Below are 45,852 nucleotides of genomic sequence, written 5' to 3'. Positions count from 1 at the left end.
GGCCTCGACCTCGCGAACGCCCCCGGCAGCATCCCGCTCTCCTCGAGGTCCGCGAGGATCCTCCCCCTGTCCTCCCTCGGGTACATCGCCCCTCCCATCCGGCGGTCCAGGATTCCGCCGCGCTTCCGAAACGAGCGTTTTATGAGGGGGTGCCCAAGTAGCCGGGAATGCGGCAACCTCCCTACCTGCGCTTTCTTCAGCGTTCAACCCCTTGCTACTTCCGGGGGTGCCCATAAACCGTTCGTTTCGCGCACTTTGGGTTCGGGGAGGGTTGTACAGCGCCGTTTTTACCCGAACAAGTCAGTAGTTCCGCATACTTCAACGGGCGTGGGCGTGCCCGGCTACCTGGTGCGCCCCGCCGCGCACCTCGGCGGGCGGCGCTGCTGCGTTTCACCCTAAGACACGGTAGAATGGGACACCGTTTGAATGTATGAGCCGGCGCTCCCGTGACGCGGGGTGCCCTGGCGGATGTGGAGGGGCGCGGATGGCCGGCCAGACGGGCGCATCGCATGCAGCTGGGCAGGTATTGACCCCGCGGCAGACGCTGTACGTGGGCGTGACCCTGTTCTCGATGTTCTTCGGCGCGGGCAACCTCATCCTGCCGCCTCTGCTCGGCGTGCAGGCGGGGTCGGAGGCACTCCCGGCGCTCGCGGGCTTCCTGCTCACGGGCGTTGGCCTGCCGGTGCTCGGCATCGTTGCCGTGGCGCTTGCGGGCACCGTCCGCGAGCTCGCCGACCGCGTGCATCCGCTCTTCTCGCGCATCTTCGTGGCGGCCGTGTACCTCGCCATCGGGCCGTGCCTCGCGATCCCGCGCACCTCGTCCACGGCGTTCGAGATGCTCGAGCCGCTGTTGCCGGCGGGCGTGTCCGTCGAGGCCGCGCGCCTTGCCTTCTCGGTCGCGTTTTTCGCGGTGGCGTACCTGCTCGCCATGCATCCCGGCAAGCTCACGCGGCTCTTGGGCAAGATCACCGGCCCCGCGCTCATCGCGCTCATCGTGGCGGTAGTGGGAGCGTCGATCGTCGCGTACCTCGGCGGCGACGTCGCGCCCACTCCTGCGCCGAGCGCCCCGTACGATTCCGCCGCGGCCGTGCAGGGCTTCCTCACGGGTTACCAGACGATGGACTTGCTTGCGTCGCTCACGTTCGGCCTCGTCATCGCCACGAACATCAACGCGCTTGGCGTGACCGAGCCCGGCAGCGTCATGCGCGCGGTGTGCGTGGCGGGCGCCATCGCGGGCGCGCTGCTCATCGCGGTGTACGGGGGCCTCTGCCTCGTGGGTGCGGAGCTCGCCGTGCCGCTCGCCGGCGCGACGAACGGCGCGGTAGTCATCACGGCGTCGGCGACGCTCCACTTCGGCGGCGTCGGCACGGTGGTGGTCGCGGCGATCTTCCTGCTCGCGTGCCTCAACGTGTGCACGGGGCTCATCAGCTGCTGCGGCACGTATTTCGCCGAGGAGCTTCCGCGTGTGCCGTACCGCGCGTGGGCGCTCGGCTTCGCTGTGGTGTCGTGCGTCATCTCGAACTTCGGGCTCGACACCATCCTCGCGTTCTCGGTGCCGCTGCTGAACGCGCTCTACCCGGTGGCGATCTGCTTGGTGATCATGGGCATGCTGCACCGCGCGTGCGACCGCGCGCCGCTCGTGTGGCGCTGGGTAGTCGGCCTTGTGGCCGTGGTGAGCGTCGTATGCTCCGTGCGCGATGCGTTCTTCCCCGGCGTGCATATCTGGTTCGACGCGCTCCCGCTCGCCGGTTGGGGCATGGCCTGGGTCACCCCGGCGCTGCTCGGCGCGCTCGTGGGCGTCTGCGCATCGCTCGCCAAGCGCAAGCGGGCTGCGTAGGGGTCGGTTGTTCGGAACGTCGAGTCGGAATTAGGCATTTTGACGCATAGCGTTCCAGCTATCTGCACAATGTAAAAATGAAGAAATATCCATTTAAGGCTTGCAGAATGGTCGGGCCTCCCCTGGTCTTGCTTCTTTGCACGCTTTTGCCACAAGTCAAGTGAATCCATTGCATCTGTACCGATCTTCCTTCGAACCATAGGCTCTAGATATGGGGCTATACGCTATGGAATTTGTTCGAAGGAGGAAAGATGGAAGTTCTTGCCGGTGCCCTTGACTGGTTTGCAGGCCTCTCGTCTGCGGTTATTACCATGATCGGCATTTTCATCGTCGCGCTTGTTCTCGCTCGCTTGGGCGTGTTCGGATCGCTTCGTGCTGCCGTCCAGGTTTCGGCTGCGATCGTGGCTATGTCGACCATGACTGGTATGTTTGCAAGTGCGATGTCGCCCGTACTCTCCACCGTAGTTGAGTCGCTGGGGTTCAATCTAGACGTTATAGACCTTGGCAATCCTTCTGCATATCAGATTCTCTTTTCGTTACCATTCTACGCCCTGCTGCTGCCCATTGGCTTTTTGGTAAATGTTGTGCTCATCACCCTAAAGTTCACCGATACGCTTGATGTCGACATCTTCAACTACAGCGTGTTCTCGCTGAGCGGTGCCTACGTTTGGGCGATTACTGGGAACATCCCTCTTGCCATTGTCGCATTTGTGATAACCGAAATCGTGGTGCTCAAGCTCGCCGACATCACGGCGCCTAAGATTCAAGAGGCGTATGGCCTTGATGGTGTTTCGATTCCGCATGGTAACGCAGTCGTGTTCGCTCCTGTGGGCATGGCAGTGAACTGGGTAGTCGAAAAAATCCCCTTCTTGGCGAAGATTGACTGGTCGCCCGAGGCAATTGAGAACAAATTCGGTAAGGCGGTGCAGCCTTGGGTTATCGGTTTTGTTCTCGGTGTCGTTTTCGGCATCGTTGGCGGCCAAGGGTTTGACGGCACGCTCATGCTTGCTATCAGTACCGCTTCATTCATGATTATCTTCCCCCGCATTGCAAACACGCTGATCGAGGGCATCACTCCCGTGGCAGACGGCATGCGTGAACACTTTGGTAAGCGTTTCAATCGCGATCTGAACATCGGCCTTGACGCTGCAATTCTGGTGGGTGAGCCCGATGTCATGGCCACGGGCATCATCGTGACCCCATTTGTTGTGCTCCTTGCATTCATCCTTCCTGGTAACCGCGTCATGCCGCTTGCCGACCTTGCTGTTGCAGCGCCGTTTCTTGTGAGCTGCTGCATGCCGTATGTGAAGAAGAATATCTTCCGCGGTTTTATTTGCGGAATCATCATCATGATCATTTCGCTTTACATGTGCTCGCTTACTGCGGACTGGTATACGCAGGTGGCAGTGCTTGAGGGTACGCCATTCGAATCGATTACCACGTCACTTGGCTTCGCTTCTTCGTGGTTGAGCGCGCTCATCGGTCAAATAACCGCGTTCTTCATGTAGCCGACCAAGCGGAATCAATCTGACGGCATGCATTCCATTTCTGGGCGGTCGCGCGCGCGGCATCTCCCATCTACCGCTCGCGACCGCCCCATCAAACCATTAGTGACATCTAGAAAGTAGGGATTGACATGATTACCAAGAAAATCGTTGTGGCGTGCGGCACCGGTGGTATTACCTCCCGCAATATCGGTCTCAAAATTAAGGACTACCTTGCCGGAAAGGGCATTGAGGCTAGTGTGGAGACCTGCAAGCTTGTCGAGGTCAAGGAAGTGGCCGCTACGCAGCATCCCGACCTTGTGTGTTCAGCGTCTGCGCTTCCCTCGCTCGACTGTCCGACGGTGCGCGCGACGGCAATTCTGACAGGCGTTGGAGCCGATCGCGTTCTTGAGCAGATTTACGACCTCCTCAAATAGACATGCCATTGCAGCGCATTAGATATGAAGGATTTGGCTATGGAAACACAGCAAATAGACCTCGACTTGGAGGTGCTCGGGTCGTATTTCGCGGATGACGCGGATGCGCCAGCAACTTGGGAGGAGGCACTGCGCACGCTAGGTGCGGCGTTCGTGGAGCACGGCTGCGCTACCCCTGAATACATTGAAGCTGCTGTTACGCGCGAGCGTGCCTTCCCAACCGGTCTTGACCTGGGCGCATGGGCGGTCGCGCTGCCTCACGGTGATCCGATTGGCGTCTTGCACGGTGCTATATCTGTTGGCCGATTCGAGCGACCTGTGCGTTTTCGTCGTATGGATGACGCGGAGCGGGAAGTGGAGGTTGAAGCGGTCTTCTTCATGGCGGTCGATGATCCCGAGCGTCATCTCGCAGTGCTCTCGAAGCTCATGGAAGTGATTGGCAGCGGTTCGTGTCGTCGGGAGATGCTTGTCGCGTACGACGGTGAAGCCATTGCAAATGTAGTTAAACAACAGCTCGAGCGTTTCTAGGGGTGTGATTGAAATGAATTGCATGCGAGTTTCGCTTGCCAATAAGAAACTGAGCGGGGATAAGGTGCTTGTCGCATATTATCCGCTTTGTGACCCAGCGATTGGCGATGCTGTTGATGCTGCTGGAATGTATCTTGACGCGGGTGCAGACGTGCTTGAGATGGGTATCCCATACGCAGACCCGTGTCTCGATGGCGCAACGGTGCGGGCATCCATGGAGCGCGCGCTTGCGCAGCATGCGCCCGAAGACGCATGGGACGATATCGCCCGCATCAGGTCGGCATATCCTGCGGCAAACTTACAGGTTATGTGCTATGGAGACATCATTAGCGGTATGGGTGTTGATGCATTTGCCGCTCGCGTAGCAGAGAGCGGGGCGAATGCCGTTCTCTCTCCGGATTACCCCGATGCCAATCGCGACGAACTTGATGAGAAGCTTGCTGCTTACGATATGCTCTCGCTCAAGTTCGTCCCATACAATCTTGACGCTGTAGATATCGAATCTCTGCGCCCTTATGATGACGGCTATCTGTTTATGCAGGCCGTTGATGGCGCAACGGGCGCGCGCTCTGAGGTCGATCCTCACGTTGGGGATAATATCTCCGCACTTAAGCGCGCTGGATTCAAGTCGAATCTTTGTGCCGGTTTTGGTGTATCCTCTGCATCTGATGCGCGGGAGCTTGTCACGCTTGGCGCGGATGGCGTCATTGTCGGCAGCGCAATCATCTCCGCTGCGCTTGAAGGACGGATGGCAGAATTCATCGCGAGCCTTCGGGCGGCGCTTGATAGCTTTGGAACGGCTTAATGAGATGGGTGAGCTGGTGTCAATCAGCAGGCGTTGCCTTCAGGAATTTCGATTGCTGGTTGAGGCTGCCGGCTCGCCTATGACGCTTCGGGCGCTTGCGCAATCCGTTGATGTGAGCGAGCGGACGGTACGCTATGATCTCGAGTCTCTGGAAACTTGGTGCCACGGGCGCGATATCTTGCTCGTTCGTCGCCGTGGGGTCGGGGTGTTTATCGATCGCGAAAGCCTTCCAAGGGCGCGGGATGTGCTTCATGAAGCAGGATCGCTTACCGGCGTATTTCTCAGCGCAGATGAGCGTATGCGAAGCGTTGTTTCAGCCATTCTTACTGGGGAAGAAGAGCGCACCCTCGACGAGCTTGCTAGTCGTTTCGATGTAAGCAGGTCCACAATTCTGCGCGATATGGATGGTGTCGAGGGTTGGTTCAAGAACCATGGGCTGACCGTCGTTCGTCATCAAAAGCGGGGTATTAGGCTTTGCGCAAATGAGATGCAGCGGCGTCTTGTTATGGTTGATTTTTGTCGTGAGGAGGTCGGTCTTTCACCGCTTTCGTGGAGCCACATTGCCACTGCTGAAGCTGAGGTAGAGGCGGCCGGGCTCTTCGGCTTGCTTGATCGACACGATTTCATCGATGCCATTGACGCGCTCGATCGCCAGACCGAGGTGGAGGGTGAGGAGCTTACCGACGATTCGTTCATCATGGTTTCCTACTATCTCGCGATTATGCGGGTGCGTATCGCACGGGGATGCTTTGTTGGTGCTGATGATTGCCGTCTGCCGGCGCGCTCAATGCAAACAGCGGGCGAGCTGCTTGAGCGAATGCTCCGACAAGGTGATTCACGGCTTTGGGAAACATTAGACGATGCTGCTCGCACATCCGAGCAGCACGTACTCGCCGCGGTTCTGGATGCCTCCGGCCGTGCTCAGTTGCGGGATTATCCTGTAGGCGAACTTGCAGTGCGCGTGTACGGTGCGCTTATTACAGCGATGTCAGCTCATTTTGGATTCGATTTCACCATTGAACATGAGCTCATGGCAGCGCTTAAGAACCATATCGATGCAATGCTTGCTCGTAATGAGATTGGAATTGGATATGGCGAGCTTGCTCCGCTCGAAGTAACCGAGCGTTTTCGCGATGCTGCCGAGATTTGTCGGGCGGTCATTGATCGATACTGTGACCAGGTGGGGCTTCACATCAGTGATGCGGAGTTGTCGTACATCGTATTGTATTTCGCGGCCGCGCTTGAGCGTTTTAATACGGCGCCCGAAATGGATCGTTCTCTTCGCGTTGTGCTTGTATGCGGCGCGAATATCGCAACCGTTGCATTTCTTGAACGCGCCCTCAAGCGTACTTTTCCAGCGTTGCGCATCGTAAGGAGCATCTCGGCTTCCCAGCTGAGGGAATGTGACTGTGCCGATTTTGATGTCATTTTAACGACGGTTGCCATAGACCGCGTATTACCGCGCCCCATCATTCGCGTGAGCCCCATGCTCACACGGCTTGATGTACGTCGCATCGGTGCGTTCCTGCATGATCGAAATGGTGGATTTGAGCGTCCAGATCCTGTTTCGGACATTTTAGAGATTGTCGAAGGGGCTTCGGAAATACAGGATGCGGAAGAGCTGCGCTCAAGACTGCAACGGTATTTTGATAAGGCGGGAATGACGCATGGCAATCTTGAGCCAGAAAACGAGTGCCACCCTCATGAAGATGTGCTCCCGAGTCTCGCGGATAGCGTGCCGCGCCGTTTCGTCCGTGCGCATATCCAGGCGCCAAATTGGGAGAGCGCTGTGCGTCTCGCAACAGGTCCCATGCTTCAAGCTGGAGCCATGACCGAAGAATATCTGCAAGGAATCTTCGACTTGAGTCGGCGCTATCAACAGTTCGGTGTTATCTGCCCAGGACTTTGCATGCCGCATGCGAATGCAGATCCTGATAACGAGCTCTCGTTGTCGCTCGTTACGTTCGAGCGCCCATTTGATGTGGACATGGGGCAAGAGCATCGTGTTCCCATCAAGGTCATGTTTGTCATTGCGCCTGTTGATGGTTCTCGTCATAGTCGCATCGTTGATGAACTTATCACGCTATGCGACAGCTTCCCGAAGTTTGTCGATGATCTTGCCGCTGCCGAGTCTTCAGATGAGCTGTATCGTTCCTTTCTGCGCGCGTGTGCACGTCTTGAGGGATGAAGCCGAGCGAATCCTATCTTTTGGAATAAGGTTCGAATACCTCTGGTTCATTTATCATTGTCCCGCTTTCCGCCCTGCCGCGCCGGCGCGCTTACCGAATCTCCGGCGCCATCCGTTCCGCGCCGTGCCACAATAGCAGCTGATGTGGCGAATTCGACCGCGCGGGCGCGCCGGCGCTCGGCGGGCATTACGAAAGGACGGGCATATGGCAGCGAACGACAAGCTCTTCATCGGCCTCGATGTGGGCGGGACCTCGGTCAAGATGGGGCTTTTCACCGAAGACGGCGAGCTCATCGGGCGGGGCAGCGTGCCCACCCCTCCGCTCATCGATTCCGACGGCTACGCCGCGGTGACGGACGGCATCTCGAAGGTGCTCGCTGCCTCGAGCGCCGAGGTCGACGCGGTGCACGGCATCGGCCTCGCCATCCCGTGCCCCGTGCCGGCGGACGGCGTCATCCGCATGCAGGCGAACATCCAGATCAACGCGCCCGGCCTCGAGGCGGCGCTCCAGCGGCACTGCCCCAACGCCACGGTGAAGTTCGAGAACGATGCGAACGCCGCCGCGATGGGCGAGCTGTGGGCCGGTGCGGCGCGCGGCCGTAAGAGCTGCGTCTTCGTGACCATCGGGACGGGCGTGGGCGGCGGCATCGTCGTCGACGGCCATGTGGTCTCGGGCGTCGCGGGCGCGGGCGGCGAGATCGGCCACCTGTGCATGAACCCGGACGAGGAGCGCGTCTGCGGGTGCGGCGGCAAGGGCCACCTCGAGCAGTACGCCTCCGCGACGGGCATCGTGACGAGCTACCTCGAGGAATGCGAGAAGCGCGACCGCGAGCCCGTCGCGCTCGACGGTCCGTCCGACTCGCGCTCCGTGTTCGCCGCGGCGAAGGACGGCGACGAGGCGGCGTGGGCTGCCATCGACATCATGTGCGATTACCTGGGCCGCGCGCTCTCGATGATCGCGAATGTGGTGGATCCCGAGGCGTTCGTGCTCGGCGGCGGCACCTCGAACTCCTCCGACCTCTTCCTCGAGCGCCTCGAAGCGAGCTACCGCCGCTACGCCATCCCGGTCACGGCGGACAAGCCCATCGAGATCGCGTCGCTCAACAACGACGCGGGCATCTACGGCGCCGCGTACGTGGCGCTGCAGGCGGCGGCCGCGTAGATAGATAATAGACATAGCTAGGCGTTCGCTCGCATTCCGAAAGCGTCGCATATCTCGGGGGTGGATCGCGTATAAGCGGTTCATCCCCGACTTATGCGACGCTTTTCGCGCGGGCGGGCGGGAAAGTCGCGCGCCGCGTGTTCGCGCGGACAGGCGGAAAAGTCGCGTGCCACGTGCCTGCGCGGGCGGGCGGGAAAGTCGCGCGCCACGTGCCTGCGCGGGCGGGCGGGCAAGCCACATGCCCGCGCCTCGCCGCCCCCCCGGCGCTACAGGCGGTCGAAGTAGTCGGGGAAGGCGTCGGTCACGGCGAGGTACTCAGAGAACATGAGGTGCGCGTGCGCGATGGAGAGGAAGTTCGCTTCCTCGGGGTCGTGGCTCGTGATGGCCTTGAGCATCTGGTGGTGCTGGTTCATGATGGTGTCCCACTCGAGGCCTTTTACCTGCGTGCGAAGCCAACGGAAGCGCTGGAGATGCGTGTTGTGCGCCTCCAGCGTGGACCATACGGTGTGACGGCCGGCGATCTTGAAGATGAGCTCGTGGAAATCGTTGTCGTGCTCGAAGAACGCGCGCGCGTCGCCGCTTGCCACGGCCTGTTCCTGCAGGTCGATGACATGCTCGAGCGAGTCGCGGCCCTCGTCGGTGAGGCGCGCGCAGCATTCCATGATCACGCTGCTCTCGAGGTGCTCGCGCATGAAGCGGGCATCCTCGGCGCGCTGCAGGTCGATGCGCGAAACGTAGGTGCCGCTCTGCGGGATGGTGTAGACGAGGCCGAGCTCGGAAAGGCGCACGAGCGCCTCGCGCACCGGCGTGCGGCCGAGGCCGAACTGCTCCTCGAGGTCGCGGACGGAGAGCTTCTGGCCGGGGGTGAGGTCGCAGTAGATGATGTCGCGGCGCAGCGTATAGTATGCGACGTAGGAGAGCGACGGGTAGCCGGCTTGTTCGGTGGTGGTCTCGGCCATGATGGCACCTTTCTGGGGCCGTGCTCGGGCGGCGATCGTGCTGTATAGATGCGGCGCGGAGGGTGCGGCGCCATGAGTATGGTAGCCCCTCCCCGCGTACCCTCTGTTATATCAGTTCGACGCGCGCCGTGCCAGCTGGGCCGGGGGATGCGCGCGAGCATGGCGCGTCGCGAAGGGGTCTTGGAGCGGCCGCAGGCTGCTCGTTCGGGCGCGACGGCCGCTTCCATAGAGCCGTTGCGCGGAGCGGCCGAACCTCGTGCTGGACCTCAGACTGATATATCAGATACGCTGAATGTACAACTCAGCGCGAAAAATCGACCGTTCGCAGAAGCATTATCAGGAAAAACGTTACTGCAGCATTGGGCTCCCCTCAATCTGATATATTAGAAATCGGTTCGATACAGAGGAACCTGTACCCTGCGTATCGACGCGATGCGGCGGCCGGGAGGCATCCGCATCGCCTCACCGCGCTGTGGTCGTTCCGGGATCTGGATGATGGGAGTTGTTCGCATGGTCTCGCTGAAGCATTGGCAACTGTCCCGCGACGAGCTTACGAAGATGGGGGTGAAGCTCCCCTCGTTCGACGTCGATGCGACGCGTGCCGCCGGCGCGCGCCAGCCGGTTTGGATCCACTTCGGCGGCGGCAACCTCTACCGCGCGTTCCACGCCGAGATCGCCCAGGATGTCATGGACGCCGGCGGGCTCGACCGCGGCGTCGTGGTGGTCGAGACCTTCAGCCCCTTCACCGTCGACGAGGTCTACGCCCCGTACGATGAGAACATCCTGCAGGTCATCATGCACGAGGACGGTGCGCTCGAGGAGCGCGTGCTCGCGAGCACCGCGGCCTCGCTCTTCTGCAACCCCAAGCGCCCGGACGACTACGCCCAGGTTCAGAAGTATTTCGAGAGCGACGAGCTGCAGTTCGCGTCGTTCACCATCACCGAGAAGGGCTACGCGCTCAAGGATCCCTCGGGCGAGTTCTTCGGCTACGTCGCCGCCGAGATCGCGAACGGCCCCGAGGCCGCGGCGAGCACGATGGGCATCGTGGCCGCGCTGCTGCTCGCCCGCTACGAGGCGGGTGCCGCGCCCATCGCTCTCGTCTCGACCGACAACTTCTCGCAGAACGGCCGCCGCTTCCGCGACGCCGTGCTCACCATCGCGAACGGCTGGTACGAGGCCGGGCACGTGAGCCAGGGCTTCATCGAGTACGTCTCGGACGAGTCGCGCGTGAGCTTCCCGTGGTCCATGATCGACCGCATCACCCCCAACCCCGCCGAGGCCGTGGCGCAGCACCTGGCCGCCGAGGGCTGGAGCGACCTGCCGCTCATCCCGAACGGCCCGGTGAACTTCGCCGGCTTCGCGAACACCGAGCAGGTGCACTACCTCGTGGTGGAGGACAGCTTCCCCAACGGCCGCCCCGCGCTCGAGCTCGGCGGCGTGATCCTCACGGACCGCGAAACGGTGGACAAGGCCGACACCATGAAGGTCACGACCTGCCTGAACCCGCTGCACACCGGCCTGGCCGTCTACGGCTGCCTGCTGGGCTACACGAAGATCGCCGACGAGATGCGCGACGCGGACCTCGTGGCGCTCGTGAAGCGCCTCGGCTACGACGAGGGCATGCCCGTGGTCGTGAACCCCGGCGTCATCGACCCCAAGGAGTTCATCGACGTGCTCGTGGAGCATCGCCTGCCGAACCCGAGCCTGCCGGACGCCCCGCAGCGCATCGCGCAGGACACCTCGCAGAAGCTGCCCATCCGCTACGGCCACACCATCAACGCCTACCTCGCGGCGGGCAAGAGCACGAGCTCGCTCGTGGGCATCCCGCTCGTGATCGCCGGGTGGCTGCGCTACCTCGAGGCTGTGGACGACACGGGCGCCGCTTTCACGCCGAGCCCCGACCCCCTGCTCGCGGGGCTGCAGAAGCGCCTCGCCGACGGCGGCATCGAGCTGGGCGTGACGGACGCCGCGACCATCCACGCCACCATGCAGCCGATCCTCTCCAATTTGGAGATCTTCGACTGCGACCTGTACGAGGCTGGCCTGGGCGAGCGCATCGAGGGCATGTTCGCCGAGCTCAACGCCGGGCTCGGTGCCGTCCGCGCGACGCTGCACGCCTACCTCGCCGCGTAGCCGCGCGGGGGTTGGCGCGGGCTAAGCCTGTCCCCGAATGTAGCAAAAAGTAACGTTTTGAACCCGTCCCTAAATGAGAGGAAGATTATGGAGCTGACATTCCGCTGGTACGGACCGAACGAGGAGAAGATCACCCTCGAGCAGATCCGTCAGATCCCCGGCTGCTCGGGCATCGTGGGCACGCTGTTCGACATCCCCGTGGGCGAGGTGTGGCCGCGCGAGCGTATCCACGCCCTGCGCGAGATGGTCGAGGCGAACGGCCTCACCCTCAAGGTCATCGAGAGCGTGAACGTTTCGGATGACATCAAGATCGGCACCGCCAAGCGCGATGAGCACATCGAGGCGTACAAGGAGACCATCAAGAACCTCGGCCAGGAGGGTGTGAAGGTCATCTGCTACAACTTCATGCCGGTCTTCGACTGGGTGAAGAGCGACCTCGACTACAAGCTGCCCGACGGCTCCTCCACGCTCGCGTTCGTGAAGGCGAACATCCCGGACGACCCGCAGGAGATCATCGACACCGTGGCCGAGGGCTCCGGCGACTTCACGCTCCCCGGCTGGGAGCCCGAGCGCCTGGCGCAGGTGAAGAGCCTGCTCGACGCCTACAAGGACGTGGATGAGGAGAAGCTGCGCGAGAACCTCGTCTACTTCCTCAATGCCATCATGCCCGTGTGCGAGGAGTACGACGTCAAGATGGCCATCCACCCGGACGACCCGCCGTACAGCATGTTCGGCCTGCCGCGCATCATCAAGAATCGCGAGGACCTCGACTGGCTCTGCAACGCCGTGGACACGCCCTACAACGGCATCACGCTCTGCTGCGGCTCCATCGCCGAGGAGCCGGGCAACGACATCTACAGCATCCTCGCCGAGTTCACGCGCCGCGGCCGCATCCACTTCGTGCACATGCGCAACATCAAGTACATCAACCCCGAGGAGCCGGGCAACAAGGACTTCTACGAGGCCCCGCACCCCAGCCCCTGCGGCTCGCTCGACATGTACAAGATGATGCGTGCCCTCCACGACAACGGCTTCGAGGGCTTCATGCGCCCCGACCATGGCCGCATGATCTGGGGCGAGACCGGGCGCCCGGGCTACGGCCTCTACGACCGCGCCCTCGGCATCGCCTACATCAACGGCATGTGGGAGGCTATCGAGAAGTCGAGCAAGTAGGCGCTTTGGGGCGGGGCGGCGGGTATTCCCCGCTGCTTCAGACAGTCCTCGCTCGCTTCGCTCGCTGCGGAACTCGCATCGGGGAATACCCGCCGCCCCGCACAGAGCGGTGACGTGCTCGACTCCTCGTAGGCGAGAACTGGTTTTCAATCCCTGGCCCTTTTGGGGCTGGGGATTTTTTCTACCTGTGGGTGATAAAAAGGTGACTGACACCAAATTATCACTGGGCGCGGGGATTCGTGCAACGCGCGGGGCGGGGGAGGGGGCGAAGACTTGCACGAATCGCGCGGGCTCCTTCCCGTACCATGGGGTCATGAGGGGGGGTTCCATGATGACCGAATTGCTCGACGACGCGCAGTGCCGTTTGGTGGACTGCATCGATGCGCATCCCGGCGCGACGGCGGGCGAGCTCGCGGTCATGCTCGGGAGCGACCCCGCCCACGTGCGCGCGAGCATCGAGGTGGCGAACCGCTCGCTCAGCCCCTGCGCGCGCATCGCCGTGGAGCGCGACGGCTTCAAGCTCCTCGTGGACGACGAGGACGCGTTCGTCGCGTGGCGGCGCCGCTTCGGCGGGATGCTGTGGCCGCAGATCCCCGAGACGCGTCAGGACCGCATCTCCTTCCTGGTGAACGACCTGCTCACGCGCGACGACTGGGTCACGGTCGAGGCGCTCGCCAAGACCCTCTTCTGCTCGCGGCGCACCGTGGCCTACGACCTCACGGGCGTGGAGGAGTACCTCGCCCACTTCGACCTCACGCTCGAGCGCCGCCCGCGCTATGGGGTGCGCGTCGAGGGTACCGAGGTCAAGCGCCGCATCTGCCTGGCGAACAATGCGCTCGACCGGCTGGCCGAGGCGGATGAGCTCGCCGAGGGCAGCGAGCGCGGCGCGTCGGGCGACGGCGTCGTGCGGCACAACTTCCGCCTCGAGAGCATCGCCGCCTGCGTCGACGAGGCCGTCGAGCGCCACGGGTTCACCGTGAACTCCGTCGCGTACCAGAACCTCCTCGTGCACATCGCCATCGCGGTGGCGCGCATCCGCTCCGGGCGCTACGCCGCCGAGGACGTGATCGACGTCGACCGCATCAAGCGCGACCAGGCGTGGGAGGTCGCCCAGGAGATCGCCGGGAACCTCTCCCGCGCGTTTACGATCTCCGTTCCGGAGCCCGAGGTTGCCTACCTCGCGGTGCACCTCGCCGGCAAGCGCGTCCAGCTGCCCGACTCCCCGTCGGAGTCCGCCGAGGGCGCGGCCGTCTCGGACGAGGCGTGGGAGGTCGCCGGCCAGATGATCGCCGCGGCCGACACCGCCTTCAGCACGGGGCTCGGCGACGACCTCGAGCTGCACATGAACCTCGCGCGCCACCTGGGGCCGCTCTCCGTGCGCCTGCGCTACCACATGCGCCTCGAGAACCCGCTCCTCGGCGACATCCGGGCGCGCTATCCCTTCGCATTCGCCTGCGCCCTCGAAGCGGCGCGCGTGCTGTTCGAGCGCTATGGCTCCCCCGTGAGCGACGATGAGGCGGGCTACCTCGCCCTCGCGTTCGCGTTGGCGCTCGAACGCCGCCGCGCCCGCCAGTCGCGCCCCAAGAACATCATGATCGTGTGCGCATCGGGCCGCGGCAGCGCGCGCCTGCTCGCCATGCGGTGCCGCGAGGAGTTCGGCCCGCAGCTCGGCACCATCAAGACCTGCGACGTCTCGCGGGTCGCCGGCGCCGACTTCTCCCAGATCGACTACGTCTTCACCACCGTGCCCCTGCCCGTGGCCGTCCCCGTGCCGGTGCGCGCCGTCGGCTACTTCCTCGATGCCCGCGACGTCGCCGGCGTCCAGGAGCTCTTCCACGCCTCCGAGCGCGCCGCGGCCCGCGCGTCGCAGTGGTTCGACCCGCGCCTGTTCATGCCGCACCTTGCCGCCACGACGCGCGACGAGGTCATCGCGGCCCTGTGCGAGCGCGCCGCCTCCGTCATGCCGCTCACGGGCGACGTTGCGGGGCTCGTGCGGCAGCGCGAGGAGAGCGCGCCCACCTCGTTCGGCAACCTCGTGGCCATGCCGCACCCGCTCGTCTCGGTGACGGGCCGCACGTTCGTGTGCGCGGCCTGCCTCGACGAGCCGGTCGACTGGGCGGGCAAGCCCGTCCGGGTGGCGCTGCTCGTGTGCGTCTCGGACGACCCGGACGAGGACCTCCATGATTTCTACCAGGCCATGCTCTCCTTCGCGGGAAGCGCATCGGCCGTATCGCGCCTGCTTGGCGACCAGCGCTTCGAGACCCTGCTGGACGTCATGGGCTGCATCGGGACCGCATCGGATGCACGAGGGGAGGTACAAGCATGACGGACGAGGAAATCGTGATGAAGCTCATCGTGCCGGCGGGCGAGGCCAAGGCCCGCGCGATCGAGGCCATCGCCGCCGCCCGCACGGGCGCGTTCGACCGCGCCGACGAGCTCATGGCCCAGGCGGACAAGGCGATCGTCGAGGCGCACGAGCACCAGAGCGAGGAGATCCGCCGGATCCTGAACGGCGGCGAGAGCGATGGCGTCTCGCTCATCATGGTGCATGGCCAGGACCATCTCATGAACGCGATCACCACGATCGACCTGGCGAAGCAGATCGTCGCGCTCGTGCGCGAGCGCGCGGTATAGCCTCGCGGCGCGGACGCGCGCGCCGAGGCACTCGCTTATCCAGCAAGCAAAGGAAGAAGGGAAGGATACGATGACGCGCAAGATCTACCTGTTCTGCAGCGCCGGCATGTCGACGAGCATGCTCGCCCAGAACATGCAGAAGGCGGCGGACGCCCACAAGCTCGACATCCACGTCGAGGCGTTCCCCACCGGCAAGATCTCGAATCTGGTCGAGAGCGACCATCCGGACGTGATCCTGCTCGGCCCGCAGGTGAGTTTCAACTTCGAAGAGGTGAACGAGAAGTACGGCGCCACGACCCCCGTGGGCGTGATCGATTCCGCCGACTACGGCACCCTGAACGGGGAGCGCGTGCTCAAGTACGCGATCCTGCTGCTGAAGAAGCACAAGGCGGCATAGGTCGTTGCGCCAACATCGGTTCCGCATACCGCCTTGCACTATACGAAAGGATACTATATGAGCTCCTCATCCAAGGTCCTCGACGTCATCGAGGATAAGCTCATGCCGCTCGCGACGGTGGTGGGCAAGAACAAGTACCTGCTCACGCTGCGCGACACGTTTGCGACCATCATGCCGCTCGTCATCGCGGGCTCGCTGTTCACGCTCGTCAAGAGCTTCCCGGTGGGCGCCTGGACGAACTTCCTCACGAACACGATGCTCGGGTCGATCTCGCTGTCCGACCTCATCAACGTGCCCTCCGCGTGCACGCTGTCGCTCCTCGCGATGTTCGTGGCGTTTCTCGTGGGCTACAACTTCGCCGAGCACGAGAAGATCTCTGACCGCATCGCCGCCGGCCTCATCTCCTTCGTGACCTGGATCATGCTCATGCCGCAGATCACCGAGTTCACGCCCGAGGGCTCGATCGAGGTCTTCAACGTGGCGAGCATCCCCACCGGCTGGGTGGGCTCCAAGGGTGTGTTCGTCGCCATCGTCATGGGCTTCCTCTCGGTGAAGATCTACGGCCTCATGGTGAAGAACGGCCCCACCATCAAGATGCCCGAGGGCACGCCGCCTTCGGTCTCCCGCTCCTTCGCCGCGCTCATCCCCGGCACCGTGACCATCTTCGTGGCCCTCGTGCTGCGCCTCGTGTTCGCGCTCACGCCCTGGGGCGACGCCTTCTCGTTCATCTACAGCTTCCTGCAGATCCCGCTGCAGAACCTCGGCGGCACCGTGTTCGCGCAGGCCTTCGTGTACCTCTTCGCGCACGTCCTCTGGTTCTTCGGCATCCACGGCACGAACATCACGGACTCCGTGTACGCGCCCATCCTGCTGTCGCTCTCCGAGCAGAACACGGCCGCCCTCGCCGCCGGCCTGCCCGCGACGAACATCATCAACCACCAGTTCCAGGCGTGCTTCGCCAAGTACGGCGGCGCCGGCTCCACGCTGTCGCTCGTGATCGCGATGCTGCTCTTCTGCAAGTCCAAGCGCATCACCATGCTCGGCCGCCTCTCCATCGCGCCCGGCATCTTCAACATCAACGAGCCCATCATGTTCGGCCTGCCCATGGTGCTCAACCCCATCATGCTCATCCCGTTTTTGCTGTGCCCGATGATCAACATCTTCGGCTCCTGGGCCGTCATGGCCGCCGGCCTCGTGCCCGTCGCGACCGGCCCGATCCTCACCTGGTCCACGCCGGCCATCCTCTCCGGCTTCCTGCTCGCCGGCTGGCAGGGCGCGGTGCTCCAGGTGGTGCTCATCATCATCGGCGTGTTCGTGTACCTGCCGTTCATCAAGACGCTCGACAAGCAGTACCTTGCCGAGGAGGCTGCCGCCCAGGAGGCGGACGCCGCGAGCGAGCTCGACGACCTCGACCTCGATTCACTCGACCTCGACGCGCTCTAATGCACTGAGGGGAAGGGCGCGGGGCGGAGTCTCTCCCCGTCCCGCGCCCGCCGGTGCCGCCCGTCTCCTTTCCGGCACCGGCGCCCCTGGGCATCCGGCTCCGGCACGCGGCTGGCGCCGGCACGCGGCGAGCGCGTCTGCTGCCGCGCCATCGCCGGCCTGCTACAACCCTACGGTTTCGATTTCTGAAAGGGGCGTTCCCATGCGTCGCCTAGGTATCTCCGTCTATCCCGAGCACTCGACCCCCGAGGCCGACCGCGCGTATCTGGAGCGCGCGGCGGCGCACGGCTTCACCCGCATCTTCACCTGCCTGCTTTCGGTGGACAAGGGCGCGGAGGAGACCGTCGAGGAGTTCGGCTCGTTCATCTCCTATGCGCACGACCTGGGCTTCATGGTCGCGGTCGATACGAACGAGACCGTGTTCGAGCGCCTGGGCGCCACGCCGTTCGACATCGCGCCGTTCGCGAAGATGGGCGTGGACATCATCCGCCTCGACAGCCACTTCGGCGACCGGGGCAACATCGTGCTCACGCGCAACCCCTACGGCATCGGCATCGAGTTCAACGCGAGCCATAACCACCCGCTCGCGAACCTCATCGAGCGCGGCGCGAACGCGAAGAACATGGTCGCGTGCCACAACTTCTACCCCGAGCCCTACACGGGGCTCTGCGAGGAGTACTTCGAGCGCTACTCGAAGATCTACAAGGATCTGAGCATGCCGCTCGCGGCGTTCGTCTCGAGCCAGCAGCCCGACACCTTCGGCCCCTGGCCGGTGTTCGCGGGCCTGCCCACCTGCGAGGACGACCGTCACCGCCCCATCGACCTGCAGGTGCGCCACGTGATCGCGAGCGGGCTGGTGGACGACGTGATCATCGGCAACTGCTTCGCCTCCGAGGACGAGCTCGCCGCCATGGCCGCGGTGGACCTCACGCGCGTGCGCTGCCGCATCGACCTCGATGAGGGCATCTCCGAGGCCGAGCGCGAGATCGTGTTCGACTTCGACCACGCCGCGCGGCACGACCCGTCGCCGTACATGATCCGCTCCTCGTGGTCGCGCTCGTCCTTCCGTGAGCGCCAGATCGCCCCGCGCGCGTTCGACGCGCCCGTGTTCACGAAGGGCGACGTGCTCGTGGTGAACGACAACATGGCGCACTACCGCGGCGAGATCCAGATCGCCACGCGCGACATCCCCAACGACGGCGTGCGCAACCGCGTGGGCCGCATCCCCGAGGAGGAGCAGTTCCTGCTCGACTACATCCTGCCGGAGCACCCGTTCGGGTTCATTCGGTAGGGCATACGGACGATCTGCCCCGCGCGGGGGAGGCGCTTCGTGCGCCCGCGCGCGGGGCATGCGATGAAAGGCGAGGACGAGATGGGCAAACGGTCTGGTAGCAGCGCAAGGGTGCTGGCACCCGCGACGTTCTGGCGGCGCGGCGCGGCGTTCGCGTTCGATTGGTACGTGGGCGCGCTCGCCACGTCGCTGCCCATCGCCTTCGTCGCCTCGATGCAGGGGCGCGAGGTCACCGACCAGCTCATCTCGACCTTCGTCGCGCCGTACGGCCTGTACGCGGGCATCGCCGGGCTGCTCGCGGGGCTCGTGTACTACGCGGTCGTGCCCATGGCGTGCGCGGGACAGACGCTCGGGAAGCGCCTGCTCCACGTGCGGATCGTCGCGGTAGGCGGCGGCGAGGCCTCGCCCGTGGCGCTCGCCGTGCGCCAGGTGCTCGGCATGATGCTCATCGAGGGCGCCGCGGTGGGCACGAGCACGGTGATCCGCGGGCTCGTGGAGATCGCGACCGGCGCCGTCCTGCCCACGTGGGCGTATGCGGTGAGCTTCGCCATCACGCTCGCGAGCGTGGCGCTCTTCGCCTTCAGGCGCGACGGCCGCTCGCTCCACGACCTGCTCGCCGGGACGATGGTCGTGGACGCGTAGGGCAAGCCGCGGCCGCGTGCTCGCCCGGTAGCGCTCCGCTTCGACGCCCCGTCGAGCCGTTGCGCCGTCGGGGGCTACCGCTCGCGTATTTCCGCCATCCAACCTGCAGCGACGTTTCCCATTTCTGATATATTAGTGGCAAGATCAGCGCATGCAGGCGGGTGCTTGATGCGTCGGCTTCACTGGGAGCCGCGGAGGTACCGATGGGCTTGGTTCCCGTCCCAGGCCCGTCTCAAGGAGGCGGTCATGCTACTCAACGACGATTTCCTGCTCACGACCGATTGGGCGAAGAAGCTCTATCACGACCACGCGGAGCACATGCCCATCATCGACTACCACTGCCACCTCTCCCCGAAGGAGATCTGGGAGAACGAGCGCTTCGGCAACCTCGCCGAGATCTGGATCTGCAAGGACGGCGCCGGCGACCACTACAAGTGGCGCCTCATGCGCGCGGCGGGCGTGCCCGAGGAGCTCATCTCGGGCGACGGCGACGATTACGAGAAGTTCCTTGCGTTCGTGAAGACCGTCGAGCAGGCGCCGGGCAACCCCATCTTCGAGTGGAGCCACCTGGAGCTGCGCCGCTTCTTCGGCATCGAGGACGTCATCTGCGAGAAGAACGCCCAGAGCATCTGGGAGCGCGCGAACGAGCGCATCGCCTCCGACGACTTCCGCCCGCGCCAGATCATCAAGAACGCCGGCGTGAAGGCGCTCTGCACCACCGATGACCCGGCGGACGACCTGGCCTACCACAAGCAGCTCGCCGAGGTCGAGGACCTGGGCTTCAAGGTGCTGCCCACCTACCGTCCCGACGGCCTCATGGGCATCGACCGCCCCGACTTCGCCGCCTACTGCGACCGCATCGGCGAGGCCGCCGGCGTGGACGCGCACAGCTTCGCCGGGCTCGTCGAGGCCGCGGCGCAGCGCGTGGACTACTTCCACAGCGTGGGCGGGCGCCTGGCCGACCACGGCACCGACGTGGTGCGCTTCGTGCCCGCCACGCCCGAGGAGCTCGAGGACATCGTGGCGCGCCGCCTCGCCGGCGAGGTGCTTCCCGAGGTGGACGTGTGCAAGTACCAGACGGCGCTCTGCCTCGAGCTCATGCGCCTCTATGCCGAGCACAACTGGGTGTTCCAGTTCCACGTGAACGCCCTGCGCAACGCCAACACCCGCGGCTTCGAGGCGCTCGGCCGCGACAAGGGCTTCGATTCCGCCGGCGACCAGCCCGGCCTCGCCAGCGAGATGGCGCGCTACCTCGACGCCGCCGAGCGCGAGGACGCGCTGCCGCGCACCATCCTCTACTCGCTCAACGAGAACGACTGGCTCGGCCTCTCGACGCTCATGCAGTCGTTCCAGGGCGGCTGCAAGCAGAAGCTGCAGCTCGGCTGCGCCTGGTGGGTGAACGACCAGTTCGACGGCATGAAGCGCCAGCTCACCATGATGGCGGAGCAGAGCCTCATCGCCAACTTCACCGGCATGCTCACGGATTCCCGTTCGTTCTTGAGCTACCCGCGCCACGAGTACTTCCGCCGCGTGCTCTGCCACACCATCGGCGAGTGGGTCGAGCAGGGCCGCGTGCCCGAGGACGAGGCGTACCTGGGCAAGATCGTCGAGGACATCTGCTACAACAACGCCCACGACTACTTCGGCTTCTTCGAGTAGCGAGCGCTTTGCGCGATTCGGGTGGCTTGGGCTCGGCCCGGGCCACCCGCCTGTATGTCAAAAAACCCCTGGGGTAATTTTACATGGGGAGAAGGGGCGGGTTCATGGCGAAGGTTCTGACACTCGGCGAGATCATGCTCAGGCTTTCCGTGGGCGACGGCGTGCGGCTGGCGGACGCCTCGGTGCTCGCGGCAAACTACGGCGGCGCGGAGGCGAACGTCGCGGTGTCGCTCGCGCAGTTCGGCCATACGGCGGCGTTCGCGAGCGTCGTGCCCGAGAATCCGCTGGGAGACGGCGCGGTGCGGCATCTCTCCCGCTTCGGGGTCGACTGCTCGCGCGTGCTGCGCGGCGGCGCCCGCCTGGGGACGTACTACCTCGAGGAGGGCGTGGGCGCCCGCGGTTCGCAGGCCACCTATGACCGTGCGGGCTCGTCGTTCGCTGCGGTGGACGCCTGCCCGTGGGACCTGGACGAGCTCTTCGGCGACGCCGACCTGCTCCACATCTCCGGCGTGACGCCGGCGGTTTCCCCCACCTGGCGCGTCATCGCGCCCGCGGTGGTGCGCGGGGCGGTCGAGCGCGGCGTGCGCGTGAGCTACGACGTGAACTTCCGCGCGAAGCTCTGGAGCTGGGACGCGTGCATGGAGGTCTTCCTCGAGCTGCTGCCCTACATCTCCGTCCTTTCCGCGGGGATCGGCGACGTGCAGAGCGCGCTCGGGCTCGAGCGCACGGCGTGGGACGAGGGCGCCCTCTCCGACGCCTACACGCGCCTGTTCGAGGCCGCGCCGCTGCTCGAGACCGTGTACTCCACGTGCCGCGTGGTGCATTCGAGCAGCTCGAACGACCTCACCGGCTATCTCATGACGCGCGGCGGCGCGCTCGTGCACTCGCGCACGCACCGCATCGAGCCCATCGTCGACCGCGTGGGCGGGGGCGATGCCTTCGCGGCGGGCGTGCTGCACGGTGTGCTCTCGGGCTGGGACGCGCAGCGCACCATCGAGTTCGGCTGCGCGGCCGGCGCGCTCAAGCACACGGTGGCGGGCGACTGCAACCGCTTCACTGCCGCGGAGGTCGAGCAGTTCCTGCACTCGGGCGCCGACGTCGCCCGGTAATGTAAAAATACCCCAGGGGTTTTTCGACATCCCGTGGGGAGGGACGGGCGCAGGGGGAGCGCGATGCCGAACGTCACCACAGACCTGACGATGGGGCGGCCGCTCACGCAGCTCCTGCGCTTCTCCGTGCCGCTCGTGCTGGGCTCGTTCGTCCAGCAGCTCTACAACTTCGCCGATACCGTGGTGGTCGGCCGCTTCGTGGGGCCGGACGCGCTCGGCGCCGTGGGCGCCACGTACGCGCTCAACTTCCTCGTGCTCGGCTTCGCGCAGGGCGCGGGCATCGGGTTCGGCATCCCCGTGGCGCAGCGCTTCGGCGCCCATGACGAGGAGGGGTTCCGCCGCTACCTGTGGAACGGCGCGTGGGCTTCCGCGGTTCTGAGCATCGTGCTCGCCGTCGCCATGATCGCGGCGGCGCGGCCGCTGCTCGTGCTGCTGGGCACCCCTGCCGACCTGCTCGACATGGCGACCATCTACATCGTGGTCGTGTTCGCGGGCATCCCTGCGACCCTTTTCTACAACTTCTCGGCCGCCGTGTTGCGCGCGGTGGGCGACTCGCGGCACCCCTTCATCTTCCTCGCCATCTCGTGCGTGGTGAACGTGGGGCTCGACCTCGTGTTCATCCTCGTGTTCGACATGGGCGTGGCGGGCTCCGCCCTGGGCGATGTGCTCGGCACGCTGCTCTCGGTGGCGCTCAACTGCTGGTGGGGGTTCTCGCGCGTGCCCTGGGTGCGCGTCGACCGCGCCGCGATGGCCCCGTCCGCCCGGCACCTGCGCCGGCTCTGCGTGATCGGGCTGCCCATGGGCTTCGAGTACTCGGTCTCGGCGGTGGGCGCGCTCGCCATGCAGGGCGCCATCAACTCCTTCGGCACCGTGACCGTGACCGCGCAGACCACGGGCGAGAAGATTCGCCAGCTCTTCACCCTGCCCATGGAGAGCGTGGGCATGGCGGTGGCCTCCTACGCGGGGCAGAACTACGGCGCGCGGCGATTCGACCGCATCCGCGCGGGCATCAGGAGCGCCCTCGGCATCCAGCTCGTGTACTGCGCCGTGGCGTGGCTCGCGATCTTCCTGCTCAAAGGCGCGCTCGTGGGCTTCGTGCTCGGCGACGGGGCAAGCCCCGCCATCACGTCCGAGGCCGTCGAGTACCTCTCGGTCATCAGCTGCTTTTTCATCCTGCACGGCTCGCTCATGGTGTTCCGCAACACCCTGCAGGGCATGGGCCACAGCGTGCAGGCGATCATCTCGGGCGTGGGCGAGCTCGCGGGGCGGTGCGCGGGCAGCGTCGCGGCCGTGGCCGGCGGCGGCTTCCTCATGATCTGCCTGGCGAACCCCTTGGCCTGGGCGCTCGCGCTCGCGTACTGCGCGACCCTGGTGGCCCTCATCCTGCACAAGCACCGCCCCTGAGTCGTTGGTGAGTCATCGGGGACGGGTTCATTTGACTCAGCGAGTCATTTGAACCCGTCCCCAATGACTCAGGGCAGCGTGCACCCGAGGTGGGGTTTGGCGCGAGGCGTCAAGCTCTTGTCAGCGTCTCAGAACGATTCGTATTCTTGGTGTATTTCCATTCGCAATTATGGTGCAAGTTTATTCGTAATCATGGTACTCTATAATTCGTAATCTTGGAATGACCTGGTAGATTCCGTGTAATATCGAGAACGGATGGGGAACATGGAGGGCATGGGAAGCGCGCCCGATACGCTAACGCCGGAGGGTTATAGGCCGAGGATTGTCGATCGGCAGATGGAGCGGTATCTGCGCTTGTTCGGTGCTGTGGAGGTTTCCGGCACGAAATGGTGTGGGAAAACATGGTCTGCGCTCACTCAGGCGAAGAGCGTGACATATGTAGATCGAGGCGGCAATCTGGAAGCCTCGCAGGCAGATCCTGCATTCGCGCTCGCAGGCGCGTCGCCGCACCTTATCGATGAGTGGCAACGCGTGCCTGCCATCTGGGATACCGTGCGCCACACTGTCGACGATGCCGGCGGCATCCACGGGCTTTGGATTCTCACGGGATCCTCTACGCCAGAAAAAGAACAGGTTGCCCATAGCGGTGCCGGTCGAATCGGGCGCATTTCGATGCATACAATGACGCTGCAGGAATCGGGCGATTCAAGCGGAGCGGTGAGCTTGGCGGGACTCTTCGAGGATCGCTTCGAACACGCGTCAGCGAAGGCCGACATCGATGGCCTTGCACGGCTCGTCTGCCGTGGCGGCTGGCCTGAAGCTACCGATGCCTCACCAGAGGATGCCCAGGTGATTGTCCGTTCGTATCTTGCCCAAGTGTATGAGCAGAGCATTCCCCGTCTTGGCGGAAATGCCCGTATCGCCGAACGCTTGTGCCGTTCGCTTGCCCGCACCGTCGGCCAGAGCGCGACGAACGTGACGCTTGCGCAAGATGTCTTCGGCCATGAGAAGAAAACCGAGGTTCGCGATGCTGAACAGCGGGAAGTGTCACGCCATCTCGACCTGCTCGCCGGTATCTACCTCGTCGATGACATCGAAGGCTGGGTGCCGGCATCCCGTTCGCCCCAGCGCATGCGCGTGTCTCCCAAGCGCTATTTTGCCGATCCCTCGCTTGGAGTCGCGCTCTTGCGCATGAGCCCTGAGCGCCTTTTGCAAGATTGGCAGACGTTCGGCATGGTGTTCGAGAACCTTGTCATCCGCGATTTGCTCGTCTATGCCTCTGCGCATCCCATGGCTTCAGACCATCCCGTTCGCTACTATCGCGATGACTCCAATCTGGAGGTTGATGCGATTATCGAGCTTGCAGATGGCAGATGGGGCGCGTGCGAGATAAAGCTGAGTCATAGCAAGGTGGAAGAGGGGGCGAAAAACCTGCTGATGCTGCAGAAAAAACTGCTCCGAGACACGCAGAAGCGCGTTGAGGCTCCGTCGTTTCTGGCGGTGATCGTCGGTGCCGGCGATGCAGCATATCGACGTGCCGACGGGGTGTTCGTCATTCCCATCCGTACCCTAGGGGTTTAGGACATGAGACATTGGGAACGGGTTCAATTGACTTACTGAGTCATTTAAACCCGCCCCCATTGTCTCGCTGAGCCATTTGAACCCGTCCCCAATGACTCATGGGCATGGCGGTGGCCTCCTACGCGGGGCAGAACTACGGCGCGCGGCGATTCGACCGCATCCGCGCGGGCATCAGGAGCGCCCTCGGCATCCAGCTCGCGTACTGCGCCGTCAGGGTTGCCCAGATGCTGCGGCGCGATGCGAGGGCCTGACGGCGGACGGGGACGGCAAGCGTCGAAAAACCCCTGGGGTAATTTGACATTGTCAAAGCCCCAGGGGTTATCTCACATGGTACAGGGTGCGGTTACGCCTTGTACCCGAAGTCCGGGATCTCGTGCCAGCGCTGGCGGAACCAGTGCGCGGCGAGCTTCGGCTTGCGGTCGCGCGTGAAGAGGCCCTTCTTGTTGCCCTCGACGCGCAGCAGGCTCTGCGAGGTGGCGAAATCGGCGAAGTTCCACACCTGCTCGCCCACGACGCAGTCGAACTTGTCGAACACGTCGCAGTTCATCTTGTAGTAATCGACCTGGTACTCCTCGGTGTACATGACGGGCGTGGTGTTGTGGAGCCCCGCCACGGTGTCCGCGCCGAACTCGGTGAACACCACGGGCTTGCCCACCACGTTCTGCCAGTACTCAAGCTCGCGCTCGAGGATCATCGGCGCCTTGTCGAAGTCCTCGCCGCCGCACACGTACCAGCCGGCGTAGCGGTTCAGGCAGATGACGTCGGAGAGCTGGGCGCTCACGTCCTTGGTGGGATCGGGCATCATGACGCTCACGAGCGTGCACGGGCGCTTCTGCGGGTCGAGCTCGCGCGCCAGGTCGTAGAGCGGCTTGAAGTACTCGTAGGCGCCCTCGCCGGCGGAATCCGGTTCGTTCGCGATGGACCACATGACCACGCAGGCGTGGTTCTTGTCGCGGGCGATGAGGTCGCGGATGACGTCCTTGTGGTGCTCCTGCGTCTGCACGCCGTTCACGGGGTCGAAGGTGCGCACGCCCTGGCCCTGCGCGTTCGCGCCGCCGCCGAAGCCCAGGTTCACGCCCACGGCCGTGGTCTCATCGATGACGACGATGCCCTCGGCGTCGCACAGGCGCATCATCTCCTCGCTGTAGGGGTAGTGGCTCGTGCGGAAGCTGTTTGCGCCCTGCCACTTCATGAGCGAGAGGTCCTTCACGTTCATGGGCATGTTCTCGCCGCGGCCGGCGGGGAAGGTGTCCTCGTGCTTGCCGTAGCCCTTGAAGTAGAACGGCTTGCCGTTGATGAGGAACTGCTTGCCGCGCACCTCGACGGTGCGCACGCCGTACGGCAGCTCGTAGACGTCCTCGCCGTAGGTGACCTTCACGTTGTAGAGGTAGGCGGCGCCGGGGTTCCACAGGTGCACGCCCTCGATGGTGAGCGCGCCCTCGCAGCCCTCGGCCTCGGCGACCTTCTCGCCCTCGCGGTCGAAGACCTCGACGGTGCAGGCGCCCTCGCCCACGGCGCTTACCTTGTAGGAGATGGTCGCGACGTCGCCGTCCACGGCGGGCACGAGGTCGATGTCCTCGATATGCACCTCGGGCGTGGTGTAGATGTAGCAGGGGCGCAGGATGCCCGCGTAGTTGAAGAAGTCGAAGTTCGGGTTGTTGCGCGGCTTGGACTCGCCGGTGTCGCCCATCATGCCGCCCATGAGGCCGCCCATCATGCTCGACTTGCCGCCCACGGGCAGCGTCGTGTAGTCGATGATGTTCGACACGGCCACGGTGAGCAGGTTGTCGCCGGGCTTGAGGAAGTCGTTGATCTGCACCTCGAAGGGCAGGAAGCCGCCCTCGTGCGTGCAGATGAGCTCGCCGTTGAGGTACACGCGCGCATGGTGCGTGACGCTCGAGAAGCGCAGCATCACGCGCTGGCCCATGGCGAAGGCGGGGACGGCGATCTTGCGCTGGTAGAAGACCCAACCATAGTGGTCGCGGTACTCGACGCCCTCCTTGAGATCGTTGTAGGCGGCGGGCACGGCCATGGTGGTGACGTCCTCGAGCGGCTTCGCGTACCACTTCTGGTCGAGGCCGGTGCCGTCATCGAGTTTGAAATCCCAGACGCCGCTGAGGTTCTCGACGAAGCGCGAGGACGTTTGTGCAGGGTAGAGCATAGTACCTCCTAGTGCGAGCCGGCGCGCTCCCCTCCGGGCGCGCGCCTTGCGGTGACGCTTGAACCTTACCCAAAAGTGATATACCAGAGACGGGGAATTCTCGGACGCGCGACGACTTTTCCGCGAGCGGCGGGCTTCCGACGGCGAGCGGAGTGGGTGCGCGACGGGTGGCGCGCCCACGGACGCAGGTCGCGCGCCAGCGGGGGAGCCGCATCTCGACGCAGCGGGGTTTACCCTGCATAACGCCGCGTGCTTCCCATCACGCACCCCCGCCCGCCCCGTTCGGCGATAAACCTCGACCGTTCACGGAGCAACCCGGCGCAGCCGGGGGCGCCTCACCGCGGAAGTAATATATTAGTCGTGCCATGGGAGGGGTGCGCAACGATGCGGCGCGCTCGGGGCGCGGGTCTGACCCGGCGTCGCGTTCGCCAGCATCGCCGCACGGTGAGAAAGGAGACCCCATGCCCGTTTGCATCGAGCTCGATCCCTCGAAGCTCAAGGAGGCCAGGACCGTCGACGAGCGTCTCGTCTCGTACAACGTCGAGATGACCGAGGTCACCGGCGGGACGTTCTGGAAGCCCTACACGCCCGGCCAGATCGCCGGCACGGAGGAATTCCCCCAGATCAAGAGCTTCGCGGACTTCAGCTTCGAGGGCGCCAACACCCTCATGGAGGAGTTCCCGCCCGCGAACCTCTATAACGAGCGCCTGCGCAAGCTCGCGAAGGAGATCGGCCCGGCGTGGGTGCGCGTCTCCGGCTCCTGGGCGACCGACACCTACTACGACTTCGACGGCACCTGCGAAGACGGCAAGGCCCCCGAGGGCTTCCGCGCCGTGCTCACGCGCGACATGTGGGTTGGCGTGCTCGACTTCGTGAAGGCCATCGGCGCCAAGCTCATGATCTCCGTGGCGAACTGCCCCGGCACGCATGACGGTGACGGCCCGTGGAAGAGCGACCAGGCCAAGGTGATCTTCGACTTCAGCCGCGACTACGGCGTGCCCATCGAGGCGGCTGAGTTCATGAACGAGCCCAACATGGTCTCCACGGTGAAGATCCCCGGCTACGGCGTCAAGGAGTACGCGCGCGACCAGGACCTCTTCGCCCGCTTCATCCGCGAGAACTATCCCGAGTGCCAGGTCGTCGCGTGCTCTGCCTGCGGCGATGACGTGCAGGTGGACGGCAAGTCCGCCGGCGTCTCCGGCGTCTCCGACATGATGAAGCAGTTCGGCATGGAGGTCTTCGATACCGACGACCTCATCAAGATCGCCGAGGAGGCCCCGGACGTCTTCTCCTACCACTACTACAACGGCATCTCCGAGCGCCTCGCCGTGCTGGGCGTGCACTGGGACGCCGACAAGACGCTCTCCGAGGAATACCTCGTCGCTGCGTCCGCGAGCGCGAACTACTACGCAAAGCGCCGCGACGCCTGGGCGCCCGGCGCGCAGATGTGGGTCACCGAGTCCGGCGACGCCGGCGGCGGCGGCGACACCTGGGCGAGCACCTACATGGACGTCTTCCGCACCCTCAACGAGCTCGGCACCTTCTCCGCCATCACCGACGGCGTGATCTTCCACAACACGCTGAGCTCGAGCGACTACGGCTACCTCGACCGCAAGACGCACCTGCCGCGTCCGAACTGGTGGGCCGTGGTGCTGTGGAACCGCATCATGGGCCAGAAGGTCTACGAGACCGCGCCGGTGCAGGAGGGCGCGCACGTCTTCGTGCACGACCGCGCCGATGGCAAGGACGGCTACGCCGCGCTCGTGATCAACAACTCCAAGACCGACGCGACCACGGTCAAGCTGCCGAAGGACGCCGAGGTCTACGTGCTCTCCGCCGATACCCTGCGCGCTCAGACCATGAAGCTCAACGGGCACGACCTCGTGCTCGGCGAGAACGACGAGGTGCCCGCCATGGATCCGGTCTCCGTGCCGGCCGGCGACCTCGTGGTCGAGCCCGCCACCATGGCGTTCATCGTTCTATAAGGCATCCGGCCGCTTGTCGCGCGCCCGCATAGGGGACAGCGGGCGCGCGCGGCCGGGGCTTCCCTCCCGGTGAAACGCATCGGGGGGTGCATGTGAATGTGGGTGCGCCAGCTGCGCGCCCAGGAAAGGGGGTCCCATGGCTACCGCTTCTATTCCTGAGAAGCGCAAGAAAGTAGGCATCTTCGATTGCCTGTCCTACGCTGCCGGTGACTTCGGGTGCAACATGAGCTTCGCGCTCGCCGGCACCTACTTCACCCTGTTCTACACCCAGTACATGGGCATCAACTCGCTCGTGTTCGCTGCGGTGCTCGTGGTGCTCAAGGTGTGGGACGGCATCAACGACCCGCTGCTCGGCGGCCTCATCGACGCCGCGAAGGTCGACAACTGGAAGCGCGGCAAGTACAAGACGTTCATCTACTACGGCTCGTTCGGCCTGGCCATCGCCGCCGCCCTGTGCTTCCTGCCCTTCCCGCAGGCTCCGCAGATCGCCAAGATCATGCTGTGCCTGTTCGGCTACATCATGTGGGATGCCTTCTACACGATCGTGAACGTGCCCTACGGCTCCATGCTCGCCGCCATCACGAACGTCCCGTCGGAGCGCGCGTCGCTCTCCGCCTGGCGCTCGCTCGGCGCGCTCGTGGCGCAGATGGGCGTCGCGGCCATCCTGCCCTCGCTGCTCTATGACGCGAACAACAACATCATGGGCGGCAAGCTCTTCGTGACCGCGCTCATCATGGGCGTCATCGCGCTCATCTCTATCCAGTTCATGTGCCACACCACCATCGAGCGCGTGCAGGTTCCGCCGTCGACGAAGAAGGACGGCTTCAACTTCCTGCGCGCCATCGTCGACTTCATGAAGAACCGTCCCGCCGTGGGCGCGACGCTTCCCACCGTGGCCATGTACCTCGGCATGTACGGCGCCGCCACCGCGACGACCGTCATGTTCCAGGCCTACTTCGGCGACATGCGCCTCTCCGGTCTCACCACCATGTGCATGACCATGCCGATGTTCCTGTTCATGCCGTTCCTGAAGAAGATCGTCGGCCGCTTCGGCAAGCAGGAAGCCTCCTCCGCGTGCATGCTGCTCGGCGTGCTCGCCACCTTCGGCATGATCGTGCTGCCCATCACCCCGGACGCGACCGGCATGATCATCTTCTTCGTGTGCATCTTGCTCTACGGCCTGGGCATGGGCGTCTTCATGTGCGTGGGCAACGCGCTCGTGGCCGACGCGATCGACTACCAGGAGTGGTCGACCGGGCGTCGCGAGGACAACACCATCTACGCCATGCAGTCGTTCTTCCGCAAGATCGCCCAGGGCATCGGCCCCTCGATCGGCCTCGTGCTCATGGTCGCCTTCGGCTACAACGAGGCGCTCCAGGCGAACCAGCCCTACGAGATCGCGCTCAACATGCGCTACCTCACCGCCGCGATGTACTTCTTCAGCGCCGTGCTGCAGTTCATCTCCCTCAAGTTCATCTACAACCTCGACAAGAACACGGTCGAGAGGATGACCGAGGAGCTCAACGCGAAGCACGCCGCGGAGCTCGCGCAGGCGAACCAGTAACGTAAAATAACCCCAGGGGTAATTTTACATGCGGGTGGGTCCTTCGGGGCCCGCCCGCGTTTTCGTGTGCGCCGCGGCTGCCCGTGCGCCCATGCCGGTCGCCTCGCGGACAAAGTTGACGGGTTTGTGCACGAAGGGCGGCTGCGAAAGCGCTTCGCGTGCAAAACTGACAAGTTTGTCGATGAACGCGAGAGCGCGGAGCGAGCGGCCGCGCGACGGCCCGTGCGCCTATACTTAGGGGCATCCGCTTTTCGGTACAAGGAGGTATCCCGTGCTTTCTGAGACCAGCACCGTCTTGACCTTCGGCGAGATCATGATGCGCCTCTCGCCGCCCGACCAGCTGCGCATCGAGCAGGCCGCGAGCTTCGACGTGCGCTACGGCGGCGCCGAGGCGAACACCGCGCTCTCCCTGGCCTACCAGGGCGATCACGCCGCGTACGTCTCGGTGGTGCCGAAGAACCGCATCGGAGAGTGCGCCCTGCGCAGCCTGCGCGCCTACGGCGTCGACACCGCGCGCGTGGTGCGCGAGGGCGACCGCCTGGGCAGCTACATCTTCGAGGTGGGTGCGAGCGTGCGCGGCAACGGCTGCGTCTACGACCGCAAGTACTCCGCCATCAACCTCGCCGCGCACGACGTGTTCGACTGGGACGCCATCCTGGACGGCGTCGACCTCTTCTACTTCTCCGGCGTGACCCCGGCGGTGTCCGCGGAGATGGCCGTCGCCTGCGAGGATGCGCTCACGGCGTGCCGCGCGCGCGGCATCGTGACGGCGTGCGACGTGAACTACCGCGGCAAGATGTGGAGCCCGGAGCGCTCGCAGGAGGTTATGCGCCGGCTGCTTCCCATGGTGGACATCGTGGTGGCGAACGACGAGGACGCGCCCGCCGGCCTGGGCATGACGTGCGTCTCCGGCTCGCTCAAGAACGGCATCGCCGAGCGCGACGACTACGTGGAGATGGCGCGCCAGATCTGCGCCGAGTTCGGCTGCAAGCAGGTGCTCTCGGTCGTCCGCGACATCGCGAGCGTGGAGGACTCCCGCTGGATGGGCATGCTCTACAGCGCCTCGGCCGATGATCTGCTCGCCGGCCGCGCCGCGCGCCTCGCCGACGCCGCGGGTGCGGACGGCGCGGGCGCCTGGTGGTTCAGCCCCGTCTATGACGTCCACGTGCTCGAGGGCGTGGCCGCGGGCGACGCGTTCTCCGGCGCGTACCTGCACACGCTCCTGCACGGCTTCGCGCCGCAGGCGGCCATCGACTACGCCATCGCGGGCTCGGTGCTCAAGCTCACCATCCACGGCGACTCGAACCTCGTGACCGCCGACGAGATCGCCGCCGTTGCCGCCTCGGCCGGCGGCGGCACGCGCGTCGCGCGGTAGGGCGCGCCGGTACGGGCGAACCATGGCCGCTGAGACCCGGGTACCGGGCGGCGCACGCGCGGAGAGCCCCCGCGTGCGCCGCACCAAGCGCCTGCTCGACGAGACGCTGCTCGACGCGCTTCAGGAGAAGCCCATCACACGCGTCACGGTGACGGAGCTGTGCTCGCGCGCGGGCGTGAACCGCTCGACGTACTACGTGTACTTCGACAACCCCCTCGACCAGCTCGATCGCCTCGAGGCGCGGGTGATCGAGGGGCTCACGCGCGAGGTCGACCGCAGGGAGCTGCGCGCCGGCTACTCGCACGAGCGCCTCGAGGCCATCGTGGAGGCCGCGCTCGGCTACATCGGCGAGCAGGCCGACGTGTTCCGCGTGCTCTGGGGCGAGCACGGCTCGGCGGGCTTCGAGCGCAAGCTGCTCACCGCCCTCGCCGCGCGCGCCCTCGCGCCGGGGGAGCGCCTCACTCCGGAGGCGCGGAGCCACCTCTACCAGTGCATCTACTCGCTCTCGGGCATGTTCGGCCTGGTGAGCTACTGGCTGCGCGACGGGGCGGACGTGGAGGTGCGCGAGCTGGCGCAGACCATCGTCCGCGCGAACCTCGCCGCGGTCGATGCCCTGGGCGGCGCCGATGCGGCGGGGACTGACGCGTCCGACCCCGTGGACACCCCGGCGCCCTGAGCGCCTCCGGCCTCCCTACGCCTCCTGCTGTTCCCGGTGCTCGGCGTTCTCCCGCTGCACCTCCACCATGCGCTCGCGCGTGAGACTGTAGCGCTTCATGGCGGCGAGCCCGATGAGCCAGGAGGCGATGGGCATGCCGAAGTACAGCGCGAGGCCGATGACCTTGAGCTCGGGGGTCGGCGCGTCGGTGGGCTGGGGAGCTGTGGCCACGTACCCGGCGAGGCCGACGGCGAGCGAGGCGATCGTGGTGGCGAGCGACGAGATGAGCCGGTCGATGAAGTTGTAGGTGGCCGCCACCACGCCCGGGAGGTACTTGCCCGACCGGGAGAGCTCGTAGTCGATCACATCGGCGCGCATGGCGCCGTCCGCCGTGGTCATGCACATGCGCATGGCCGAGATGACTACCATGAGCACGAAGAACGCCGCGGTGAGCACGGGGTCGCGCGGGATGTCGCGCATGTTGAGCGCCAGGCAGAAGCCGATGGCCGCCGCCGTGGCCAGGATGGCGACGCGCATGGCCCCGCGCGAGACCTCGCGGCTGCCGAGTCGCCCGCACAGGCGCCCCGCGGCGAAAGCCACGAAGAGCGCCGGCAGCGAGGTGACCGCGCTCATGATGCTGCCGAACTGCACGCTGCCCATGAGGATGCCAAACACCACGGTGCTCACGATGGCCTGGCTCATGGTCTGCTGCGAGAGCTTGGACGACACGCAGCTCAAGAGGTACATCTGGAAGGGCTTGTTTCCGCGCAGGAGGCCCATCATGTCGTGGACGTCCACGGGCTCGGCGTTCCCGGCGACCCTGCGGTAGTTCTCCGCGGTGTCGACCTTCGACACGCCCACCATGCTCAAGATGAGGAAGACGAACGAGAGGGGCAGGTAGGCGAGGGCGCAGGTGGCGAGCATGCTGCTCGTATACTCGTTGCCGAAGCGCGGCAGGATCCCGAGTGTGATGACGAGCGTGAGCACGATGGGCACGAGGTAGGCGAAGATGGTGCCGATCACGCCAACCATGGGGCGCTGCCTGGGGTCGTTCGTGATGATGTTCGGCGCCATGTTGCAGGCGATGTCCGTCGTGGCGTTGCCCACGATGTAGAGGGCGTAGACGAGGGCGAAGAGCACGGCGCCGCCCTGGGCGCTCCAGGTGTAGAGGGCAAGGACCGCCAGCGCGCTGATGAGCCAGCCCACGCACATGAACAGCCGGATCTTGCCGTGGCGCGGGTTGATGCGGTCCATGACGAGGGCGATCGCCGGGTTCACGATGCCGTCGAACACGCGCGCGCCGGTGAGGATGACCCCCGCCACGCCCATGGCCACGCCGTAGTTCACGTTCGCGGCGTAGCTGATGAGCGTGATGAGCGTGTAGAACGTCATGGACATGGCGCTCGAGCACTGCGCGAGGATGATGCGGCCATATGGCGCGCGGCGGTAGACGACCCCGCCGGGGGCGGTGGGGATGTCGGGGGCGCTCGGGGCGGCGGAAGCGTTGGGAGCGGCCGTGCTGCCGGGCTCGTTCGCGTGATGCATGCTGACCTCCTTGCTGTCGCCTCTTAGTCTGAGCGCTCCTGCGCGGCCCAATCAACCAGCAAATTCCAACAAAGTGTTGGAAAACGAGCGAGGCACGCGGTGCCCGGCGCCCCTGCCCGCGCCGTTCGCTGCGCCGTTGTGACCGTTCGTGGTATGTATCCGCATACGCCCCGTTCCGGCGGGCGTCCGGTGCTATCATGCAAGCCGCTATAAAGTTACATATGCAACTATATGAGCGGTGCATAGCAGAAACCAGGCGAAGCGAGGGCGATGCGCGATGAAGATGCCAGAGGGGGCGCGGTGCCATGCGGCGGTCGATATCGGCGCGTCGAGCGGCCGGGTGCTCGCGGGCTGGGTGGACGACGGCCGGATCCGCCTCGAGGAGGTGCACCGCTTCGACAACGTCCAGCGGCGCGTGGACGGGCATGACTGCTGGGACCTCGAAATGCTCTTCCAGGGCGTGCTCGACGGCCTGTCCGTCTGCGCGGCGCGCGGGCTTGCCCCCGAGAGCATCGGTATCGACACCTGGGGCTGCGACTTCGTCCTCCTTGACGAGGCGGGCGCGGTCGTGGGCGATGCGGTGTCGTACCGCGACGCGCGCACCGACGGCATCTTCGAGCGGGCGGACGCCGCGCTCGACCCCGCATGGCTCTATGCGCGCACGGGCACCCAGCGCCAGCCGTTCAACACCGTCTACCAGCTCATGGCCCTGCGCGCGGAGCACCCGGAGCAGCTCGAGCGGGCGGAGCGCCTGCTCATGATTCCCGACTACCTCGTATGGCGGCTCACGGGCGCGCGCCTGAACGAGTACACGGATGCGAGCACCACCGGGATGCTCGACGCCCGCACGGGGGAGTGGGACGGCGCGGTGCTGCGCGCGGCGGGCATCCCCGAGCGCCTGCTCGCCACCCCCGTCATGCCCGGCACCGTGATCCGCCACCTCGCGCCCCAGGTGCGCGAGCGCACGGGCTTCGATGCCCGCGTGGTGCTGCCCGCGAGCCACGACACCGCCTCCGCTTTCCTCGCCGTGCCCGCGCAGGGCGACCGATCGGTCTTCCTGTCCTCGGGCACGTGGAGCCTCATGGGCGTCGAGCTGGCCGAGCCCGTCCTCACCCCGGAGAGCCGCGCGCGGAACTTCACGAACGAGGGCGGCTTCGAGCGGCGCTACCGCTACCTCAAGAACATCATGGGGCTCTGGATGATCCAGTCCGTGCGCCGCGAGCTCAACGGCGTCGCGTACGTGGAGGGGAAGGAGCCGGCTGCGACCGCGGCCGCGCGCATCGGCGGCGCCGCGCACGAGCCCTACGGTTTCGGCGACCTCATCGAGCTCGCACGCCAAGCGGAGCCCTTCGAGGCACGCGTGGACGTGGATGACGCGGCCTTCCTCGCGCCGGATTCCATGATCGAGGCCATCCGCGACGCCTGCGCCGCCGCCGGCCAGCCCGTCCCCGCGACCCCGGGCGAGCTCATGCGCACCATCTACGTGAGCCTCGCCGACTCCTACGCCGCGAGCGTCGAGCAGCTGCGCGCGCTCACCGGCCGCGATTTCGAGGCCATCCATATCACGGGCGGCGGCTCGCAGGACGCCTACCTGAACCAGCTCACGGCGGACGCGTGCGGCCTGCCCGTGCTCGCCGGCCCCGTCGAGGGCACCGGCCTGGGCAACCTCATCGTCCAGATGATCGCCGCGGGCACGTTCGCCTCGGTGGACGAGGCCCGCGCCGCCATCGCCCGTTCGTTCCCCATCCAGCGTTTCGACCCCGCGCGCTGATGCGGCGCGCCCGACCAAGGAGGATCACATGCTCGTAGAGACCACAGCGCGCGTCGGCGTCTTCTCGATCGCCCTCGGCGCCTACCTTCCGCAGTTCCCGCAGCTCGTGCCCGAGTTCGAGCAGCAGTACGCCCAGTTCAAGGCCACGCTCCCCCAGACGGTCGAGCTCGTCGACGGCGGCCTGGTCACCACCAAGGAGCAGGCCATGGCCGCGGGCGACGCCTTCCGCGCTGCCGACGTGGACCTCGTGATCTTGCAGATGCTCACCTACGCGACCTCGTACAACGTGCTGCCCGCCGTCCGCGACCTCGACGTGCCCGTCGTGATCGTGAACGTGCAGAAGCGGCGCGCGCCCGACTACGCCGCGACCGACATCCCCACGTGGCTCGGCGAGCTCTACGCCTGCGGCGCGGTGGGCGAGGCCGTTGCCGACCTCGAGCGCGCGGGCAAGCGCCATGCCGTCATCACGGGGGTCGTCGAGGGCGGTGACCCGGAGGTCGCGCGCGAGCTCGACGCCTGGTGCCGCGCCGCCCAGGTGCGCCGCCGCCTCCGTCGGACGAACATTGCGCAGATCGGCCGCCCCTACCCGGGCATGATGGACCTCTACATCGACGAGACGAACCTCTACAACCGCCTGGGGCTCTACACCAAGCAGTTCGACTGGGAGCAGATGTGGGCCATCGCGGACGACGTCGCCGACGGCCCGGAGGTCGACGCCAAGGCGCGCGAGATCCTCGACACCTTCGACGTCGAGGGCGGCGCGAGCATCTCCGATGAGCCCATCCGTGAGATGGCGCGCTACGTCCTCGCGTTCGAGCGGTGGGCGCGCGACGAGCAGCTCGCCCTCGTGGCCAGCCACTACAACGGCTTCGCGCAGGGCAAGGCCGGCGTGCTCGATTCCATGCTCATCCCCGCGTTCTCCATGCTCATCAAGCAGGGCGTGGCGTGCGCGGTGGAGGGCGACATGAAGGTCGCCATCGCCATGAGCATCCTGAAGACCATCGCGGGCACCGGCCAGCTCTCTGAGATGTACTCCATCGACTTCGACGAGGACGTCTGCATCATCGGTCACTCCGGGTCGGGCGACGCGGACATCAGCCGCGCACGCAAGCCCACGATGAAGATCGTGCCCGTGTTCCACGGCAAGACGGGCGGTGGCTACCTCACGCAGTTCTACCCGCCTGCGGGGCCGGTGACCTACCTGGCGCTCACGCAGGACGCCGACGGCCGCTTCAAGTTCGTGGTCGCGGAGGGCGAGAACCAGGAGGGCCCCATCTTCACCTTCGGCGACACCAACATGCGCACCCGGTTCTCCATCGGCGCGCGGGAGTTCGTGAACCGCTGGAGCGAGGCCGGCCCCACGCACCACATGGCCGCAGCCATCGGGCGCCACGCCGACACCATCTGCAAGGTGGGGAAGATCCTCGACGTGCCGGTCGAGATCGTGTGCCGCTGAACCGGCGCGCCCCGCACCGCATATCCTGTACCGCGAACAGCACCTTCGAGAAAGGATGACGCATATGAAGATGACCGACCTCCCCTTCGTGCAGGCCTTCGCGCGCCTGTGCGACGACGGCTGGCACGAGGGCTGGCATGAGCGCAACGGCGGAAACCTCACCTACCGCCTGACCGACGAGGAGGCCGCCGCGGCGGCGCCCTACTTCGACGCGGAGCCGCGCCCCTGGGTCAAGATGGGCGTCTGCGCGCCCTCCATGGCCGGCGCCTTCTTCATGGCCAAGGGCACGGGCTGCTACATGCGCAACATGAAGGACGACATCGAGGGCAACGCCGGCATCGTGGAGATCGGCCCTGAGGGCGACACGTACCGCGTGCGCTGGGGCCTCACCATCGGCGGCAAGCCCACGAGCGAGTTCGAGAGCCACTTCATGAACCAGGCCGTCCGCTGCGCGCATGACGGCGGCGCCACGCGCGTCTGCTACCACATGCACGGCCCGGGGATCATCGAGATGAGCTTCCTCGTGCCGCTCGAGGACCGCGCCTTCACGCGCAAGCTCTGGCAGATGATGACCGAGTGCGTTGTGGTGTTCCCCGAGGGCGTGGGCGTGGTGCCGTGGATGGTGCCGGGCGGCCCTGCCATCGCGGATGCCACGAGCGAGAAGATGGAGTCCTACCGCACCGCCGTCTGGGCGCACCACGGGCTCTTCGCGACCGGCCGCGACTTCGACGAGGCGTTCGGCCTCGCGCACACGGTCGAGAAGGCGGCGCAGCTCTACGTGGCGGCGCGCGCGGCCAACGGCGGGTCGGACGACTTCCTGAACAAGATCTCCGACCAGGGGCTCCGCGACACCTGCCGCGACTTCGGCATCCAGATCAACGAGGCGTTCGCGTAAGGGCGCAGGCGCCTGCAGATAGCGAAACGGGCGGCGCCCCGACTGGCATATGGCCGGTCGGGGCGCCGCCCTTCTTGTGCCTGCGGGAACGGGATCCTACTTCACGTGCTCCTGGAGCCAGGCGCCGCTGACCTCGAGGCTCTTGATGGGCGACTTGTCCACCCAGTTCTTGTGCGTCTCGAGCACGATGGCGTCGACGTCCACGGCGAGCGCCTGCTCGACGAGCTCCTTGAGCGGCATGTTCCCGCAGCCGAGCTCCATGCTGTCGGAGGTGAGGATGGGGGTCATCGACGGCCCCTCGATGCGCGTGCCGCGGTCGTTGATGTGGTAGAGCTTCATGCGGTCGCCCAGACGGCGCATGAGGCCGAGCACGTCCACGCCCGCCTCGGCCGGCCAGTACGAGTCGAACTCGAAGTTCACGTACGCGGGGTCGGTCTGCTCGATGAGCAGCTCGTAGGCCGTCATGCCGGGTGCGACCTTGCGGAACTCGCAGTTGTGGTTGTGGTAGAGCAGGCGCATGCCCTCCTGGGCGAGGCGCTCGCCGCAGGCGTTGAGGTCGCGCGCGAGCCCCTCCACGGCGTCGCGGTCGGAATAGTCGAAACGGTACATGCCGGTGATGACGCCCGTGGCGGTGTCGAAACCGCGCGCCTGCTCGACGAAGCGCTCGGGATGCTCCTTGAGCGCGCCGAGATTCGTGTGGAGGCTCACCACCTCGAGCCCGGCGTCGCGCACGAGGCGCGGCCAGTCGAGCTTGCCGCCCTTGCCCACGGGCATGCCCGCCGCGCGGGTGAGCGCGCGCACCACGAAGGGGGTGGGGGTGCACATGAAGTCGTTGAGCTCGATGCCGTCGTAGCCGGCCGCGGCGATGGCGGCGAGCGCGGACGCCGCCCGCTCCTCGGTGCCGGCGACGCTTCCGATCATGATCTGCTGGACTGCGGTGCGGGCCATGGGTGTCCTCCCTTTGGAGACGTGGGCGCGCCGCGCGGGCCTGCCCACGGAGCGCCGGCGCGATGCCGTGCGCATTACATTACATATGTAACGAATTGTACGCGTTGTGCGAGCCGCGGGCGCGGGAATCTCGCGCACCCCGCCAATCTCTGCAAAATGCAAGCATTTTGACATATTGAATTAGAAAATACCTGCGTATGCCCTAGAGGAGCCTACCGTTTGGAGGACAGTTTCAACCGTTCGCGGAGCAATGGGATATGTCCGCGCCGGGTCGATGCCAAGCGAATATCATTACAGATGTAATCGTTACATTTGTAATGCAGCTGTGCGCCGCGATGGCTTCGCGGCGACGGGGATGAGAGAGGGATCCGTATGGCGCATACAAAGAGGGAAACGGCGAGCGAGGCGGACGGCGTCCAGTACCGGCATTCGAAGTGGTGGCAGATCGCGCTCACCATGATGTCGAACGGCATGTCCATGACGTTCTACTCGCTCATCACGCTCGTGAGCTACGCGGCGAACGTCAACTACGGCATCGCGATGGGCCTGGCGGGCGTGCTGCTCACCGGCTCGCGCGTGTTCGACGGCGTCATCGACCCGTTCATCGCGCTCGTCATCGACCGGTATTCGGGCAAGTTCGGCAAGATCCGCTTCTTCACGGCCATCGGTTGGGTCATCCGCTCCATCGCGGCGCTCATGCTCTTCGTGTGGGCGAACGGCGGCGGCGTGGTGCTCTTCGTGGCGCTCTACCTCATCTACATCGTGGGCAGCTCGATCTGCGACATCGCCGGCAACATGGCATCGCCCATCATCACCACCGACCCGCGCCAGCGCCCCATCGTGGGCGTGTGGGGCACGCTCTATAGCTACCTCGTGCCCATGATCCTCATGGTGGTCTCGAACGTGGTGCTCCTGCCCATGTTCGGCGGCGAGTACAACGCGCAGATGCTCTCGGCCTGCGCTCTCGTCTACATTCCCATCTCGCTCGTGTTCATGCTCCTGTCGTTCGTGGGCGTCAAGGACATGGACAAGGCGGAGAACTTCGAGAACATCACCGCCTCGGACGAGAAGGTGGGCATCAAGGATATGTGGCATCTGCTGAAGGATAACCGTCCCTTCCAGATGTACGTCCTGCATTGCGTTTCGGCTAAGCTCTCGCAGCAGACCATGAGCCAGGCCATCGTGTCCACGCTCGTGTTCGGCATCCTCATCGGCAACATCGGGCTCTCCACCATCGTGACCGCCGTGACCTCGCTGCCCTCGATCATCTTCGCGGTGCTCGCGGGCAAGCTCGCCGGCAAGTACGGCAGCCGTACGATCGCCATCGTCTCGATGATCGTGGGCTCGGTGCTCTCCATCGTAGCCATCATCTACTGCTACTCCATCGACATGCTCTCCATCTCGCAGTCCATGGTGCCCATGGTCATCTTCTTCGGCCTGCTCTTCCTCATCAACGCCGCCAAGATGGCCATCACCACGGCCGATACCGCCATGCGCTCCGACGTGGTGGACTACGAGCTCAGCCGCTCCGGCAAGTACCTGCCCGGCGTGGTGACCGCCACCTACAACTTCATCGACCAGTTCATCAGTTCGCTCGGCACCACCATCGCCGCCGTGGGCGTGAGCCTCATCGGCTACGTGAACACCGCGCCGCAGCCCACGGATGCCCCGACGCCGGAGATCAAGGCCATGGGTCTCTTCCTCTACTTCGGCATCCCGCTTTTGGGCTGGATCATCGGCCTCGTTGCCATGAAGTTCTACACGCTCACCCGCGTGAAGATGATCGAGGTCCAGAAGGACATCAACGAGCGGAAGGCCGAGCTCGAGGCGCAGGCCGAATAGCTCGAACGGGGCGCGCCCACCTCGGGTGCGCCCCTCCTATCGATGTGTTGGTTGGGGAGGGGTTGGTTGGGGACGTGTTCCTTTCAACCCTTTTTTTGAGTGGGTCATCATGAGAAAAGGGGTTGAAAGGAACACGTCCCCAACCAACCCATCCCGGGAAGAAGAAGGAGCGACATGCGTAGCATCGAGGTACTGAACAACGGCTGGACGTTCGTGAAGGATGCGACCGACGCCGCCGCGGCAGCGCTCGCCGCCCAGCGGGGCGCGGGCACGGCGGTCCAGCTGCCGCACACCTGGAACGCCGAGGACGGTGCCGACGGCGGGAACGACTACTACCGCGGTACCTGCTGGTATGTGCGCAAGCTCGCGCTCCCCGAGCTCACGGCGGGCGAGGAGGCCTGGCTCGAGTTCGACGGCGTCGCGATGAGCGCGCGGGTGTACGTGAACGGCGTGCCCCTGGCCGAGCACGAGGGCGGGTTCTCCACCTTCCGCGTGGACGTCACCTCCGCGATCGAGCAGGCGCGCGCCGCCGGGGCGGATGCGGTGACGATCGTCGTCTCGGTCGATAACAGCTCGAACGACCGCGTGTACCCGCAGTACGCCGACTTCACCTTCTACGGCGGCATCTACCGCGACGTGAAGCTCGTCATCGTGCCCGCGACGCACATCGCGCTCGGCTACCACGGCGCGCCCGGCGTCCGCGTGACGCCCGAGGTGGCGCTCGGGGGCGGGGAGGCGCCCGCCACGGCCGTGGTGACGGTCGACGCGTGGGTCGAGGGCTCCGCGACCGAGGCCACCCTCTCCATCGCGGGCGAGGCCGACGGCGAGCAGCGCACCTGGAAGACGACCGTGCCCGTGGAGGCGGGCCACGCCCAGGCGGTCTTCCACATCTCCGCCGCGCGCCTGTGGGACGGCGTCGTCGACCCGTACCTCTATACCGCGACCGTGTCCCTGCCCGAGGGCGACCAGGTGTCCGTGCGCTTCGGCTGCCGCAGCTACGAGATCGATCCCGGCCGCGGCTTCATCCTGAACGGCCGGCCGTACCCGCTCCGCGGCGTCTCGCGCCACCAGGACCGCGCCGGCGTGGGCAGCGCCATCACGCCCGAGATGATGGCCGAGGACGTCGCGATCATCCGCGAGATGGGGGCGAACACCATCCGCCTCGCGCACTACCAGCACGCCCAGGCCTTCTACGACCTGTGCGACGAGGCCGGCATCTGCGTGTGGGCGGAGATCCCGCTCATCACCATGCACCTGCCGAACGGCGACGATAACGCGCGCTCCCAGATGCGCGAGCTCGTGCTCCAGAACTACAACCACCCGAGCATCGTGGTGTGGGGCCTCTCGAACGAGATCACGGCCGCCTCGACGGTGAACGACGAGCTGCTGCAGCTGCACCGCGACCTCAACGACCTGTGCCACGAGCTTGACGCCACGCGCCCCACCACCATGGCGAACGTCTTCATGCTCGACACCGCCTCGCCCATCCTGGAGATCCCGGACGTCAACAGCTACAACCTGTACTTCGGCTGGTATGTGGGCGAGATGTCCGAGGCGGACGAGTTCTTCGACACCTACCACGCCACCTACCCGGATCGCGCCATCGGCTTCTCCGAGTACGGCGCCGACGCGAACCCGGCCTTCCATTCGGATGCGCCGCAGGCGGGCGACTACACCGAGGAGTTCCAGTGCCTCTACCACGAGCACATGCTCAAGATGATCGACGAGCGCCCGTGGCTGTGGGCGACGCACGTGTGGAACATGTTCGACTTCGCCGCCGACGGCCGCGAGGAGGGCGGGAAGGACGGCCAGAACCAGAAGGGTCTGGTCACCTTCGATCGCGCGATCAAGAAGGACGCGTTCTACCTGTACAAGGCAGCCTGGAGCGACGAGCCCGTCCTGCACGTGTGCGGCAGCCGCTACACGGATCGGCCGAGCGAGACCACCGAGGTGAAGGTCTACACCAACCAGTCTGCGGTCGAGCTCTTCGTGGACGGCGAGCGCCTGGACGGCAAGGCGGGCGGGCACGTGCTCACGTTCGAGGTGCCGCTCGGCGCGGTGGGCTCCGAGCACGTGGTCGAGGCGCGCGCCGGCGAGCTCAGCGACCGCATCACGCTGCGCCGCGTGGCCGAGCCCAACCCGGCGTACTCGCTCGGCGCGGCGGCCCCGGTTGACAACTGGTTCGACGAGATCGTCATCGACCCGTCGTGCTACTCCATCAAGGACACACTCGACGAGATCCGCCGCAGCCCCGAGGCGGGCGCGGTGCTCGACCGCATCATGGCCGAGGGCGCGTCGTCGCGCGGCGATGTGGCGACGAGCGTGAAGGACAACCCCGATCTGCAGCGCATGCTGGGCAAGATGACGCTCGAGTCGCTCTTCAAGCGCGGCGGCGGTTCGACCGACCAGCTCAAGGGTATCAACGAGGTGCTGCAGCGCTTCAAGAAGGTGGAGGCGTGACGGGCGCGCCGGAGACGGGTGCCGGCGCGCCGGCACAGCGCCCCGTGCAAGCTATAGACGCGTGAGCCGGCCGGCGGCGGGGCCCTGCTGTCCCCAGGGTCCCGCCGCGCCGCGCCCGGCGATCGGCGAGAAATGGAGAGGTGAGGATGATGGGTAACGAGGAGACGGTGCAGGCGCTGCGCGCGGCCTTCATCACGACGGAGCGACCGTACCGGGAGGGCACGGTCGAGGTGTTCGAGCAGGCCATCGAGGCCGGCCCCGCGCCGGTGGCCGAGGCGGAGCTCGCCATCACGGCGCTCGGCATGTACGAGGCGGAGCTCGACGGGCGCAAGCTCGGCGAGGCATTCCTCACGCCGGGCTTCACCTACTACCCCTACGACCTGCACTACCAGGTCTATGACGTCACCGATGCGCTCGCCGCTTGCGCCACCCTGCGCGTGTACCTGGGCCAGGGCTGGTACTGTGGGCGCTTCACCTGCGAGAACGAGACCCAGATCTGGGGCGAGCGCCCGGCCGTGTCCTGGGTGCTGCGCATCCGCTACGAGGACGGCACCGAGCGCTGCCTCACCGCGCGCGACGCGGACGTCGTCGCCGTGCCGAGCCCGTACGACTACGCCGGCCTCTACGACGGCGAGGTCTACTGGGCGCGCGGCGCCGCGGGCGAGCGGCCGGACGCGCCCGCGGTGTTTCCGCCCGTGCCCTTCGAGGGCGCGCTTCCCGAGACCATCGAGCCGAGCACGACGTCCGTCACCCTGCACGAGACCCTCGAGCCCCAGCAGGTGACGGAGCGCGCCGACGGCACCACCATCGTCGACTTCGGCCAGAACATGGCCGGCATCGTGGAGATCGACCCCGCGCTCATCGAGGGGGCGGCGCTCACCGTGCGCCACGGCGAGCTCCTGAACCCCGACGGCAGCCTCTACACCGCGAACCTGCGCACCGCGCGCGCGACCATCGTCTACCACAAGGGCGAGGAGCGGGGCACCTGGCGGCCGCGCTTCACCTACATGGGCTTCCGCTACGTGGAGCTCTCCGGCACGCCGTGGCGGCCGGGGCTCGTGCGCGCCCGCGCCCTCTACACCGACATGCCCCGCACGGGCACGTTCAGCTGCGGCGACGAGCGCGTGAACCGCCTCTACGAGAACCAGCTCTGGACGCAGCGCTCCAACTACGTCGAGGTGCCCACCGACTGCCCTCAGCGCGACGAGCGCCAGGGCTACACGGGCGACGGTCACGCCTTCGCGCGCACCGCGGCGTACAACTACGACACGGAGGCGTTCCTGGAGAAGTTCCTGAAGGACGTCCGCATGAGCCAGCGCGACAACTCCGAGGGCTACGTGGCGGCGAGCGTGCCGGCCACCGGCCCCGCCGGCGTGGGCTTCGTCGGCATGCAGGAGTGGGCGAGCGCCGACACCATCATGCCCGAGCTCATCTACGACCAGTTCGGCGACCGCGCGGCCTTCGAGGCGCAGTACGACAGCATGCGCGCCATGGTGGACTGCAAGCTCAAGCATGCGGGCGACGCCGGCCTGTGGTTCGGCGTGAACCTGGGCGACTGGCTCGCCCCCGGCCACGACATCGCGTGGGCGGCGCAGCACAACGCGCCCGTGTCGTGCGCCTTCATGGTGAACGATCTGCGCATCATGGTGCGCGCGGCCGAGCTTCTGGGCCACGATGAGGACGCGGCAACCTACCGCGGCCACCTGGAGCGGGCGCACGGCGCCTACCGCGCGGCGTTTCTGGACGAGGACGGCCGCCTGAAGGACTTCTACCAGGGCGCGGCCGTGATGGCCCTCGCGCTCGTGCTCGACCGCGAGCGTGACGCCGACACCTGGAAGGCCGTGTTCGCGCAGCTCGTGGACGACGTGCGCGCGAACGGCATGCAGACGGGCTTCTACGCCACAGCGCACCTGCTGCCCGTGCTCGTGGAGGGCGGCGAGGAGCGCCTGGCCTTCGACGTGCTCTTCTCCACGGACTGCCCGGGCTGGCTCTACCAGGTCGAGCGCGGCGCCACGACCATCTGGGAGCGCTGGGACGCCATCCGTCCGGACGGCACGGTGAACGAGGAGCGCACGAGCGACCAGTCGAGCGAGAACATGGTCTCGTTCAACCACTACGCCTTCGGCAGCGTGGGCGAGTTCCTGTACCGCTACGTGCTGGGCATCCGCCCGCTCGAGCCCGGCTTCACCTCCGTGCTCATCGAGCCGCACGTGGACGCGCGCCTGGGGCACGCCGAGGGTATATACCGTTCGCGCGTGGGCGAGATCCGCGTGGCGTGGGAGCTCGCGGCGGACGGCGCGCTCTCCGTCGAGGTCGAGGTGCCCGCGCC

Annotated in this window: 34 protein-coding genes (1 of these 34 only partly in view); 30 read left to right on the top strand and 4 right to left on the bottom strand. The window is 65.7% G+C overall.

All coding sequences use genetic code 11. The features are described from left to right. Positions 1 to 484 precede the first annotated feature (484 nt). The 7 genes from brnQ to B5G02_RS00855 all read left to right on the top strand — a co-directional run bounded on the left by brnQ (position 485) and on the right by B5G02_RS00855 (position 8,441). On the top strand, positions 485 to 1,837 hold the full coding sequence (gene brnQ / locus B5G02_RS00890; RefSeq protein ID WP_094334811.1) for a branched-chain amino acid transport system II carrier protein: 1,353 nt from the start codon (positions 485 to 487) through the stop codon (positions 1,835 to 1,837). A 251-nt stretch (positions 1,838 to 2,088) separates the two neighbouring features. After that, positions 2,089 to 3,345 carry a PTS transporter subunit IIC gene (locus tag B5G02_RS00885; RefSeq protein WP_019239263.1) on the top strand — a complete coding sequence of 419 codons (1,257 nt, stop codon included), beginning with the start codon at positions 2,089 to 2,091 and terminating at the stop codon, positions 3,343 to 3,345. Between the two features lie 128 nt (positions 3,346 to 3,473). Continuing rightward, positions 3,474 to 3,758: a PTS sugar transporter subunit IIB gene (locus tag B5G02_RS00880; protein WP_019239262.1), complete on the top strand. Its 285-nt coding sequence runs from the start codon at positions 3,474 to 3,476 to the stop codon at positions 3,756 to 3,758. 39 nt (positions 3,759 to 3,797) lie between these two features. Continuing rightward, positions 3,798 to 4,286, top strand: a complete 489-nt coding sequence (locus B5G02_RS00875; RefSeq protein ID WP_019239261.1) for a PTS sugar transporter subunit IIA — start codon at positions 3,798 to 3,800, stop codon at positions 4,284 to 4,286. Positions 4,287 to 4,308: 22 nt separating this feature from the next. Further along, positions 4,309 to 5,091, top strand: coding sequence for a tryptophan synthase subunit alpha (gene trpA / locus B5G02_RS00870; protein ID WP_162609739.1), 783 nt, complete (start codon positions 4,309 to 4,311; stop codon positions 5,089 to 5,091). Between the two features lie 4 nt (positions 5,092 to 5,095). Next, positions 5,096 to 7,279 (top strand): BglG family transcription antiterminator, encoded by a 2,184-nt coding sequence (locus B5G02_RS00860; protein WP_162609738.1) that lies wholly within the window; start codon positions 5,096 to 5,098, stop codon positions 7,277 to 7,279. A gap of 205 nt (positions 7,280 to 7,484) precedes the next feature. Continuing rightward, the gene (locus B5G02_RS00855) at positions 7,485 to 8,441 is read left to right on the top strand and encodes an ROK family protein (RefSeq protein WP_019239257.1); all 957 of its coding nucleotides are present in this window, start codon (positions 7,485 to 7,487) and stop codon (positions 8,439 to 8,441) included. A 266-nt stretch (positions 8,442 to 8,707) separates the two neighbouring features. Here B5G02_RS00855 and B5G02_RS00850 read toward each other — a convergent pair whose 3' ends face one another. Continuing rightward, a complete protein-coding gene (locus B5G02_RS00850; protein WP_019239256.1) occupies positions 8,708 to 9,400 on the bottom strand; it encodes a GntR family transcriptional regulator in 693 nt (230 codons plus the stop codon). A gap of 510 nt (positions 9,401 to 9,910) precedes the next feature. On the opposite strand from B5G02_RS00850, the gene B5G02_RS00845 reads away from it, so the two are divergent. The 13 genes from B5G02_RS00845 to B5G02_RS10090 all read left to right on the top strand — a co-directional run bounded on the left by B5G02_RS00845 (position 9,911) and on the right by B5G02_RS10090 (position 25,117). Beyond that, complete coding sequence (locus B5G02_RS00845) at positions 9,911 to 11,533, top strand: mannitol dehydrogenase family protein (protein ID WP_094334808.1); 1,623 nt, start codon at positions 9,911 to 9,913, stop codon at positions 11,531 to 11,533. A gap of 87 nt (positions 11,534 to 11,620) precedes the next feature. Continuing rightward, the gene (uxuA, locus tag B5G02_RS00840) at positions 11,621 to 12,706 is read left to right on the top strand and encodes a mannonate dehydratase (protein WP_094334807.1); all 1,086 of its coding nucleotides are present in this window, start codon (positions 11,621 to 11,623) and stop codon (positions 12,704 to 12,706) included. Positions 12,707 to 13,034: 328 nt separating this feature from the next. Continuing rightward, positions 13,035 to 15,032, top strand: a complete 1,998-nt coding sequence (locus B5G02_RS00835; RefSeq protein ID WP_094334806.1) for a BglG family transcription antiterminator — start codon at positions 13,035 to 13,037, stop codon at positions 15,030 to 15,032. After that, positions 15,029 to 15,340, top strand: a complete 312-nt coding sequence (locus tag B5G02_RS00830) for a PTS lactose/cellobiose transporter subunit IIA (RefSeq protein ID WP_019239252.1) — start codon at positions 15,029 to 15,031, stop codon at positions 15,338 to 15,340. The genes B5G02_RS00835 and B5G02_RS00830 overlap by 4 nt, the downstream gene beginning before the upstream one ends. A gap of 70 nt (positions 15,341 to 15,410) precedes the next feature. After that, complete coding sequence (locus B5G02_RS00825) at positions 15,411 to 15,737, top strand: PTS sugar transporter subunit IIB (protein WP_094334805.1); 327 nt, start codon at positions 15,411 to 15,413, stop codon at positions 15,735 to 15,737. A 57-nt stretch (positions 15,738 to 15,794) separates the two neighbouring features. Next, complete coding sequence (locus tag B5G02_RS00820; RefSeq protein WP_094334804.1) at positions 15,795 to 17,180, top strand: PTS sugar transporter subunit IIC; 1,386 nt, start codon at positions 15,795 to 15,797, stop codon at positions 17,178 to 17,180. A gap of 202 nt (positions 17,181 to 17,382) precedes the next feature. Next, positions 17,383 to 18,471, top strand: a complete 1,089-nt coding sequence (locus B5G02_RS00815; RefSeq protein ID WP_094334803.1) for a DUF871 domain-containing protein — start codon at positions 17,383 to 17,385, stop codon at positions 18,469 to 18,471. Between the two features lie 81 nt (positions 18,472 to 18,552). After that, positions 18,553 to 19,113, top strand: a complete 561-nt coding sequence (locus B5G02_RS00810; protein ID WP_241146105.1) for an RDD family protein — start codon at positions 18,553 to 18,555, stop codon at positions 19,111 to 19,113. 246 nt (positions 19,114 to 19,359) lie between these two features. Further along, complete coding sequence (gene uxaC / locus B5G02_RS00805; RefSeq protein WP_094334801.1) at positions 19,360 to 20,772, top strand: glucuronate isomerase; 1,413 nt, start codon at positions 19,360 to 19,362, stop codon at positions 20,770 to 20,772. A gap of 104 nt (positions 20,773 to 20,876) precedes the next feature. Continuing rightward, the gene (locus B5G02_RS00800) at positions 20,877 to 21,881 is read left to right on the top strand and encodes a sugar kinase (RefSeq protein WP_094334800.1); all 1,005 of its coding nucleotides are present in this window, start codon (positions 20,877 to 20,879) and stop codon (positions 21,879 to 21,881) included. 63 nt (positions 21,882 to 21,944) lie between these two features. Continuing rightward, entirely contained in the window at positions 21,945 to 23,285 is a 1,341-nt protein-coding gene (locus B5G02_RS00795) for an MATE family efflux transporter (RefSeq protein WP_094334799.1), read from the top strand. A 264-nt stretch (positions 23,286 to 23,549) separates the two neighbouring features. Next, a complete protein-coding gene (locus B5G02_RS00790; RefSeq protein ID WP_026089015.1) occupies positions 23,550 to 24,866 on the top strand; it encodes an ATP-binding protein in 1,317 nt (438 codons plus the stop codon). A gap of 104 nt (positions 24,867 to 24,970) precedes the next feature. Next, a complete protein-coding gene (locus B5G02_RS10090) occupies positions 24,971 to 25,117 on the top strand; it encodes a hypothetical protein (protein ID WP_162609737.1) in 147 nt (48 codons plus the stop codon). Positions 25,118 to 25,209: 92 nt separating this feature from the next. Here B5G02_RS10090 and uidA read toward each other — a convergent pair whose 3' ends face one another. After that, a complete protein-coding gene (uidA, locus tag B5G02_RS00785; RefSeq protein WP_094334798.1) occupies positions 25,210 to 27,027 on the bottom strand; it encodes a beta-glucuronidase in 1,818 nt (605 codons plus the stop codon). Between the two features lie 461 nt (positions 27,028 to 27,488). Between uidA and B5G02_RS00780 the strand changes: the two genes are divergently transcribed. The 4 genes from B5G02_RS00780 to B5G02_RS00765 all read left to right on the top strand — a co-directional run bounded on the left by B5G02_RS00780 (position 27,489) and on the right by B5G02_RS00765 (position 32,627). Further along, on the top strand, positions 27,489 to 29,012 hold the full coding sequence (locus tag B5G02_RS00780; RefSeq protein WP_094334797.1) for a beta-glucuronidase: 1,524 nt from the start codon (positions 27,489 to 27,491) through the stop codon (positions 29,010 to 29,012). 136 nt (positions 29,013 to 29,148) lie between these two features. After that, entirely contained in the window at positions 29,149 to 30,576 is a 1,428-nt protein-coding gene (locus B5G02_RS00775) for an MFS transporter (RefSeq protein WP_094334796.1), read from the top strand. Positions 30,577 to 30,847: 271 nt separating this feature from the next. Continuing rightward, the gene (locus B5G02_RS00770) at positions 30,848 to 31,951 is read left to right on the top strand and encodes a sugar kinase (RefSeq protein ID WP_094334795.1); all 1,104 of its coding nucleotides are present in this window, start codon (positions 30,848 to 30,850) and stop codon (positions 31,949 to 31,951) included. A gap of 22 nt (positions 31,952 to 31,973) precedes the next feature. After that, positions 31,974 to 32,627 (top strand): TetR/AcrR family transcriptional regulator, encoded by a 654-nt coding sequence (locus B5G02_RS00765; protein ID WP_094334794.1) that lies wholly within the window; start codon positions 31,974 to 31,976, stop codon positions 32,625 to 32,627. A gap of 15 nt (positions 32,628 to 32,642) precedes the next feature. On the opposite strand, the gene B5G02_RS00760 is transcribed toward B5G02_RS00765, so the two are convergent. Then, the gene (locus B5G02_RS00760; RefSeq protein ID WP_094334793.1) at positions 32,643 to 34,151 is read right to left on the bottom strand and encodes an MFS transporter; all 1,509 of its coding nucleotides are present in this window, start codon (positions 34,149 to 34,151) and stop codon (positions 32,643 to 32,645) included. 277 nt (positions 34,152 to 34,428) lie between these two features. Here B5G02_RS00760 and B5G02_RS00755 point away from each other — a divergent pair, with 277 nt between their 5' ends. From B5G02_RS00755 to rhaD, 3 genes are all read left to right on the top strand, one after another. Beyond that, positions 34,429 to 35,922 carry a rhamnulokinase gene (locus tag B5G02_RS00755; protein WP_094334792.1) on the top strand — a complete coding sequence of 498 codons (1,494 nt, stop codon included), beginning with the start codon at positions 34,429 to 34,431 and terminating at the stop codon, positions 35,920 to 35,922. Between the two features lie 28 nt (positions 35,923 to 35,950). Next, entirely contained in the window at positions 35,951 to 37,378 is a 1,428-nt protein-coding gene (locus B5G02_RS00750) for an arabinose isomerase (protein ID WP_094334791.1), read from the top strand. A 64-nt stretch (positions 37,379 to 37,442) separates the two neighbouring features. Beyond that, positions 37,443 to 38,273, top strand: a complete 831-nt coding sequence (rhaD, locus tag B5G02_RS00745; protein ID WP_094334790.1) for a rhamnulose-1-phosphate aldolase — start codon at positions 37,443 to 37,445, stop codon at positions 38,271 to 38,273. A 96-nt stretch (positions 38,274 to 38,369) separates the two neighbouring features. On the opposite strand, the gene B5G02_RS00740 is transcribed toward rhaD, so the two are convergent. Next, positions 38,370 to 39,221: a sugar phosphate isomerase/epimerase family protein gene (locus tag B5G02_RS00740; RefSeq protein WP_094334789.1), complete on the bottom strand. Its 852-nt coding sequence runs from the start codon at positions 39,219 to 39,221 to the stop codon at positions 38,370 to 38,372. A 372-nt stretch (positions 39,222 to 39,593) separates the two neighbouring features. On the opposite strand from B5G02_RS00740, the gene B5G02_RS00735 reads away from it, so the two are divergent. The 3 genes from B5G02_RS00735 to B5G02_RS00725 all read left to right on the top strand — a co-directional run. Next, on the top strand, positions 39,594 to 41,063 hold the full coding sequence (locus B5G02_RS00735) for an MFS transporter (protein WP_094334788.1): 1,470 nt from the start codon (positions 39,594 to 39,596) through the stop codon (positions 41,061 to 41,063). Positions 41,064 to 41,237: 174 nt separating this feature from the next. Continuing rightward, positions 41,238 to 43,523 (top strand): glycoside hydrolase family 2 protein, encoded by a 2,286-nt coding sequence (locus tag B5G02_RS00730; RefSeq protein ID WP_094334787.1) that lies wholly within the window; start codon positions 41,238 to 41,240, stop codon positions 43,521 to 43,523. Between the two features lie 146 nt (positions 43,524 to 43,669). Beyond that, a protein-coding gene (locus tag B5G02_RS00725; RefSeq protein ID WP_094334786.1) for an alpha-L-rhamnosidase crosses the window boundary here: on the top strand, positions 43,670 to 45,852 show its 5' portion. 76 nt of this gene lie beyond the right edge of the window; the window shows 2,183 of its 2,259 coding nt (coding positions 1–2,183); it begins with the start codon at positions 43,670 to 43,672; its stop codon lies beyond the right edge, outside the window.

Origin of the sequence: [Collinsella] massiliensis (genome assembly GCF_002161605.1) — a bacterium.
Taxonomy (GTDB): domain Bacteria; phylum Actinomycetota; class Coriobacteriia; order Coriobacteriales; family Coriobacteriaceae; genus Enorma.
Note: the sequence above shows the minus strand (reverse complement) of the source record. Positions and strands in the feature narration are given on the sequence as shown.

Coding starts and splice junctions, on each gene's coding strand:
- brnQ (WP_094334811.1), top strand. CDS start 485: ATGGCCGGCCAGACGGGCGCATCGCATGCAGCTGGGCAGGTATTGACC.
- B5G02_RS00885 (WP_019239263.1), top strand. CDS start 2,089: ATGGAAGTTCTTGCCGGTGCCCTTGACTGGTTTGCAGGCCTCTCGTCT.
- B5G02_RS00880 (WP_019239262.1), top strand. CDS start 3,474: ATGATTACCAAGAAAATCGTTGTGGCGTGCGGCACCGGTGGTATTACC.
- B5G02_RS00875 (WP_019239261.1), top strand. CDS start 3,798: ATGGAAACACAGCAAATAGACCTCGACTTGGAGGTGCTCGGGTCGTAT.
- trpA (WP_162609739.1), top strand. CDS start 4,309: ATGCGAGTTTCGCTTGCCAATAAGAAACTGAGCGGGGATAAGGTGCTT.
- B5G02_RS00860 (WP_162609738.1), top strand. CDS start 5,096: ATGGGTGAGCTGGTGTCAATCAGCAGGCGTTGCCTTCAGGAATTTCGA.
- B5G02_RS00855 (WP_019239257.1), top strand. CDS start 7,485: ATGGCAGCGAACGACAAGCTCTTCATCGGCCTCGATGTGGGCGGGACC.
- B5G02_RS00850 (WP_019239256.1), bottom strand. CDS start 9,400: ATGGCCGAGACCACCACCGAACAAGCCGGCTACCCGTCGCTCTCCTAC.
- B5G02_RS00845 (WP_094334808.1), top strand. CDS start 9,911: ATGGTCTCGCTGAAGCATTGGCAACTGTCCCGCGACGAGCTTACGAAG.
- uxuA (WP_094334807.1), top strand. CDS start 11,621: ATGGAGCTGACATTCCGCTGGTACGGACCGAACGAGGAGAAGATCACC.
- B5G02_RS00835 (WP_094334806.1), top strand. CDS start 13,035: ATGATGACCGAATTGCTCGACGACGCGCAGTGCCGTTTGGTGGACTGC.
- B5G02_RS00830 (WP_019239252.1), top strand. CDS start 15,029: ATGACGGACGAGGAAATCGTGATGAAGCTCATCGTGCCGGCGGGCGAG.
- B5G02_RS00825 (WP_094334805.1), top strand. CDS start 15,411: ATGACGCGCAAGATCTACCTGTTCTGCAGCGCCGGCATGTCGACGAGC.
- B5G02_RS00820 (WP_094334804.1), top strand. CDS start 15,795: ATGAGCTCCTCATCCAAGGTCCTCGACGTCATCGAGGATAAGCTCATG.
- B5G02_RS00815 (WP_094334803.1), top strand. CDS start 17,383: ATGCGTCGCCTAGGTATCTCCGTCTATCCCGAGCACTCGACCCCCGAG.
- B5G02_RS00810 (WP_241146105.1), top strand. CDS start 18,553: ATGGGCAAACGGTCTGGTAGCAGCGCAAGGGTGCTGGCACCCGCGACG.
- uxaC (WP_094334801.1), top strand. CDS start 19,360: ATGCTACTCAACGACGATTTCCTGCTCACGACCGATTGGGCGAAGAAG.
- B5G02_RS00800 (WP_094334800.1), top strand. CDS start 20,877: ATGGCGAAGGTTCTGACACTCGGCGAGATCATGCTCAGGCTTTCCGTG.
- B5G02_RS00795 (WP_094334799.1), top strand. CDS start 21,945: ATGCCGAACGTCACCACAGACCTGACGATGGGGCGGCCGCTCACGCAG.
- B5G02_RS00790 (WP_026089015.1), top strand. CDS start 23,550: ATGGAGGGCATGGGAAGCGCGCCCGATACGCTAACGCCGGAGGGTTAT.
- B5G02_RS10090 (WP_162609737.1), top strand. CDS start 24,971: ATGGCGGTGGCCTCCTACGCGGGGCAGAACTACGGCGCGCGGCGATTC.
- uidA (WP_094334798.1), bottom strand. CDS start 27,027: ATGCTCTACCCTGCACAAACGTCCTCGCGCTTCGTCGAGAACCTCAGC.
- B5G02_RS00780 (WP_094334797.1), top strand. CDS start 27,489: ATGCCCGTTTGCATCGAGCTCGATCCCTCGAAGCTCAAGGAGGCCAGG.
- B5G02_RS00775 (WP_094334796.1), top strand. CDS start 29,149: ATGGCTACCGCTTCTATTCCTGAGAAGCGCAAGAAAGTAGGCATCTTC.
- B5G02_RS00765 (WP_094334794.1), top strand. CDS start 31,974: ATGGCCGCTGAGACCCGGGTACCGGGCGGCGCACGCGCGGAGAGCCCC.
- B5G02_RS00760 (WP_094334793.1), bottom strand. CDS start 34,151: ATGCATCACGCGAACGAGCCCGGCAGCACGGCCGCTCCCAACGCTTCC.
- B5G02_RS00755 (WP_094334792.1), top strand. CDS start 34,429: ATGAAGATGCCAGAGGGGGCGCGGTGCCATGCGGCGGTCGATATCGGC.
- B5G02_RS00750 (WP_094334791.1), top strand. CDS start 35,951: ATGCTCGTAGAGACCACAGCGCGCGTCGGCGTCTTCTCGATCGCCCTC.
- rhaD (WP_094334790.1), top strand. CDS start 37,443: ATGAAGATGACCGACCTCCCCTTCGTGCAGGCCTTCGCGCGCCTGTGC.
- B5G02_RS00740 (WP_094334789.1), bottom strand. CDS start 39,221: ATGGCCCGCACCGCAGTCCAGCAGATCATGATCGGAAGCGTCGCCGGC.
- B5G02_RS00735 (WP_094334788.1), top strand. CDS start 39,594: ATGGCGCATACAAAGAGGGAAACGGCGAGCGAGGCGGACGGCGTCCAG.
- B5G02_RS00730 (WP_094334787.1), top strand. CDS start 41,238: ATGCGTAGCATCGAGGTACTGAACAACGGCTGGACGTTCGTGAAGGAT.